At 46.4% G+C, this 57,671-nt stretch carries 55 protein-coding genes, 1 tRNA gene and 1 rRNA gene (2 of these 57 only partly in view); 45 read left to right on the forward strand and 12 right to left on the reverse strand.

Annotated features, from left to right (window positions below):
• The 3 genes from ACEN8J_RS22280 to gyrA form a co-directional block, all read right to left on the reverse strand.
• A 16S ribosomal RNA gene (locus ACEN8J_RS22280) occupies nucleotides 1-139 on the reverse strand; it reaches 1,417 nt to the left of the window's first position.
• A gap of 319 nt (nucleotides 140-458) precedes the next feature.
• The gene (locus ACEN8J_RS22285) at nucleotides 459-1,547 is read right to left on the reverse strand and encodes an HD-GYP domain-containing protein (RefSeq protein ID WP_029518982.1); all 1,089 of its coding nucleotides are present in this window, start codon (nucleotides 1,545-1,547) and stop codon (nucleotides 459-461) included.
• 212 nt (nucleotides 1,548-1,759) lie between these two features.
• Nucleotides 1,760-4,324: a DNA gyrase subunit A gene (gene gyrA, locus ACEN8J_RS22290; protein ID WP_318627822.1), complete on the reverse strand. Its 2,565-nt coding sequence runs from the start codon at nucleotides 4,322-4,324 to the stop codon at nucleotides 1,760-1,762.
• 466 nt (nucleotides 4,325-4,790) lie between these two features.
• Here gyrA and ACEN8J_RS22295 point away from each other — a divergent pair, with 466 nt between their 5' ends.
• A complete protein-coding gene (locus tag ACEN8J_RS22295; protein ID WP_029518980.1) occupies nucleotides 4,791-5,618 on the forward strand; it encodes a YheC/YheD family protein in 828 nt (275 codons plus the stop codon).
• Between the two features lie 141 nt (nucleotides 5,619-5,759).
• Here ACEN8J_RS22295 and gyrB read toward each other — a convergent pair whose 3' ends face one another.
• The 6 genes from gyrB to dnaA form a co-directional block, all read right to left on the reverse strand.
• Nucleotides 5,760-7,670 (reverse strand): DNA topoisomerase (ATP-hydrolyzing) subunit B, encoded by a 1,911-nt coding sequence (gene gyrB, locus ACEN8J_RS22300; protein ID WP_013308100.1) that lies wholly within the window; start codon nucleotides 7,668-7,670, stop codon nucleotides 5,760-5,762.
• Between the two features lie 30 nt (nucleotides 7,671-7,700).
• Nucleotides 7,701-7,952 (reverse strand): extracellular matrix regulator RemB, encoded by a 252-nt coding sequence (remB, locus tag ACEN8J_RS22305; protein WP_007433255.1) that lies wholly within the window; start codon nucleotides 7,950-7,952, stop codon nucleotides 7,701-7,703.
• A gap of 16 nt (nucleotides 7,953-7,968) precedes the next feature.
• Entirely contained in the window at nucleotides 7,969-9,084 is a 1,116-nt protein-coding gene (recF, locus tag ACEN8J_RS22310; RefSeq protein WP_013308098.1) for a DNA replication/repair protein RecF, read from the reverse strand.
• Between the two features lie 54 nt (nucleotides 9,085-9,138).
• Nucleotides 9,139-9,357, reverse strand: coding sequence for a S4 domain-containing protein YaaA (gene yaaA / locus ACEN8J_RS22315; RefSeq protein WP_029518979.1), 219 nt, complete (start codon nucleotides 9,355-9,357; stop codon nucleotides 9,139-9,141).
• A gap of 47 nt (nucleotides 9,358-9,404) precedes the next feature.
• Nucleotides 9,405-10,547: a DNA polymerase III subunit beta gene (gene dnaN, locus ACEN8J_RS22320; RefSeq protein ID WP_029518977.1), complete on the reverse strand. Its 1,143-nt coding sequence runs from the start codon at nucleotides 10,545-10,547 to the stop codon at nucleotides 9,405-9,407.
• 186 nt (nucleotides 10,548-10,733) lie between these two features.
• Complete coding sequence (gene dnaA, locus ACEN8J_RS22325) at nucleotides 10,734-12,080, reverse strand: chromosomal replication initiator protein DnaA (protein WP_029518975.1); 1,347 nt, start codon at nucleotides 12,078-12,080, stop codon at nucleotides 10,734-10,736.
• 1,073 nt (nucleotides 12,081-13,153) lie between these two features.
• Here dnaA and rpmH point away from each other — a divergent pair.
• The 11 genes from rpmH to ACEN8J_RS22380 all read left to right on the forward strand — a co-directional run bounded on the left by rpmH (nucleotide 13,154) and on the right by ACEN8J_RS22380 (nucleotide 23,546).
• Nucleotides 13,154-13,288 carry a 50S ribosomal protein L34 gene (gene rpmH / locus ACEN8J_RS22330; protein ID WP_007433250.1) on the forward strand — a complete coding sequence of 45 codons (135 nt, stop codon included), beginning with the start codon at nucleotides 13,154-13,156 and terminating at the stop codon, nucleotides 13,286-13,288.
• Nucleotides 13,289-13,551: 263 nt separating this feature from the next.
• The gene (gene rnpA / locus ACEN8J_RS22335; RefSeq protein ID WP_029518974.1) at nucleotides 13,552-13,902 is read left to right on the forward strand and encodes a ribonuclease P protein component; all 351 of its coding nucleotides are present in this window, start codon (nucleotides 13,552-13,554) and stop codon (nucleotides 13,900-13,902) included.
• Nucleotides 13,903-13,973: 71 nt separating this feature from the next.
• Nucleotides 13,974-14,840 carry a YidC/Oxa1 family membrane protein insertase gene (locus tag ACEN8J_RS22340; protein WP_029518972.1) on the forward strand — a complete coding sequence of 289 codons (867 nt, stop codon included), beginning with the start codon at nucleotides 13,974-13,976 and terminating at the stop codon, nucleotides 14,838-14,840.
• Nucleotides 14,837-15,598 carry an RNA-binding cell elongation regulator Jag/EloR gene (gene jag, locus ACEN8J_RS22345; RefSeq protein WP_495593982.1) on the forward strand — a complete coding sequence of 254 codons (762 nt, stop codon included), beginning with the start codon at nucleotides 14,837-14,839 and terminating at the stop codon, nucleotides 15,596-15,598. Before ACEN8J_RS22340 ends, jag begins: the two co-directional genes overlap by 4 nt.
• A 128-nt stretch (nucleotides 15,599-15,726) precedes the next feature.
• Nucleotides 15,727-17,103 (forward strand): tRNA uridine-5-carboxymethylaminomethyl(34) synthesis GTPase MnmE, encoded by a 1,377-nt coding sequence (mnmE, locus tag ACEN8J_RS22350; RefSeq protein WP_165145428.1) that lies wholly within the window; start codon nucleotides 15,727-15,729, stop codon nucleotides 17,101-17,103.
• Between the two features lie 97 nt (nucleotides 17,104-17,200).
• Nucleotides 17,201-19,090 carry a tRNA uridine-5-carboxymethylaminomethyl(34) synthesis enzyme MnmG gene (gene mnmG / locus ACEN8J_RS22355; protein ID WP_029518968.1) on the forward strand — a complete coding sequence of 630 codons (1,890 nt, stop codon included), beginning with the start codon at nucleotides 17,201-17,203 and terminating at the stop codon, nucleotides 19,088-19,090.
• On the forward strand, nucleotides 19,090-19,812 hold the full coding sequence (gene rsmG, locus ACEN8J_RS22360; protein WP_029518967.1) for a 16S rRNA (guanine(527)-N(7))-methyltransferase RsmG: 723 nt from the start codon (nucleotides 19,090-19,092) through the stop codon (nucleotides 19,810-19,812). The genes mnmG and rsmG overlap by 1 nt, the downstream gene beginning before the upstream one ends.
• A 412-nt stretch (nucleotides 19,813-20,224) precedes the next feature.
• Nucleotides 20,225-21,043 (forward strand): nucleoid occlusion protein, encoded by an 819-nt coding sequence (gene noc, locus ACEN8J_RS22365; protein ID WP_029518966.1) that lies wholly within the window; start codon nucleotides 20,225-20,227, stop codon nucleotides 21,041-21,043.
• A 186-nt stretch (nucleotides 21,044-21,229) separates the two neighbouring features.
• Nucleotides 21,230-21,991, forward strand: coding sequence for a ParA family protein (locus ACEN8J_RS22370; protein ID WP_023991152.1), 762 nt, complete (start codon nucleotides 21,230-21,232; stop codon nucleotides 21,989-21,991).
• The gene (locus ACEN8J_RS22375) at nucleotides 21,984-22,826 is read left to right on the forward strand and encodes a ParB/RepB/Spo0J family partition protein (RefSeq protein ID WP_029518964.1); all 843 of its coding nucleotides are present in this window, start codon (nucleotides 21,984-21,986) and stop codon (nucleotides 22,824-22,826) included. Before ACEN8J_RS22370 ends, ACEN8J_RS22375 begins: the two co-directional genes overlap by 8 nt.
• Before the next feature lie 198 nt (nucleotides 22,827-23,024).
• Nucleotides 23,025-23,546 (forward strand): DUF4446 family protein, encoded by a 522-nt coding sequence (locus ACEN8J_RS22380; RefSeq protein WP_495593983.1) that lies wholly within the window; start codon nucleotides 23,025-23,027, stop codon nucleotides 23,544-23,546.
• Here the strand turns inward: ACEN8J_RS22380 and yyaC are convergent.
• On the reverse strand, nucleotides 23,500-24,105 hold the full coding sequence (gene yyaC / locus ACEN8J_RS22385; RefSeq protein ID WP_250241387.1) for a spore protease YyaC: 606 nt from the start codon (nucleotides 24,103-24,105) through the stop codon (nucleotides 23,500-23,502). The genes ACEN8J_RS22380 and yyaC overlap by 47 nt on opposite strands.
• A gap of 274 nt (nucleotides 24,106-24,379) precedes the next feature.
• On the opposite strand from yyaC, the gene ACEN8J_RS22390 reads away from it, so the two are divergent.
• The 3 genes from ACEN8J_RS22390 to ACEN8J_RS22400 all read left to right on the forward strand — a co-directional run bounded on the left by ACEN8J_RS22390 (nucleotide 24,380) and on the right by ACEN8J_RS22400 (nucleotide 25,712).
• Nucleotides 24,380-25,330: a mechanosensitive ion channel family protein gene (locus ACEN8J_RS22390; RefSeq protein ID WP_495593984.1), complete on the forward strand. Its 951-nt coding sequence runs from the start codon at nucleotides 24,380-24,382 to the stop codon at nucleotides 25,328-25,330.
• Entirely contained in the window at nucleotides 25,320-25,544 is a 225-nt protein-coding gene (locus tag ACEN8J_RS22395; protein WP_025723137.1) for a DUF951 domain-containing protein, read from the forward strand. Before ACEN8J_RS22390 ends, ACEN8J_RS22395 begins: the two co-directional genes overlap by 11 nt.
• Nucleotides 25,545-25,621: 77 nt before the next feature.
• A tRNA-Ser gene (locus ACEN8J_RS22400) sits at nucleotides 25,622-25,712 on the forward strand.
• A 220-nt stretch (nucleotides 25,713-25,932) separates the two neighbouring features.
• Here ACEN8J_RS22400 and ACEN8J_RS22405 read toward each other — a convergent pair.
• The gene (locus ACEN8J_RS22405; protein ID WP_029518959.1) at nucleotides 25,933-26,250 is read right to left on the reverse strand and encodes a hypothetical protein; all 318 of its coding nucleotides are present in this window, start codon (nucleotides 26,248-26,250) and stop codon (nucleotides 25,933-25,935) included.
• Nucleotides 26,251-26,616: 366 nt separating this feature from the next.
• Nucleotides 26,617-26,811 carry a YjzC family protein gene (locus ACEN8J_RS22410; protein WP_029518958.1) on the reverse strand — a complete coding sequence of 65 codons (195 nt, stop codon included), beginning with the start codon at nucleotides 26,809-26,811 and terminating at the stop codon, nucleotides 26,617-26,619.
• Nucleotides 26,812-27,129: 318 nt separating this feature from the next.
• Here ACEN8J_RS22410 and rpsF point away from each other — a divergent pair, with 318 nt between their 5' ends.
• From rpsF to ACEN8J_RS22560, 30 genes are all read left to right on the forward strand, one after another.
• Nucleotides 27,130-27,414, forward strand: coding sequence for a 30S ribosomal protein S6 (gene rpsF, locus ACEN8J_RS22415; protein WP_013312802.1), 285 nt, complete (start codon nucleotides 27,130-27,132; stop codon nucleotides 27,412-27,414).
• Nucleotides 27,415-27,463: 49 nt separating this feature from the next.
• Nucleotides 27,464-27,955, forward strand: coding sequence for a single-stranded DNA-binding protein (ssb, locus tag ACEN8J_RS22420; RefSeq protein ID WP_013312801.1), 492 nt, complete (start codon nucleotides 27,464-27,466; stop codon nucleotides 27,953-27,955).
• 21 nt (nucleotides 27,956-27,976) lie between these two features.
• Entirely contained in the window at nucleotides 27,977-28,249 is a 273-nt protein-coding gene (rpsR, locus tag ACEN8J_RS22425) for a 30S ribosomal protein S18 (protein WP_013312800.1), read from the forward strand.
• Between the two features lie 522 nt (nucleotides 28,250-28,771).
• The gene (locus ACEN8J_RS22430; protein ID WP_495593985.1) at nucleotides 28,772-30,511 is read left to right on the forward strand and encodes an ABC transporter substrate-binding protein; all 1,740 of its coding nucleotides are present in this window, start codon (nucleotides 28,772-28,774) and stop codon (nucleotides 30,509-30,511) included.
• 68 nt (nucleotides 30,512-30,579) lie between these two features.
• Nucleotides 30,580-31,542, forward strand: a complete 963-nt coding sequence (locus ACEN8J_RS22435) for an ABC transporter permease (protein WP_023991143.1) — start codon at nucleotides 30,580-30,582, stop codon at nucleotides 31,540-31,542.
• Nucleotides 31,543-31,553: 11 nt separating this feature from the next.
• Nucleotides 31,554-32,477 carry an oligopeptide ABC transporter permease gene (gene opp4C / locus ACEN8J_RS22440; protein ID WP_029518954.1) on the forward strand — a complete coding sequence of 308 codons (924 nt, stop codon included), beginning with the start codon at nucleotides 31,554-31,556 and terminating at the stop codon, nucleotides 32,475-32,477.
• Nucleotides 32,478-32,490: 13 nt separating this feature from the next.
• Nucleotides 32,491-33,474 carry an ABC transporter ATP-binding protein gene (locus tag ACEN8J_RS22445; RefSeq protein WP_029518953.1) on the forward strand — a complete coding sequence of 328 codons (984 nt, stop codon included), beginning with the start codon at nucleotides 32,491-32,493 and terminating at the stop codon, nucleotides 33,472-33,474.
• The gene (locus ACEN8J_RS22450; protein WP_029518952.1) at nucleotides 33,471-34,436 is read left to right on the forward strand and encodes an ABC transporter ATP-binding protein; all 966 of its coding nucleotides are present in this window, start codon (nucleotides 33,471-33,473) and stop codon (nucleotides 34,434-34,436) included. Before ACEN8J_RS22445 ends, ACEN8J_RS22450 begins: the two co-directional genes overlap by 4 nt.
• 158 nt (nucleotides 34,437-34,594) lie before the next feature.
• Nucleotides 34,595-35,536, forward strand: coding sequence for a D-alanyl-D-alanine carboxypeptidase family protein (locus ACEN8J_RS22455; RefSeq protein ID WP_029518951.1), 942 nt, complete (start codon nucleotides 34,595-34,597; stop codon nucleotides 35,534-35,536).
• A gap of 236 nt (nucleotides 35,537-35,772) precedes the next feature.
• Complete coding sequence (locus tag ACEN8J_RS22460) at nucleotides 35,773-36,831, forward strand: LCP family protein (protein WP_029518949.1); 1,059 nt, start codon at nucleotides 35,773-35,775, stop codon at nucleotides 36,829-36,831.
• A gap of 45 nt (nucleotides 36,832-36,876) precedes the next feature.
• On the forward strand, nucleotides 36,877-37,305 hold the full coding sequence (locus tag ACEN8J_RS22465; protein ID WP_013312792.1) for a CBS domain-containing protein: 429 nt from the start codon (nucleotides 36,877-36,879) through the stop codon (nucleotides 37,303-37,305).
• A 121-nt stretch (nucleotides 37,306-37,426) separates the two neighbouring features.
• Nucleotides 37,427-37,729 carry a MazG-like family protein gene (locus ACEN8J_RS22470; protein ID WP_013312791.1) on the forward strand — a complete coding sequence of 101 codons (303 nt, stop codon included), beginning with the start codon at nucleotides 37,427-37,429 and terminating at the stop codon, nucleotides 37,727-37,729.
• A 5-nt stretch (nucleotides 37,730-37,734) separates the two neighbouring features.
• Nucleotides 37,735-38,652, forward strand: coding sequence for a DUF2232 domain-containing protein (locus tag ACEN8J_RS22475; protein WP_209950128.1), 918 nt, complete (start codon nucleotides 37,735-37,737; stop codon nucleotides 38,650-38,652).
• An 11-nt stretch (nucleotides 38,653-38,663) separates the two neighbouring features.
• Entirely contained in the window at nucleotides 38,664-40,652 is a 1,989-nt protein-coding gene (locus tag ACEN8J_RS22480) for a DHH family phosphoesterase (protein ID WP_209950127.1), read from the forward strand.
• Nucleotides 40,649-41,092, forward strand: a complete 444-nt coding sequence (gene rplI, locus ACEN8J_RS22485; RefSeq protein WP_013312788.1) for a 50S ribosomal protein L9 — start codon at nucleotides 40,649-40,651, stop codon at nucleotides 41,090-41,092. Before ACEN8J_RS22480 ends, rplI begins: the two co-directional genes overlap by 4 nt.
• Before the next feature lie 2 nt (nucleotides 41,093-41,094).
• Nucleotides 41,095-42,453: a replicative DNA helicase gene (gene dnaB, locus ACEN8J_RS22490; RefSeq protein ID WP_013373892.1), complete on the forward strand. Its 1,359-nt coding sequence runs from the start codon at nucleotides 41,095-41,097 to the stop codon at nucleotides 42,451-42,453.
• Nucleotides 42,454-42,830: 377 nt separating this feature from the next.
• Nucleotides 42,831-44,117: an adenylosuccinate synthase gene (locus tag ACEN8J_RS22495; RefSeq protein ID WP_029518946.1), complete on the forward strand. Its 1,287-nt coding sequence runs from the start codon at nucleotides 42,831-42,833 to the stop codon at nucleotides 44,115-44,117.
• A gap of 203 nt (nucleotides 44,118-44,320) precedes the next feature.
• Nucleotides 44,321-45,145: an ABC transporter permease gene (locus tag ACEN8J_RS22500; RefSeq protein WP_069012367.1), complete on the forward strand. Its 825-nt coding sequence runs from the start codon at nucleotides 44,321-44,323 to the stop codon at nucleotides 45,143-45,145.
• A 53-nt stretch (nucleotides 45,146-45,198) separates the two neighbouring features.
• Nucleotides 45,199-46,230, forward strand: a complete 1,032-nt coding sequence (locus ACEN8J_RS22505) for an ABC transporter ATP-binding protein (RefSeq protein ID WP_029518944.1) — start codon at nucleotides 45,199-45,201, stop codon at nucleotides 46,228-46,230.
• Nucleotides 46,231-46,328: 98 nt separating this feature from the next.
• Nucleotides 46,329-47,498, forward strand: coding sequence for an extracellular solute-binding protein (locus ACEN8J_RS22510; RefSeq protein ID WP_025723151.1), 1,170 nt, complete (start codon nucleotides 46,329-46,331; stop codon nucleotides 47,496-47,498).
• A 2-nt stretch (nucleotides 47,499-47,500) separates the two neighbouring features.
• Nucleotides 47,501-48,343: an ABC transporter permease gene (locus tag ACEN8J_RS22515; protein WP_495593986.1), complete on the forward strand. Its 843-nt coding sequence runs from the start codon at nucleotides 47,501-47,503 to the stop codon at nucleotides 48,341-48,343.
• A gap of 31 nt (nucleotides 48,344-48,374) precedes the next feature.
• Complete coding sequence (locus ACEN8J_RS22520; protein ID WP_029518941.1) at nucleotides 48,375-49,889, forward strand: hypothetical protein; 1,515 nt, start codon at nucleotides 48,375-48,377, stop codon at nucleotides 49,887-49,889.
• Nucleotides 49,886-50,353, forward strand: coding sequence for a hypothetical protein (locus ACEN8J_RS22525; protein WP_029518940.1), 468 nt, complete (start codon nucleotides 49,886-49,888; stop codon nucleotides 50,351-50,353). The genes ACEN8J_RS22520 and ACEN8J_RS22525 overlap by 4 nt, the downstream gene beginning before the upstream one ends.
• Entirely contained in the window at nucleotides 50,346-51,353 is a 1,008-nt protein-coding gene (locus tag ACEN8J_RS22530) for a CehA/McbA family metallohydrolase (RefSeq protein ID WP_029518939.1), read from the forward strand. The genes ACEN8J_RS22525 and ACEN8J_RS22530 overlap by 8 nt, the downstream gene beginning before the upstream one ends.
• 27 nt (nucleotides 51,354-51,380) lie before the next feature.
• Nucleotides 51,381-52,097, forward strand: a complete 717-nt coding sequence (locus tag ACEN8J_RS22535) for a GntR family transcriptional regulator (protein ID WP_029518938.1) — start codon at nucleotides 51,381-51,383, stop codon at nucleotides 52,095-52,097.
• Nucleotides 52,098-52,244: 147 nt separating this feature from the next.
• Nucleotides 52,245-52,901, forward strand: coding sequence for a hypothetical protein (locus tag ACEN8J_RS22540; RefSeq protein WP_029518936.1), 657 nt, complete (start codon nucleotides 52,245-52,247; stop codon nucleotides 52,899-52,901).
• Between the two features lie 365 nt (nucleotides 52,902-53,266).
• Nucleotides 53,267-54,790 carry a M23 family metallopeptidase gene (locus ACEN8J_RS22545; RefSeq protein ID WP_029518934.1) on the forward strand — a complete coding sequence of 508 codons (1,524 nt, stop codon included), beginning with the start codon at nucleotides 53,267-53,269 and terminating at the stop codon, nucleotides 54,788-54,790.
• 231 nt (nucleotides 54,791-55,021) lie between these two features.
• Nucleotides 55,022-55,753: a response regulator YycF gene (gene yycF / locus ACEN8J_RS22550; protein ID WP_029518933.1), complete on the forward strand. Its 732-nt coding sequence runs from the start codon at nucleotides 55,022-55,024 to the stop codon at nucleotides 55,751-55,753.
• Between the two features lie 71 nt (nucleotides 55,754-55,824).
• On the forward strand, nucleotides 55,825-57,579 hold the full coding sequence (gene walK / locus ACEN8J_RS22555; protein ID WP_430627999.1) for a cell wall metabolism sensor histidine kinase WalK: 1,755 nt from the start codon (nucleotides 55,825-55,827) through the stop codon (nucleotides 57,577-57,579).
• Nucleotides 57,576-57,671: the 5' end (the start) of a YycH family regulatory protein gene (locus tag ACEN8J_RS22560; protein ID WP_029518930.1), read on the forward strand. Its footprint extends 1,245 nt past the window's final position; only the first 96 of its 1,341 coding nucleotides appear in the window; the start codon lies at nucleotides 57,576-57,578; the stop codon falls past the right edge of the window. The genes walK and ACEN8J_RS22560 overlap by 4 nt, the downstream gene beginning before the upstream one ends.

The following is a 57,671-nucleotide window of genomic DNA, read 5'->3' on the forward strand; positions in this document are numbered from 1 at the left end:
TGGGCAGGTTGCCTACGTGTTACTCACCCGTCCGCCGCTAGGTTATGTAGAAGCAAGCTTCTACATAACCCCGCTCGACTTGCATGTATTAGGCACGCCGCCAGCGTTCGTCCTGAGCCAGGATCAAACTCTCCATTAAAGACCAACCGAAGTTGGTTTATAGAAAGAGCGATAAGCTCATTTTGAAACTGACGAGATAAAATATCTCTTGTTTGATTTTGCGAACAAAATCATTTTACTCACTCGTTGTTCAGTTTTCAAAGATCAAACATCCATTGTCTGCCTCGGCGTTTTGTTCAACCCCTCAGCAACTTTTATATCATATCATATTCCCTAGAGTTATGTCAACACTTTTTTTTCAAAAGTGTTTTTCGCTCTTCTTGATAACACTTGAAGCGACAAGGAATAATATATCATACTTTTCTTACAGTATGCAACTCTTTTTTCAAAATACTTAGTTAAGTAACAATACACTCAATATAAAGCTCTCTTTGCAGCATTAAGTTAATAATTTCCCCATCTACTTGAATCAACGGACGAGTCGGATGATCTCGATCAGCAAATATAATTTCCCCTGTACGGTTATCATTGAGGCGCACCTTGGTTCCATTATTGAATTGGGTTAACTTATGAATAAAAACTTGTACAACACTTGGGTCCAGCTTTCCAAATGATTCTGACTTGATTTGCTCTAGAACCAGATACGGTGATTGGGCAGGCCGGTATGTTTTCTCTAGAGTCATGGCATGGAATACATCAGCCACTCCAACAATTTTAGCGTAGATGTGGATTTGTTCACCTTTAAGACGCAGTGGATATCCAGTACCGTCCACTTTCTCATGATGCTGAAGAGCTGCCAAACGCACACCTTCGTTAATAGCTTTCACATTTTTAAGCAACTGGTATCCTAGTGATGTATGACTACGTATTTCTTCTTGCTCTTCCCACGTTAGTTTGGAGGGCTTGTACAGAATGGCCGGGTCCATTTTAGCGTTCCCTATGTCATGAAGCAATCCAGCAAAAGCCACCTGCATCCAATCCTTTTGAGGTAATCCGATCCATTGTGCAATGGAGTAGGAAGTAAGGGAGGTTAGCACGGCGTTGTGAAAAATATAGTCCACTTCGATCATGGCGGGCGGAGTATAGGTCATTACATTATAGCGCTGAATATGCACCAGTAAGGACTCCAATTGTCCTCGCAGTTCATATATAGATAAATTAGAGACGAGTACCGATTGAAATGCGTTCTTAACGAGCATCACCATTTTGTCATACTCATCCTGAAATTGTTCAGATTCATCTCGTCCATCTAACGAAGGTCCTTGCGATTCAGATATTCCAGATCGAACAGTCGTAGACTCGCTACTGGATTTTGTAAGATCATCCGTCCCTACCTCAACTTGCTGAATCAGGAACGCCTGTAAAATCTCCAAGTCACGTGGTAGCAGAATGCGCCCTTTCGGTAGCAGCAAGCTGCCCATTTCTGTAAATACATCGCTTTGCAATCTAAGTCCTGCTTTTAATTCGGATACGGGTACAGTTGTCATGGTCAACCTCTCTGTTCTCACAACAGCTGCTCCAGCTGCCAGTTATGATGTCATTATATTACTTGGGATTGATCCTGTACATTCATTTTATGCCATTTAAAGCATACTTGTCTGAATTCGTTAGCGAGAAAAAGAAAGACTCCCCGACCAAATAGTCAGAGAGTCTCTTCCATCTAAAATTTAGTAACTACTGTTGTTCCATATTCAGGCTCTTATTCGCCCTCAGAAGATTCTGGGTCGTTACCTTCCGCACCTTCTGTATTCGTTTCGAGAGTTGGTTCAACAGATGATAGAGATGAGCCCTCTCCAGCTTCCCCACCCTCTAATAATTCTTCAAGCAGTTCATCCTGCTCCTCATTCTTGTTCGCTCGACAAACCGTTGCAACCGAATCATCATCGCGAATATTAATCAATCTTACCCCTTGTGTATTCCGACCCATCGTGGAGATTTCCCCCATGCTGGTCCGAATCAAGGTGCCACTAGCTGTAATAATCATCAGATCCTCTTCGGTTTTTACAACCTTGAGACCGACAACTGGACCATTTTTTTCCGTAACATTAATCGTTTTGATCCCCTTACCTCCACGGCTTTGGATACGATAATCCATAACAGGGGTACGCTTGCCATAACCTTTGGCCGTTACAATCAGGATATCCAGGCTGGTATCCACGATGTCCATACCAATTACAGCATCACTCTCATCAAGGTTGATCCCTTTAACCCCTGTAGCGCTACGGCCCATAGACCGTACATCACTTTCAGGGAAACGGATAGACATGCCTTGTGCTGTACCAATAATCATTTCCTGCTGTCCGTCCGTCAGCTTCACTTCGATCAGGGCGTCATCTTCACGCAAGTTAATGGCAATCAAGCCACCTTTGCGGATATTTGCATAGTCGTCAAGCGGTGTCTTCTTAATAATCCCATGCTGAGTCGCAAAGAAAAGATAGCTATCCTCCACAAATTCCTCGATTGGAATTACCGCATTGATCGACTCACCCTGTTCAATCTGAATCAGGTTAATAATCGGTGTTCCCCGGGCTGTCCGGCTTAGATCAGGAATCTCATAGGCCTTAATTCGATATACCTTACCCTTGTCGGTAAAGAATAACAAATGATGATGTGAATTCGTAATGAACAGATGCTCTACGAAATCCTCATCTTTGGTATCCATACCAACTACACCACGACCACCGCGTTTTTGACTGCGATAGGTGGTAACAGGAAGGCGTTTGATATATCCCGTATGGGTTACAGTAATAATAACATCTTCACGCGGAATGAGATCCTCATCCAGAATACTCTCTTCACCCACTGTAATTTCAGTGCGACGTTCATCAGCGAAACGCCCTTTAAGTTCATTCAGCTCTTCGCTAATGATGTTGAGTACCAGATGCTCGTTCGCCAAAATCTCACGGTATTCCGCAATCTTTTGTATTAGCTCGTTATATTCGTTCTCAATCTTCTCACGTTCCAAACCGGTTAAACGTTGCAGACGCATATCGAGAATAGCCTGAGACTGCTCAAGAGTGAGCGAGAAACGCTCAATCAGTCCTTCACGAGCTGCTTCTGCAGTTTGGGAAGAACGAATCAAGGCAATAACTTCGTCCAGATGGTCAAGAGCAATGCGCAAGCCTTCCAGAATGTGTGCTCTAGCTTCGGCCTTTTTCAGATCAAATTCTGTCCGGCGACGAATAACTTCGACCTGATGTTTGAGATAATGATACAAGACATCCTTCAGGTTTAGAATCTTCGGTTCGTTGTTTACAATGGCAAGCATATTAATACCGAAATTCGACTGCATAGCTGTATGTTTAAACAAATTATTCAGAACGACATTCGGGTTCACATCTCTACGCAACTCAATAACGACACGCATACCCGTACGGTCCGATTCATCACGAAGATCCGTAATGCCTTCAATACGTTTGTCACGTACTAATTCGGCAATTTTCTCAACAAGGCGAGCCTTATTCACTTGGTAAGGCAGCTCATGCACGATAATCCGTGCTTTATTGCCGATCTCTTCTATGGTGGTCTTTGCACGCATGGTCACAGATCCGCGGCCCGTCTGGTACGCCTGACGAATACCAGAGCGTCCTAAAATATAACCTGCTGTCGGGAAATCCGGTCCTTGAATATAATCCATAAGTTCCATCGGCGTAATGTCAGGGTTTTCGATCAGTGCTTGTACACCATCGATAACCTCTCCCAAGTTATGCGGAGGAATATTGGTAGCCATCCCGACTGCAATCCCGCCGACCCCATTCACCAGCAAGTTAGGATAACGTGCTGGTAATACGACAGGCTCGCTCTCTTCACCATCGTAGTTCGGCATAAAATCAACGGTCTCTTTGTTCAAATCACGTAGCATTTCCATGGCAATCTTGGACAACCGTGCTTCGGTGTAACGCATCGCAGCGGCCATATCTCCATCCACGGAGCCAAAGTTACCGTGTCCATCCACCAACATGTAACGCAAGGAAAAATCCTGCGCCATCCGCACCATCGTATCATATACAGCCGTATCACCATGAGGGTGATATTTACCGATAACTTCGCCGACGATTCTTGCCGATTTTTTGTAAGGCTTATCTGGCGACATGCCTAGCTCGGACATCGCATACAAAATACGACGGTGTACCGGCTTCAGTCCGTCCCGCACATCAGGCAAGGCACGGCTAACAATAATACTCATGGCATAATCCATAAAGGATTCGCGCATTTCCACTCCGATATCCCTATTGATGATTTGCGAGTTATTTTGATCCGCCATGCTGGTCCTCCTTCTTATCCTTCAATACAATGCTCTCTATGTGAAAAGCCTAACAAGATACTGCCTATACACTCCGCTCTCTGCGCAGGATTTTGGCTGAAATCCTCATCTGTATAATTATATTACTTTCACAAAAAGAGCACAATTAAACGCATCTGTCCTCTTTACAGCGTAAATCCCTCGTCATTCTCTTTCTGCCTGTAGCAGATCGCTATTCTCTTGTACAACTCACAAGCCCTGATTATAACAAATTCCCCAGAGCTGGGGATTAGCCCCCACCATAAGGGCCTTTTCCACATACAATACGTATACGGTCAGGGTTCAATTAGCAAAATTCCGAAAAACGCCGTATTTCTCTATTATATCATTGTTTTACGCGCTTGTCCTTTAGTTTCCCTTGTTTTGTTAAAGTGTTGCGGATTCCAAGTACATGACTCATATTTCGAAAAGAAAGGGATGAGATTACTTGTCTATTCAACGAGTATCCAGTAAGTGGACCAAAACAAATGCCATTCTCCCCAATCCGACATTGGCTGCTTATGTACCGGAAACACGGTTGTACACATTTGATCACTTAAACGAAATGTTGGCCGTGTATGGTACTGTCTATATTAAGCCGGATAACGGTACTTATGGAAAAGGGGTTATGCGGGCAGAGAGGCTGACAGAGCCGCTCCCGCCGACAGAAGAAGGAATCATCGAAGAGAGAACTTGGTATGTGCTTCGCTATGAAGTAGACATTTTCACCTTCGAAAGTCTAGAAGATCTGCACAGAGTGGTTTCTTCCCGCATACGAAAACGTCCATATCTGATCCAACGTGGAATTCCACTTCTTCAGCATGAAGAACGCCCCTTCGATCTGAGGGTATTAACCCAGATGAACTTGAGACACCAATGGGAAACAACACTTATTGTAGGACGCGTAGCTGCTCCTGACAAAGTCGTCACCAATCATCACAGCGGTGGGACAACACGCTTTTTCAATGAGCTGGTCGCTCCATATATGGATGTAAAGGAAGCTGTACGACTGGAGCAAAAATTATCGAAAATGGGCGAACGGGTAGCCTGGCAGTTGCAAAAAAAATACCCACGTTTAAGGGAAATCGGATTAGATGTGGGACTGGATCAGCAAAATTATCCGTGGATTCTTGAGGTTAATACGAGACCAGCAATCAAGGTATTCTCTTCCCTTCCAAACAAAAGCCTCTATCATAAAATATTCAGATATGCAGTAGGCTACGGCCGATACTCTCCGTCGACAGGTAAACCCGTGCGCTCTAAGAAAAAAGCCTAAAACAATGAGATTAGATATTCAAATACACCCGGGCTGGTTAATGACAAGAAAAGGGACGCCCATTTGGGCGCCCCTCGTGAACTCTTACAAAATACTACCTAATGAGCATGTAATACAGCCACTAGGAAGGAACGTTACACATTAGAAATCAAGATTTTTCACGTACTTTGCATGCTCTTGGATAAAGTCACGACGAGGTTCTACATTATCACCCATCAAGGTGTTGAACAGTGTATCAGCCAGCATCGCGTCACTGACAGTTACCTGAAGCATAGTACGACTCTCAGGGTCCATCGTAGTTTCCCAAAGTTGGGTCGCATTCATCTCACCCAAACCTTTATAGCGCTGTACATTGTACTTCGCGTTTTCTCCAAATTCCCTGATGATCTCATCACGTTCCGCCTCGGAGTTCGCATAACGTACAACTTTGTTACGCTCTACTTTGAATAATGGTGGTTGAGCAATATAAATATAGCCTGCATCAATGATTTTACGCATGTACCGATAGAAGAACGTCAGCAACAACGTACGAATATGGGCGCCGTCGACATCCGCATCTGTCATGATGATGACCTTGTGATAACGGGCTTTGGCGATGTCAAAGTCGTCTCCGATCCCTGTACCCATTGCTGTTACCATCGACCGGATTTCATCACTGGACAAAATACGGTCCAAGCGTGCCTTTTCAACATTCAGGATTTTACCACGAATCGGCAAAATAGCTTGAAAGTGACGATCACGCCCCTGCTTGGCTGATCCCCCTGCGGAGTCACCTTCGACAATGTACAGTTCACTAATCGAAGCATCCTTAGAGGAGCAATCCGCCAACTTGCCTGGGAGCGAACTGATTTCCAGCGCACTTTTGCGACGTGTAAGCTCACGCGCTTTACGCGCTGCTTCCCGGGCACGTGCTGCTTGTAATGATTTATCTACCACGCGGCGGGAAACAGACGGATTTTCCTCTAGGAACTCCTGGAGTTTCTCTGCGAATAAGGATTCGACAATCCCTCGCACCTCACTGTTACCCAGCTTTGTCTTGGTCTGACCCTCAAACTGTGGTTCTGGAATTTTGACGGAGATAATTGCCGTCAATCCTTCACGCACATCGTCACCGGTCAGGTTGGCATTGTTGTCTTTAATCAAGCCATTTTTACGTGCATAATCGTTTATAATCCGGGTTAATGCACTCTTGAAACCTGATTCGTGAGTTCCGCCCTCATGGGTGTTGATGTTGTTGGCAAAAGAATAAATATTTTCGGTATAGCTGTCGTTATATTGCAATGCAACTTCGACTTGAATCATATCCCGCGAGCCTTCGACATAAATCGGCTGTTCATGTAGCGCTTCTCTTTTTTGATTCAAGAATTGCACATATTCACTGATTCCGCCCTCGTAATGGAATGTATCGCTAGCTCCCGTCCGTTCGTCAGTCAAGCTGATTGCAATGCCTTTATTCAGGAAAGCCAACTCACGAATCCGCGTTTGGAGCGTATCATAATCATATACGGTCGTTTCTGTAAAGATTTGATCGTCCGGATAGAAGGTCGTTTGGGTACCCGTCTCGTCTGTATCACCGATGACTCTGACATCATACTGCGGAGCACCACGGTGATATTCCTGCTCATACAGATGTCCGTCTCGTTTAACATGAACAATCATTTTGCTGGAGAGAGCGTTCACTACCGATACCCCAACCCCGTGCAGACCACCGGATACCTTGTACCCTCCGCCTCCGAATTTACCGCCTGCGTGAAGTACAGTCATAACGACTTCCAGCGCAGATTTTTTCATTTTGGCGTGTTCGCTTACTGGAATACCACGTCCATTATCTGTAACGGTAACGCTGTTATCTTCGTGAACCACAACTTGAATGCTGTCACAATAACCCGCCAGCGCTTCGTCAATGCTGTTGTCCACAACTTCCCAGACCAGATGATGGAGACCTTTGGCGCTTGTGGAGCCAATATACATCCCGGGACGTTTCCGAACCGCCTCCAGGCCCTCAAGGACCTGAATCTCGCCCGCATCATAAGACGGTTGATTCATAGACATGCCTTTCACCTACTTCTATAGATTCTATGGTTAAGCATTGGCAACAAACTGGTTTGCCCGCTTTTTGAGTGTTGTTGAGGAGATGGGGGAATAATACACCGTATTCTGAGTAACTACGATGGACTTGGCTTCCTCTTCGCCAATCATCTCGACATGCTTTTGCTGTTGGGCATGGTTCACGTATTGCTTGGAGATTTTAGAGGATTTTTCAATCGAGATATCGAAAATAGCCACAAGCTCTGACGAGCGGATGATTTTTTCTCCACCCAGATGAATATACATAGCGGTCACTCACTCCTTAGTGTTCCACATGCCCGTCGTGGACGTGATAAATATTGGCATCCTTGAGTCGTTCTGCGTTCAAAGTCTCAACCCCGGTTGCCGTGATAAAGGTCTGTACTTTGCTTTGGAAGGTCTCGATCAGCTGGGTTTGACGATAGGGATCCAGCTCGGACAAAACATCATCCAGCAGCAAGACAGGATATTCACCAATTTCCTCATGAATTAACTCAATTTCGGCCAACTTCAAGGACAGGGCCGTCGTCCGCTGCTGCCCCTGAGAGCCATACGTATGCACTTCTCTGCCGTTAATGGCAAAGGCCAAATCATCACGATGGGGTCCCGCCAAAGTCATGCCACGGCGGATTTCCTGTTCCCTCATTTGGGATAACTTTATCATAAATCGCTCCAATAAGACAGCTTCATCTTCTTCCTCTGGCTCACTGAAGGAGGGAACATAGGTTAATTTTAACTCTTCTGTCCCACCTGCGATCCCTTCATGAATGGCCTGAGCCCACTTTTGTAGCTTTGTTATAAATTGTTTCCGCTTTTTAACAATTTTAACACCATGCTCAACAAGTTGCTCATTCCATACCTCCAGCATCAGCTGCACTGATGCCATATCCTTACCCCAAGCCTGCTTGAGCAGGTTGTTTCGCTGAACCAATACTTTCTGATATTGCTGCAAATGATACAGATATCCTGGCGCAACCTGTCCGATTTCCATGTCAAGAAACCGGCGGCGAACCCCCGGTGTTCCTTTCACAATTTCCAGATCCTCAGGTGCAAACATGACCACATTTAACGAACCGATAAAATCGCTCAGTTTTCGCTGCTCCAGTCCGTTGATCTTTGCTTTTTTGCCTTGTGTGGATAACGCGAGATCCAATCTGATTTTCCCGTATTTTTTATCCACATCCGCAGCTAGGTGAGTGGAAGTAGCCCCGAAAGAGATTAACTCCTTGTCGCGGGACGTTCGATGACTTTTGGTTAAAGCCAGTACAAAAATCGCCTCTACCAGATTCGTTTTGCCCTGCGCATTTTGTCCGATCAGCAAATTAACGGGACCAAATTCATTCAGTTCCAGCTGCTCATAGTTCCGGTACTGCTGCAAAACAATGTTGTTCACAAACACATAGGGTCCCCCTTGTTACTCCGTACCTAAAAGGAGTCCTTGCCACCCAGGCGATCATGCTCCTGCTGTAACCTCGAAACTTCCGTTGTCCTCTACTTCTACGGTATCACCTGGGTACAGTTTTCTTCCACGACGTTCTTCCGGTTCACCATTCACACGGACTTGTCCCTCTTGCAGCAGGGCTTTAGCCATGCCTCCTGTGGATACACAATCGGCTAATTTTAAAAATTGATCGAGCTTGATGTATTCGGTCTGTATAGATATTGGTTTCAAGGCTTGTTCATCCTTTCGGTTGTCCTCAGGTGGGTTAACGCTAGACATCAGTTGGTTGTGCGATATGGCAGGATGATATATAGCGCATTGCTGGAATCTGCCGGTTTTAAAATAATGGGACTCATAATGCCGGTAAAAGCAATCGTCAGCTGCTCGCTGTCAATCACCTTCAGCACGTCAAGCATGTATTTGGAGTTGAACGAAATTTTGAGCGGCTCCCCCTCAAATTTGGACACCGTTACTTCCTCACGCACTTTGCCAAGCTCAGAGGAACTAGAGGAAATTTCCAAACCGCCATTTTCCAGCGACTGCATTTTTACGATATTCGTTTTTTCCTCACGGGACAGCAAATAAGCACGGTCAATTGACTCACTTAAACTTTTTGTATCCACAATCAGTTCTGTTTTGTAGGAGGTCGGAATAATTCTAGAAGTATCAGGATAGGTGCCGTCCAAGATGCGGGAATAAAATAGCACCCGATCTACTTTGAATAATACCTGATTGTCCGCTACTACGATATCCACAAGCATATTTTGGTCTGGAATAATTCTGCTCAGCTCATTCAGCGTTTTGCCCGCAATGACAACATTGCTAAAGCGCAAGCCTTCAGACGTCTCCAAATGAGCGCTGCGGGTGGCAAGGCGGTGGCGGTCCGTTGCCACAAACTTCAGTTCCCCCTCAGCCAGATTCCACAACACGCCGGTTAAAATCGGTGTCGTTTCGTGGGTGGAAATGGAGAACACCGTCTGTTTAATCATATTTTTAAGTAAATCTCCTGGCACAGAGATGACTTGATTTTCTTCAATGTTGGGAAGCACCGGGAATTCTTCAGGATCTAAGCCAACAATCTGAATTTCAGTTGCACCGGACGAGATAAAGGTTTGGAATTGGTCTTTTACCTCCATACGAATCTCCTGCGAAGGCAACTTTTTGATAATTTCGACAAAGAATTTGGCAGGCAGCACCACACTACCGGGTTGTTCAACCTGAACGACAGTTTGGTCACCATCCTCCATCGGAATAAAGGATTGAATCGAAATGTCTGTATCGCTGGCGGTCAGCGTTACTCCCTGGTGATTCACATCCAGCTTAATACCACTCAGAATTGGAATCGTAGTTCGACTTGATATCGCTTTGGATACATGTTGTATAGCCTCGTTCAAAACGTTTTTCAGAATGCTGATCTTCATAAGTTCCTCCTACGGGTTTTAATCCTTCAAGCACGCGTTGACGCGGGCCTTATTTAGGTGATGTATATCTTTAAAATATATTAGTAATAGTAATAGGCGCACTGAATATGTGGATAAGTCACTGTAACCCTAATAAAATCAAGCCTATCCACATGTGTATAAATTGTGTATAGGCTCTGAACTTGTTCAGGTTGGATTTTTGATTTTTTCTATTAGGTTGTTGATAACTTTAAACAGATCCTGATCCACTTGAATGGATTTGGAGATTTTTTCGTGCGCATGAATGACAGTCGTATGATCACGCCCACCGAAAGCTTCACCGATTTTTGGCAAAGAATAATCGGTTAACTCACGAGACAGGTACATGGCAATCTGTCGTGGAAAAGCTACAGCCTTCGTCCGTTTACGCGCTTTAAAATCCTCCAGCCGTAAATTGTAAAATTCCCCGACTTGGTGCTGTATATCCTGGATCGTGATCATTTTTGGTCGACTGGACGGGATAATATCCTTCAGCGCCTCAGCCGCGAGATGACTTGATACATCCTGATTGGTTAAGGAGGAATAAGCGACAACGCGAATAAGCGCCCCTTCTAGCTCACGGATGTTTGTATCGATTTGATTAGCGATATACATCATGGCTTCATTGGGAATATCCAAGTTTTCTGCCCGCGCCTTTTTACGAAGAATAGCAATTCTCGTTTCCAGATCCGGCGGTTGGATATCCGTTATGAGTCCCCACTCGAAGCGAGAGCGTAGCCGTTCTTCCAGCGTTGGAATCTCTTTAGGTGGCCGATCGCTTGAGATTATAATCTGCTTGCGTTCCTCATGAAGCGCGTTGAACGTGTGGAAAAATTCCTCCTGCGTCGATTCCTTACCCGCAATGAATTGAATATCGTCAATGAGCAGAATATCAATGTTGCGATATTTATTCCGAAAACTTTCCCCGCGGTTGTCCCGGATAGCATTAATGAATTCATTCGTAAACTTCTCCGACGATAAATAAACGACCTTGCTGGCCGGATTGTGCTCCAAAATATAGTGTCCGATAGCGTGCATCAGATGCGTTTTTCCCAGCCCTACACCACCGTATAAAAACAGCGGATTGTAAGCTTTGGCCGGCGCCTCGGCGACGGCCAGCGATGCCGCATGGGCAAAACGGTTCCCCGATCCGATGACGAATGTATCGAATGTATATTTGGGATTCAGCATATGGGACACAGCTTCTTCATGAACGACCGGCTGCTGCTGAGGTTGTTGCTGAAGGTCGACCTCGGCGGGCTTGTTCTCTTCAATAACGAACTTGACCTCTAGCTGTTTGCCCAAAATCTCATAAACCGTTGCTCCGACTAGCTTGGTATAGCGGCTTTCAAGCCATTCCACGGCAAAAGTTGTCGGTGCAGAAATCACAATGGAGTGGTCATTTAGTTTCGCTGCCTTGGTAGCCTTAAACCAAGTGTCGTAACTCGGCTTACTCAGCTTGGTTTGTATGATGGATAGAATTTGCTGCCATAGTTCAGAGGTATGGCTGTCCACAGACGTCACTCCTTTTAAATCCTGACATTTTACCGAATTAAGCTGCAGAGAGCTGCTCTCGGCGCTTCGGCAAAACGCCTAAAATCACAAAAATGTTGTTGAAGGCCATAAAAAGACATACCGCCGCCTAAAACATGCGGCAGTGTGGTGAGAGAACGCAGCACAAAATGACCCTGAAAAATAGCTAATGGAAATTCCGCTGCTGACCAGCAGAAGAAAGGCGATATTTCTCAGGAGGGAATGTGCGGCACGATCCGTTCTCTTGATCCCGCAGGCCAAAACGGGACTGCAATATGTCGAAATCAAATGAAAAATGTAGAATATATCCCCAGAATCCCGAATCCGCACAAAAATAAAAAGATGGATAAATTGAACTTGTTCACAACTTTATCCACAGGGTGTTGATAATATGGAGGGTAAAACAACATATTCACATTCAAAAGTAATATCATCATAGCAAAAGAAGCCTTGTATTTCAATGACTCGTGGTTATTTATCCACAAATTCAATCTGTTGTGTACAATTTTTATTCACAACACAAGATATTGTTTATAATTTGTTCAGTTTTCGACAATAACTCTTTTTCGCTCTAAAATGTTATGCACAGGTTATGACCATTTAAATCACAATTCAGTTCTTTTTGTGAATCTGTGTATAATTGCCGTTGCCTTTTGGTCACAGAGGCTTATTTTTCTGTTGAAAATTTCCGGTAACGTTTCCGACAATATTTTTGAACGAACCTGATAACGTCGATCTGAAAATAGGATGGATTCAAGTTACAGAATGAATAAATGTAAAAAGGACAGTTTTGGAGGAGTGAAAACTACAAATAGAATGCTGATAATGGAGGAAAGACGAAAGGAATTTTATGAAATAAGGGAATAAAAGAGTGAAGTGAGTCAGCGGGGTAAAGAGGAGGAGGCTTCCTGAAGGGGAAAAAGAGGAAGAGGGTTTATAAGTACATTGACTTTGACCGCTATTTGTGGTTAAATGTACAAAGGTGTTTTTTGTGGAGATTGCTATGTTAGGTATATTCCATATAAAACGTATTCCTTGTAAGGAGGTGCAGCACAATGAGACCGACTTTCAGACCGAATGTCAGCAAACGTAAAAAAGTTCACGGCTTCCGTAAAAGAATGAGCACGAAGAATGGCCGTAAAGTTTTGGCAGCTCGTCGCCAAAAAGGTAGAAAAGTATTGAGTGCGTAATGCGTGCATAAAGACCACTACGGTGGTCTTTTTTTTCATAATTGAGGTATTCAGGGATGCGATCCCTTCTTCTTTTGTTGTAAAAATGTAGTGAAAGAAGAGGGAGAAGCCCAGCATCCTGTCCTATATTAGATGAAGCTTTTGAAAACGGATATAAAATAAGCGAGATTACCATGTTGGAATGTTGTCCATACTTCTTACTATATAAAAGGTAAAGGTTAGCTTACCGACATGTGTAAAAGAGATGAGCAAGGAGAAGCGCCGTGCAAAAAAAATTGCGTCTACGAAACCGGGCGGACTTTGGGCGCGTATACCGCCATGGCAAATCTTTTGCCAACCATCAGTTTGTGGTGTACTGGTTCCGCCGCAGAGAGGTAGAGCAGTTCCGCGTCGGAATTTCGGCCAGCAAGAAGATCGGCAATGCAGTAGTTCGCAACCGGATGCGCAGAATCGTTAAGGAAATTGTGCGCCATCATGAGCATGAATTGGTGGAGCAGATTGATCTGATTTTTATCGTTCGTAAGGGTGCAGTTACTAAGTCGTATCAAGAGCTGGAGAAAAGCGTGCTGCACGTTCTACGCAAAGCCTCGCTGCTCAAGTCTTCACGCCGATAGTCAGTATCTTTGTCCTACAGGATATGGTATGATTTACGTTGGAATGGATTGGTTAAGAAAGGGGTTATGAAGTGTCGCGTTTGAAGACTCAACGGGGAAAATGGTTCCTCCTGATTGCCTTATTGGCACTTGTTGCTGTGCTGTCCGGATGTGCCCAGACGGCCCACAATTCTTACACGACGGCAGACTTGGCCAATGGATCAGTTTGGCAAAGATATGTCGTTTACTGGTTTTCGTATGCGCTAGATACATTTGCCCAATGGTTCTCTGGAGAGTATGGCCTGGCCGTACTGGTTCTGGTGATTATCGTGCGAACCATTATTTTGCCGCTTACACTCAAGCAAGTACGTAGTTCCAAAGCTATGCAGGCCATTCAGCCGCAATTAAAAGAAATTCAAGCGAAGTACAAGGATACGCCTGAGAAAGTCCAGCAAGAGACGATGAAGTTGTTCCAGGAAAACAAGGTCAACCCGATGGCTGGCTGTCTTCCTTTGGTAGTACAGATGCCCATTTTCATCGCGCTTTATAATGCCATTTATTATAACTCGGCATTGCGGGATCATGACTTCTTGTGGCTCCAGTTAGGTAAGCCGGATCACTTGTTTATCTTGCCGATTTTGGCGGCGATTACGACATTTGTCCAAACTTGGATGATGATGAAAATGAATCCGACGCCGCAGCAAGGACCGATGCAATTTTTGCTGTACGTCTATCCGGTGCTGATTCTGTTCATGTCGTACAACTTCCCATCCGCTTTGCCGTTATACTGGTTCTACAGTAATATTTACACGATCATTCAAAACTATTTCCTTTATCGGAATAAGGATAAAGAAGCAGCACTGGCAAATGTGAAAACAGCCAGTCTCGCGAAAACGGGTTCCTCCAATAGTAAGAAAAAAGGCGGCAAAAACACGAAGGGGGCTAAAAAGTCGAGATGACCAAAGTCGTGACATCAGGAAAAACCGTTGAAGATGCTGTAAGACAAGGACTCTCCCAACTGGGAGTAAGCCGTGAACGGGTAACCGTAAGCGTGTTGGAACAGCCGTCAAAAGGATTCCTGGGGTGGCTCGGGGTCAAGAAGGCGAAGGTGGAGCTTACGCTGCTCTCTGAGCCGTCTCCTGAAACCACACACGCGGCTGAATTTCATATATCGGCTCAAGCACCTTCTAGCGTGGGACAGGCTTTATCAGAAGAAACTGGGCCTGTTGCACAGGAAGCACAGATGAACACAGAAGCACCTTCGGGACATGTAGATCCTTATGAAGAGGCGGTGCGTTTCATCCGTGAAACAGCAACAGGAATGGGATTGGACGTTAAAGTTGATGTCCGCCACCGCAAGGATGAAAGTACACTGGATATCTCCGGTCCGTCGCTCGGTATGTTGATCGGCCGCAGAGGACAGACATTGGATGCATTGCAGTACCTGACGAATATCGTTGCCAACCGTCATTCTGACAAATTCATCCGAATTGTGCTGGATGCCGAGCAATTTCGTGCACGTCGGCAAAAAACGCTGGAGGATTTGGCAGATCGGTTGGCGAACCAGGCTATTCGTTATGGCAAGGAAGTGGTGCTGGAGCCAATGCCGTCACAGGAGCGGAAGCTGATTCACGCCAAGCTCCAACAGCATGCGCTGGTTAGAACATACAGCAAGGGGGACGAGCCCAATCGGCGCGTCGTCATTGCTAAAAAATAATCCGACGCAATGGCTCTCTGCAAGATGCAGAAGCCATTGCTTTTTTTCTTATATTTCTCGCTGAAACGGCTGCCGTCCTTGATGAAGGACGGCAATGTCGTTTCTACTTGATAGGAGGTAGAAACTTTATGTTGAGCGATACTATAGCTGCCATTGCAACGGCTGTCGGCGAGGGTGGTATTGCGGTTGTACGGGTCAGCGGGCCAGATGCGGTCACGGAAGTGGAGGCTTTGTTTCGTAGTAAAACGCCTCTAAGCAAAGCTCAAACTCACACGGTACATTATGGACATATTATAGATCCCCAAAGCCAGGAAAAGGTGGAGGAAGTTTTAGTTACAGTAATGCGGGCGCCACGCTCTTTTACGACAGAAGATGTCGTAGAAATCAGCACTCATGGCGGGGTCGTAGCCGTCAAACGGGTGATGGATTTACTATTGCTGCAAAATATACGTCTGGCTGAGCCAGGGGAATTTACGAAACGTGCTTTTCTGAATGGTCGTATTGACCTAAGTCAGGCGGAGGGTGTCATTGACTTAATTCGCTCCAAATCAGATAAAGCTTTTTCGGTGGCTTTGAAGCAGGTAGATGGACAGCTGTCCCAGAATATTCGTCGCTTGCGTCATGTTTTGGTGGAGACACTTGCTCATATTGAAGTGAACATTGATTATCCTGAGCATGATGTTGAATCTTTTACATCTGATTTAATCAAGGATAAAAGCAGTCAGGTCATGATGGAAATTGATCGGCTGCTGCATATGGCGGAGCAGGGAAAGATTTTGCGTGAAGGGTTGACCACAGCGATTGTTGGAAGACCAAATGTGGGGAAATCATCACTGCTGAACACATTGGCTCAGGGCGAGCGGGCCATTGTGACCGATATTCCGGGCACAACCCGTGACGTTATTGAGGAATATGTGACGATTAATAATATTCCACTCAAGTTGCTGGATACAGCTGGGATTCGTGAAACGATGGATGTTGTGGAACGGATTGGAGTAGAACGTTCGAGAACGGCGGTTAGTGAAGCAGATCTGCTACTCATCGTCATTAACGCCAACGAACCACTGCATGAGGATGAAATGGCATTAATGGAACAAATCCGCGGTAGACAAGCGATTGTCATTATGAATAAAATGGACTTACCGGCCCAGGTAGACCGGGATTTGTTGCTGCGTTATGTTCCTGAAGAGCTTATCGTACCGATGTCTGTGAAGGAAAATGAGGGAGCGGACCGACTGGAGCAGGCTATATCCAAGTTATTCTTTAGCGGCAAGCTGGAATCAGCGGATATGACATATGTCAGCAACGTACGGCATATTGCTTTGTTGAAGAAGGCGCGCCAATCGCTGGTAGATGCCTATGAAGCTGCTGATCAATTTGTTCCGATCGACATGATCCAGATTGATGTAAGGCTGGCATGGGAGCATTTGGGTGAGATTGTAGGCGATACTGCGCATGATGCGCTAATAGACCAAATATTTTCACAATTTTGTCTAGGCAAATAGAACATTTAAGCATGGCTGATATAAGCCTGCTATCGTTATAGATATGCAAGAGCATATTCGGCGTGAAGACCGAAATGTATAAGGAGGTAAGAAAGGTATGGGTTACCAAGGAGGCGACTATGACGTGATTGTCGTAGGCGCGGGCCATGCAGGTGTAGAATCGGCCTTGGCAGCAGCACGGATGGGCTGTCGCACGTTGATGATCACAATTAACCTGGATATGGTCGCGTTCATGCCCTGCAACCCGTCTATTGGCGGTCCTGCAAAAGGACATGTGGTGCGAGAAATTGATGCACTGGGCGGCGAAATGGGTCGGAATATAGACAAGACATTTATCCAAATGAGAATGTTAAATACTGGTAAAGGTCCGGCGGTTCATGCATTGCGTGCACAAGCAGACAAGTTCTCTTATCAGCATGCGATGAAGGAAACGATGGAAAAGGAACCGAATTTGACTTTACGCCAAGGTATGGTTGAAGAACTGATTATGGAAGATGGTCATTGCGTAGGTGTAATCACGAAGACGGGCACAGAGTATCGAAGTAAAGCAGTTGTCCTGACCACAGGCACTTATCTGCGCGGGAAAATCATTATGGGCGAGCTAATGTATGAGAGTGGTCCGAACAATCAACAGCCTTCGTTGAGATTGTCTGAGCATTTGAGAGAGCTGGGTTTTGATCTGGTTCGATTTAAGACAGGAACGCCACCACGTGTGCATAAGGACACGATTGATTTTAGCAAAACGGAAATACAACCGGGTGATGATCAACCGAAGTTCTTTTCCTATGAAACGAAGTCTTCGGATAATGAACAGCTTCCTTGCTGGCTGACATATACTTCAGTAGAAACACATCAGATTATTAATGATAATTTGCACCGTGCGCCTATGTTCTCTGGTCTGATTGAAGGAACGGGACCACGATATTGCCCATCTATTGAAGATAAAGTGGTACGCTTCAGTGATAAGCCTAAGCACCAAATCTTTTTGGAGCCTGAAGGTAAAAACACATCTGAATACTATGTTCAGGGCTTGTCGACCAGCTTGCCAGAGGATGTACAATTAGCTGTACTGCGTTCGATTCCGGGGATGGAAAAGGTAGAGATGATGCGTAACGGCTATGCTATTGAATATGATGCAATGGTACCTACGCAGTTATGGCCTACTTTGGAAACGAAGAAAGTCCCAGGCTTGTTCACAGCAGGTCAGATTAACGGTACTTCCGGTTACGAAGAAGCTGCGGGTCAAGGAATTATGGCAGGGATTAACGCAGCTCGTAAGGTGCAGGGCAAAGAGCCTGTCGTATTGGACCGTTCGCAAGGCTACATCGGGGTCCTGATTGACGATCTGGTGACGAAGGGGACGAATGAGCCATACCGCTTGCTGACGTCACGTGCAGAATATCGTCTGTTGTTGCGTCATGATAACGCTGATCTGCGATTGACTCCGATTGGGCATGATATTGGCCTAATTACGGATGAACGATACGAGCGCTTTTTGGATAAAAAGCAAAAGGTAGATCAAGAGATTGAACGCTTGCGCTTGGCGAAGGTTCGTCCAGTTGATATCAATGAGATGCTGGAGCAAGGCGGATCTGCACCGATACAGGATGGCAGTAATTTGTTAACGGTGCTACGTCGACCAGAGATCAGTTATGCGCAAGTAGCACAAATCTCACCTTCACCTATAGCTCTTACGGAGGAAGAACAGGAGCAGGTGGAAATCCAAATTAAGTATGCGGGCTACATTGAAAAGCAATTGATGCATGTGGAGCGTCTGCAAAAGATGGAGAAGAAGAAGCTTCCAGAGGATATTGTATACAATGAAGTTCAAGGACTGGCCATTGAAGCCAAGCAGAAACTTGAAAAGATCCGTCCGATGTCGATTGGTCAGGCATCCCGTATTTCGGGTGTAACCCCTGCGGATATTTCCATTTTGCTGGTTTATCTGGAGCATTATAACCGCGTAACAGCAGCAAGGGGATCATAATGGACGCGATACAACAGCAATTTAAGCAGCGGCTGGCAGAGCATAGTATTGTGATTAATGACAGTCAGTTAGAGCAGTTTGAAGCATATTACCGTGTGCTGGTTGAGTGGAATGAAAAAATGAACCTGACGGGTATTACTGAGCGCGATGCAGTGTACACCAAGCATTTTTATGATTCTCTTTCCCTGGCTTTTTATGTTCCGTTAAAAGATGTGGAAAGCCTGGCCGATATTGGGTCAGGTGCAGGTTTTCCAGGTATTCCTTTGAAAATATGCTTTCCGCAGATTCAGTTGACTATTGTAGATTCGTTGAACAAACGTATACAGTTCTTGGCCCATGTAGTAGAGCAGTTGGGTTTGGAAAATGTTGAACTGGTTCACAGCAGGGCAGAGGAATTGGGGCGTAAACCAGGATACCGTGATAGCTATGATCTAGTGACAGCCAGAGCGGTTGCTCGTCTCGCCGTATTGAATGAATTTTGTTTGCCGTTTGTCCGTGAAGGAGGACACTTTGCCGCGATGAAGGGCAATGATCCTACCGAGGAAATCAAGGAAGCTTCTTACAGTTTGAAAGAGCTAAAGGGAAAAATCAAACATGTTCAGGCCTTCCAGTTACCTGTTGAAGATGCAGCCAGACATATGATTATTATTGAGAAAAGAGCGGCGACACCACGGAAATATCCGCGTAAGCCGGGTACTCCTTTGAAGGCGCCGTTAGTGTAAATGTTTGAAAGAAAGTGAATGTTTCACGTGAAACATTCACTTTTTTTATGGCTGATAGACTCTTTACATAAAAGCCTCTTTGCTAACATGCGTTCTTGTTTACATTTGGGGATCAAAGAGGATGCATAATTTATTCTCTGATCCTTCCGAAAAGCTGGTAGAGACGATAGGATTATGGCTGGAAAAGTGATAGAATAGAGATAATCGTTTTAATGTAAGTTGACTGCTCCTATACCCATGAATTCAGATATACATATAGGGGAGTGGGACAACAAATGTCGGGTGAGTACGTGGAGTGTACCCGCTTACGGCGCTGTTTCATATAGAAGGGTCTACGATCCGCGTAAGGAACTGTTTTTCACGAAGCGCTGTTAGTATGGTGCTATTATGAAATTAGGTGGTATTATACGGAATGAAAGAACAATTTTCCAAGCTATTTGGTTTGACGGAGCGATCTACTGGGGACGAAATAAAACAAATTCCAGTTCGGGATATTGTCAGCAGTCCTTATCAGCCCCGTACCATATTTGACGACGAGAAGATTGATGAGCTATGCCAGACCATTAAGACGCATGGTGTAATTCAACCGATTGTCGTTCGTTTCCGTAATGGGCAATATGAGATTATAGCAGGGGAACGTCGTTGGAGAGCTGTCACCAAGCTGGGTATGGAATCTATTCCAGCTATTGTTCGTGAGTTTAATGATTCACAAGCTGCATCCATCGCGTTGATTGAAAATCTTCAACGGGAAGGGTTAACTGCGATTGAAGAGGCTGTAGCTTACCAAAAGCTGATTGATCTACATCAGCTCACCCAGGAAAGCCTCGCTCAACGACTTGGCAAAAGCCAATCCACTATTGCTAACAAGATACGGCTGCTTCATCTACCGGAGAGAGTGAAAGAGGCTCTAATGGAACGGAAGGTATCCGAGCGTCATGCTCGTGCATTATTGTCATTAGAGACTGAAGAACTACAGTACAAGGTTTTAGATGAAGTCATTGCCAAGGAACTCAATGTGAAGCAGACAGAGGCACGAGTTGCCTTTTATAAACAAGTATCCACTAATAAGAAATCGAAGCGGATTTCCTTTACCAAGGATGTCCGGCTTGCGCTGAATACAATTCGTCAATCCATTGATATGGTGTCTGGCTCAGGCTTGGATATCAAGACCAAGGAATCTGATCATGAGGATCACTATGAGATTGTCATTCAAATTCCCAAACGTAAGTAAGGGATGAAGCGTACAGGCGGCAGCAATTGCCGCTTTTTCTGTCTAACGCCGAATAAAACCGCAGCATACTCAATTCTATTCTGAAATTGCCGTTATCCCTAAGATAAGGACTAAGTAACGTCTCCATAGAGCGTTTTGCAGGTATGGAGTGTAGCAGGATTCCGATTAAATTATGAGGTGAATGAAGTGTCAAAAATAATAGCCGTAGCCAATCAAAAGGGCGGAGTAGGCAAAACAACTACTTCCGTTAATTTGGGCGCCGGACTTGCTTCCCTCGGCAAAAGGGTATTGCTCGTGGATATCGACCCGCAAGGTAATACAACCAGCGGTGTGGGTATCAATAAGGCGGATGTGGCAAATTGTATTTATGATGTACTCATTAACGAGGTTGATCCTAGCGAAGCTATTGTCAGTACACAGGTTGAGGGATTAGATATAATTCCGGCAACCATTCAGTTAGCAGGCGCGGAAATTGAACTGGTGCCGACTATTTCTCGTGAGTTGAGATTAAAAAGATCGCTTCAACTCGTTAAGCATAATTATGATTATATACTAATTGATTGCCCACCATCGCTGGGTATTTTGACGCTCAATTCATTGACGGCTTCCGATTCAGTCATTATCCCAATCCAGTGTGAATATTACGCATTGGAAGGATTAAGTCAATTGTTGAATACCGTGCGATTAGTGCAAAAACATCTGAACACCTCATTGCAAATTGAAGGTGTGTTGTTAACCATGTTTGATGCTCGCACGAACTTGGGTATACAGGTGATTGAAGAAGTGAAAAAATATTTTCAAAGCAAGGTTTATCAGACGATTATTCCACGCAATGTGAGACTCAGCGAAGCACCTTCACATGGCCAGTCCATTATTACGTATGATCCCCGTTCCCGTGGGGCAGAGGTATATATTGAGTTGGCAAAGGAAGTGGTATCTTATGAGTAAACGGTTGGGAAAAGGACTTGATGCACTCATTCCCTCCCTTACGGTCAATGAAGAGGATAAGGTTGTTGACATTCCGCTGAGCCAGTTGCGTGCGAACCCGTACCAGCCTCGCAAAACGTTTGATGAAGAGTCCATTAAGGAATTAGCCGAGTCCATTCGTCAGCACGGTGTTATCCAACCTATTATTGCACGTAGTGTATTGCGAGGATATGAAATCATAGCCGGGGAAAGACGATTTCGGGCATCTCAATTTTGTGGGAATCCGACGATACCTGTGGTTGTTCGTAATTTTACGGATCAGCAGGTGATGGAGATTGCTCTGATTGAGAATTTGCAGCGTGAGAATTTGAATGCTATGGAAGTAGCAGTAGCTTATCAGGGATTAATGGATCAGTTTTCTTTAACTCAGGAAGAGTTGTCCATGAAAGTGGGGAAATCACGCTCTCATATTGCCAATTTCCTTCGCTTGCTCGCATTACCTGAAGAAGTTAAAGATCATGTTTCACGTGGAACATTGTCTATGGGACATGCTAGAGCTATTGTTGGCCTCAAAGATCCAGACATGGTGAAACAGTTAGCACAACAATGTATTGAACAGCAGTGGAGTGTTCGCGAGCTGGAGGAAGCCGTACAGCAGTTGGATCATAAGCCTGGTGAGGCGAAAGCCAAAGCAAAGGTACGAAAAAAGGACCCCTATATTGACCATATGGAAGAGTCCTTGCGTGAACGCTTTAAAACAACTGTGAAGATCAAGCACAATAAAGATAAAGGCAAAATTGAATTGAATTATTACAGTCAGCAGGATTTGGAAAGATTACTGGAGCTATTACAGTAGTTTGTTGAAATATGGACATGTCTCCTTGAGCAAAATGGAAAGTGAGATATGTCTTTGCTTTGTCTGGAATTGCAGGAATTAGAATGGTTTTGATGGATAAACTAATAGCCTTGTGTTATTTGTTTCGCTGTTCTCAAACGTATAAAATATAAGTATGCAGTAATATGATTTTTGGGGTAGAGGAGTAGAAGCAAGCATATGGCTGAATTGAATGGACTAATCATGGAACAGCTTGCCGGAATCGTTGCAGGGATCGTGCTTATTTTGCTCATCCTGTTGATTGTTATTATTGTGCAGGGTGCAAAGCTAAAGAAGATGCGGCGAAAGTATGAAACCATGATGGCAGGCAGTGGTGTCGAGAATTTGGAAACACTGTTGATTGATTTGAAGGTACAGATGGATACGATTGAGGATGAGCAGGAAACCCATCGTGCAAGTATGAAATCACTACGTAGTAAACTGACAGGCTTGAAGGGACATATAGGCATCAAACGCTATAATGCCTTTGGTGAGAGAGGAAGCGATTTAAGCTTCTCTCTGGCTATTGTAGACGACAATCAGGATGGTATGGTATTAACCGGCATTTATAACCGAGATGGCTCATATGTGTATGCCAAGCCTCTAGAAGCGGGACAGTCCACCTATTCCTTATCACCTGAAGAAAAAGAAGCCGTCACTCTTGCGCAGCAAGCAGGACGGAACGGTAGTGCCACTCCTTAATCGCGGAGTATAGGCTGCCAGCAATGATATCTGATAATTTCATTACCAAATTTAGTCTTGTATTTTGCAGCACGAAGTATTCCATGAAGCCGCCGACGTTAACGATACCAGTCAAATGGATATCGCCGACCGGCGGTAATTCTTTATTTACACCTGCTCCAGGCTTGAGAGGACCTTCTGAAACCTGAATGCATCCAACGCTGGAGGTTTGTCCAAGACATGCATCTATACCAATGATATAAGGCTGTTCATATCGGGCTTGTATGCCGTTCAGTGTCGTTTGCAGGTTCATGGCATGTACAGGCTCCTCTAATGTACCGTATAGGTTAAACAGAGGGCTTTTGTAGCGTGATAAATGCGTACCTACGAGCGGACCCAGACAATCTCCAGTAGAACGGTCAGTGCCGATGCAAATAATGACGATATTTTGCAGACTCGGTGCCTGATGCAGATGGAACAGTAGACGATGGATGATGGCTGATTGGATCCCGGGATCTGTGTGTGATATTTTTAAACTTAGGGGTTCTTGCCCCGGAATGAAGTCAGATGGATGAGTCATGGAATCTTCCTTTCGCTCTGTAGTGGAGTGTGAAGGTTACGCTCGCAGTACCTTGAGATAACAATTAGCCTGCGGGTAACATTTATGCTCAAGATAGTAGCTAGTATATGGATAAACTTATGCTTTTATACTCACAGGAAGTAGAATATTCATAGCCATATGTTTGAAGTCGGTAGATAAGCTTATATAGTGAGGATTTTGCAAAATCCTGATAGTAGGAAATAGAATTCGGGAAGCAGGAAGAGTAGTTCCCTTGTTTAAGGAGGAGTACAGCATGACCTTTATACATTGGTTGACCGATAATTTAGACACGGGTGACGTAGTGAAAGGTGCAATTCACTGGAAGGATGCTGTATGGAAATGGCTTACCGATAGTGCGATGTGGTCGACCTTTTTGTTTGTAATTTTGAAAATCGCGATTATTTTTATCATCACACGTATCTTTATTCGAGTTATTAATAAAATTATAGATAAGTCAATGCAACAAAAGGGAGATAACGGCAGGTTTCGATTGAACACAAGGCGGTTAACCACTGTTGGGGAATTACTGAAAAACGTAACCAATATTGTATTTAATTTCATTTTAATTATGCTGGTGCTATCGCAAATGGGCATTAATCTCGGCCCGCTGATTGCTGGAGCTGGAGTGCTTGGATTGGCCGTTGGTTTTGGGGCACAGAGCTTGGTTAAGGATGTAATTACCGGATTTTTCATTATTTTTGAGGATCAATTTGCCGTAGGAGACGTCATTCAGACAGGTACTTTCAAGGGTACAGTGGAAATGATCGGGCTGCGTACAACCAGACTGGTGAGCTGGAAAGGTGAGGTGTACATTTTACCGAATGGCTCAATTACAACGGTAACAAACTTCTCGATGTCCAACGCGCTGGCAGTAGTGGATGTGCCAATGAAGGCCGAGCGGAGCCTGGAGGAAGCAGTTGGTTTGGTAAAACAGGCAATCCAGGGTATTGAAGAGTCCAATGTACAGATACTTAATATACCGGATGTGTTAGGGGTTCAGTCCATGACCACCTCAGAGTATATTGTGCGTGTTGTGGCAGAATGTATGCCGAATACAGGAGCCGTGGTAGAGCGTGATATTCAGAATAACATCAAGAAGGCTCTAGAGGATGAGGAGCATCGTCAGGCGGCATTGGAGACGGCGATAACCCTAGAAAAAGAAGATGAACAAGCAAGAAAAGGGGGAGAGAAGGGTGGAGCGTAAGTCATTTGAACTAGGGGACATTGTACAGATGAAGAAGCCTCATCCGTGTGGAACGAATGAAATGGAAATTATCCGCATGGGGATGGATATTCGAATCAAATGTGTCGGTTGCCAGCATAGTGTGCTGATTCCGCGTGCCAAGTTCGAAAAAAACATGAAGAAAGTGCTGCGATCAAAGGCCAACGCCGACGAGCAAAACACAGAAGCAAATTGAGCCAAGAAAGATGAATGGCGATGAACCAGAATCAGCTTGCGTCACAGTTGCAATGATGATATAATTATCCTTGCTGCGGAAAGGTACCCAAGAGGTCTAAGGGGGCTGACTCGAAATCAGTTAGGCGTCGCAAGGCGTGCGTGGGTTCGACTCCCACTCTTTCCGCCACTAACTTCATTAAATAAACCAATCTCTTACGTCTGTGACGTAGGGGATTTTTTGTTTGTGGAATAAAAGGTCAACAGATTGTGATAAAGTGAAAAGCACTAAGATAAACCATGAGGGTAAAGGAAGAAACGATTACAAATCTATTGGGATGAATAAGGCGTTATAACAAAAAAATGCTCCTGACAGCGGGGAAATTATTGCCGTTAGGAGCACTCTTTTGTTATAGCTGGTTAGGCGGGTAATGATAACGTTTTGTTTTTTTTGAGCCAGAGATCATCAGAAGGATCGCCGCAATCAAATGGAGAGCCCAGCCCACAAAGGGTATCCAGGCCAGCAAAGAAGTGAGTACTCCCCATACAGAGCCGTAGATCGCCTCCTGATTGCGTAACGATAGGATAAGTGTTACTGCATGCAGGATAAGCATAAATCCCAGAGCCGAGTAGCCGGTCCCCATGACAATAGCTCCCCCCACAATTGGTACGGCAAGCACCAATTCGAATATACCTGATATCCACTTTAATATTCGAGAATAGCTCATCTTTAAACCTCCGTAGATAGTAGGTCTTTGTACTTGGATATATTCTAGCAGAAGGAGCTCAATTAATCTGCATTTTACCAGGATATGCAAAAAGTCCGATAATGCAACAAAGGAGGACCACAAAGGTCCTCCATCGTAGGCGATACATTTTTAACAGGATACGATCTGTCCAATCACATCATGAAACTCGGTGTACTGACCAGCAATACCGTGTCGAAAAGACAGTGTCCTTTTACACAAACCTAACGCTTCTAATGCCCGGAATGGATCTCCTAACAGTTTGTCCGGCTACGTCGTCCAACGGAACCACACCTCTCTGTTGTATCGCCTAATCATAATATGGCCAGAACTCCTAAGAAATATACATTAGTGGACACGAGCTTTCGTTTTTTTCTTCCATTTGCGATTATGGTTGGTGGTCTCCGGAAAAGAGTCGCCTCTTTCCAGCGTTACTTGTTGCGGGTTTTGAATTTCAGTATGGAAGCTTTTTTCTCCGACCTCCATATATACGCCGTCGTTTGGGACGTTATCCCCTGGTTCGAACTCAGTCTTTTCACCCATATGGTGGCACCTCCTTAGATAAATGAATTTGGACTGCAACGGTTATTGTGCGCTGTCTTGAACAGAAACATGCGAAACCGGGTATACAGATAGTGAGTGAATCAAATGATTTCCTTTATATATGCGAAATTTTTGATGTTATATAAAATTGTATAAAGCTAATGATATGCAGTATATTTAGCTGTTTTAGGCTTATGTTTCGAATTTGTAGGTTGCATTCAGTTGTTGGATTTGGTAAACTGTTTTAGTGCGAGTTTAGGCTCGTTCCTTGCTCTCAACTGAGATTGAGGGCCTTATGTCCATAAGGAGGTGTAAAGAATGCGCAAATATGAAGCGATGTATATTATTCGTCCTGACATTGAACAAGAAGCTGTTCAAGCGACAGTCGATAAATTCCAAGGTATCATCTCTAACGGCGGTGGCGAAATTACGAGTCACGATGTAACTAAACGCCGTCTTGCGTATGAGATCAAGAAATTCCGTGATGGTTCTTTCGTTCTGGTAAACTTCACAGCAGAACCTGCTGTTGTTACTGAGCTTGAGCGTATCATGAAAATTTCTGACGAAGTAATTCGTTATCTCATTACGAACGACGTAGCTTAATTATTGTACGTGATTATGTAATGAACAACGCTCAAAGGAGGGGATTGGATTGTTGAACCGTGTCATTCTGATCGGTCGTTTGACCAAAGATCCAGAGCTGCGCTATACACCGTCTGGTGTAGCAGTAACCCAGTTCACCCTGGCTGTAGACCGTCCGTTTACGAGTCAAGGCGGCGAACGGGAAGCGGATTTCTTGCCGATCGTAACCTGGCGTCAGCTTGCTGAAACATGCGCTAACTATCTTCGCAAAGGTCGTTTAACGGCTGTTGAAGGCCGTGTTCAGGTGCGTAATTATGAGAACAATGAAGGAAAACGTGTATACGTGACTGAAATTGTAGCTGATAATGTGCGTTTCTTGGAATCTAACCGCGATGGCGGTAACGGTGGCGGCAATAGCGGTGGAGCTGCGCGTGAGGAGTCTCCTTTCGGAGGCGGTAACAGCAATAGTGGACGCGGGAATAATAACTCGCGAAACAATCAGGATCCTTTTTCCGATGACGGAAAACCGATCGATATTTCGGATGATGATTTACCATTTTAATTGGGAAAGGACTGACAAAGAATGGGCTTCAGACAAAGAGAAGGCGGAGACGATAACAAAAGACCAGCTCGTCGTGGTGGTCGCAACAAACGTCGTAAAGTATGTTTCTTCACTGTGAACAAAATTACTCACATTGACTATAAAGATACAGACCTGCTTAAAAAATTCATCAGCGAACGTGGAAAAATTCTTCCTCGTCGTGTGACTGGAACAAGTGCGAAATATCAACGTATGTTGACAATCGCTGTTAAACGTTCCCGTCAAATCGCATTGCTTCCTTACACTACTGAATAGTAGTGGGTGGAAAAAAAGACGTTCCCGATCCCGGGAGCGTCTTTTTTCGTGATTTTTTATATTGACAACAAGTCCCATCTATTGTAACTTACTAATAATACAATCCATGTTTACCCATAAACGATAGTATACCTTTTAATGGCTTGTGAAATTGCAAGCTCCCCAACTCGCCAGAGTAAATATTTCGGCATTCTGAAATGTTATTTTATATTACATAGAGTCCTGTTTTTTGTCATTTTCCACAAGTAAAATTCATAAACTTTACATAAATAGATGTTTTGCATTTGTATATTACATAAAAAAAGATATTGACGTGATATTATTTTACACTTAAGATAAACCTTAATAAAAATGTAATGGTTGTTAGTACACAAAATTGACCAGAGGTCTAAAACACGCGTTTACGTTATTAGGACAGTAAGGAGGATGTGCAACTTCATTTTCAAACCTCAAGCTTTAACGAATCACCGCAGGAATGAGACAGGCTGTTAAATAAAGAACCGACTAAGGGGGATTAACAGGATGATGCAGACGAAGAAATGGGTTTCTTTGCTTATGGTGCTTACGATCGTTGGTGTTCTGTTTGCAGGATGTAGCGGAGGTGCTAATGAGGCACAGCCACAGCAAGGCAATGCGGATAATAAAACAGAGGGAAATGAAGGTAGTGCACCCGTTACAGAGGGCGTTATTAAAGCGACTGATCTGTCGCAAAATCCTCCGGGAGCGACGAATCGGAAAGATAACATTGTAGTAGGTATGACATCACCTAAAGGGGTATTCAACCCGCTATTCTGGCAAACAACTTATGATTTATACGTGGTCAGAACAGTATTTGATTCCTTCTTACAGGTGAAGGCAGATGGTACATATGAAAATAGTTTGGCTGACAAGGTTGATGTATCGCCGGATGGTCTAAAATATACATTCCATCTGAAACCAGGTGTGAAGTATAGTGATGGCACGCCAGTAACCGTGAAGGATTATGCTTTTGTCCTCAAGGTACTGCATGATCCGAATTATGATGGAGAAACGGATGTTTTATCTTTTAAGATTAAAGGCGGTAAAGAATATCACGATGGCAAGGCGAATGATATCTCGGGTATCAAGGTCATTGATGATAACACGGTAGAGGTAACGGTTACAGAAGCAACAGCGTATACAAAGGATTTTCTGGGTGAGCAATACTTTATGCCAGAAGCTTATTATGGAAAAGGATTCAAAAAGGGTAACCTGGACAGCATCAAGGCGCTTAATAATAAACCAATCGGTTCCGGGCAGTATGTGCTGAAAAGCTTCTCTCCGGGTCAGCAAGTCGTTCTTGAAGCGAATCCAAACTACTTCAAGGGCGCACCAAAGGTGAAATCAGTTATTTTTAAAACAACAACAGAAGAAACGAACCTGTCTATGCTGCAAACGGGCGAAACGGACATGGACAACATCACAGTTACGGAAGACAATGTAGAGGAATTAAAGGCTCTAGGCTTCTTGGACGTGAATATTATGCCGACAAATGGCTATGGATATATAGCGTTTAATCACAAGGAAAAGAAATTTCAGGACCCTAAAGTACGTCAGGCTTTAACTATTGGGTTAAACCGCAAGGAGATTGTGCAGGGTGTATATGGTCCATATGCGAATGTTATTAACATTCCACAATCTACAGAATCTTGGTCTTATACGGATGAAGGTATCAACAAATATGAATTTGATACAGCTAAGGCGAAGGCTTTGCTGGATGAAGCAGGCTGGAAGGTTGGTGCTGACGGAATCCGTGAAAAGGACGGCGAAAAGCTGACCATTAACTTCTCTGCAACTGCTGATAATCCAGTAGTAGAGGCCTTGCTGCCGATCATGTCCAATAACTACAAGGAACTGGGCATTAAGTTGACGTCCGAAACTCTAGATTTTAATGCCATTATGGATAAGAAGGATACGGGCAAGTTCGATATGTTCTTTGCGGCTTGGGGCTTAACTCCAGACCCGGATACAACGACTTTTATTACGAATGGTGCACAAAATGATATCGGCTATTCCAATAAGAAAGTCGATGAACTAACGCTTGCTGGTAAGCATGAGATGGATCAAGAGAAACGGAAACAGATTTACAAACAGCTCTATCAAGAGTTGAACAAGGATCTGCCAACTATTTTTATGTATCAACGCAGAGATATGTGGCCAGTTAATGGACGTGTAACCGGCTTAGAAATTACGCCATACAAAGATTTTGAATTCACTCTGCATAACGCTCAGATCGCTCAATAAGGGTTGCCAATCGTATGCTCAGCTCTCACGAGCTGGGCATATCACTTTATTCGTCTGGAGGAATGAATATGAAGCAGTACATTATTCGAAGACTGCTGCAACTCATCCCCACACTTATTGGCATATCCATTATCGTGTTTGCGATTTCAGCCATGGTGCCGGGTGATTATATTACAGCCAAGCAGAACCCGAATATGACGGCCGAAAAGGCGCAGCAGCTACGACATATCTACGGGCTGGATAAACCGGAATACCAACGCTATTTTATATGGGCCGGTAATATGTTAAAGGGGAATATGGGGGATTCATTGCAGCATAAGCAGCCGGTAACGAAGGTCATTGGCAATTATGTATGGAACTCATTTATTATCGCTTTTTTTAGTCTTATTTTCAGCTGGTTGATTGCGGTTATTGCAGGGGTATTTTCAGCCAAGTTCCAATATTCGTTATTCGATAAGTTTGTCACATTATTTATTTTCTTATGTATGTCGCTGCCTTCATTTTTTATTGGTCTATTGGTCATCAAAATATTTGCCCTGGAGTGGGGAATTCTCCCGGTTGGGGGCATGACCACAGCAGGGATGGAGCCAGGCTCATGGGCTTATATGGTGGATGTTCTCAAGCATATGTTCCTGCCGACACTCGTACTTACGATGCTGAGCACAGGAAGCCTGACCCGGTATTTCCGTACAGGCATGTTGGAGGTCATTCGTCAGGATTATATTCGTACCGCACGCGCCAAAGGCTTGAAGGAACGGACAGTTATTTTCAAGCACGCACTGCGCAATGCACTGATTCCAGCCATCACACTACTCGGCTTCGAGCTTCCGGCCTTATTTGGTGGAGCGATGATTCTGGAGAAGGTATTTGTGTGGCCAGGTGTGGGTCAGGTTTATCTGGAGTCGATTAGTATGCGGGATTATCCGTTTATGTTGGGCTTCACGATTTTCTTAGCGTTACTTACGCTTATCGGTAATTTGCTCTCTGATGTATTGTATGGCATGGCAGATCCAAGAATTCGCTTGAAGTAGGAGGGATACTATTGTCCGCAGAAACAGTCACGATTGAAACGAATCAAAAGGCGGCGATCCGTCCTGAAGCGTCTCCATGGAGAATCGCCGTTCGCCGTTTTAACCAAAACCGTCTGGCTTTGGCTGGTCTCGTTATATTAATTCTGATGGTTGTCATTTGTAGTTTTGGACCGATGATTTCACCTTATCATTTAGATGATTACAGGCTAGCTGACAAAAATTTATCGCCTAATGCTAAGTACTGGCTCGGTACGGATAAGTTTGGTAGAGATATTTTGCTGCGAACAATGCTGGCTGGCCGTATTTCCTTGACGGTAGGGCTGGTCGCCACGTTTATTTCGGTCATGATCGGCGCAACGCTGGGTGCGCTGGCAGGGTTTTATCGTAAAGGCGTGGATACGGTTATTATGCGGATTGCCGATATTTTCATGGCACTCCCTACATTACCGCTGCTTATTATTTTAGGTGCTGTTCTGTCGGATTTGAAGGTCGATCCGTCGAATCGCATTTATTTTCTGATGCTCATTATCGGGGTCCTGAGCTGGACTAGCTTGTCCCGTCTGGTCAGAGGGCAGATTCTTACGCTGCGTGAACAGGAGTTCATGCAGGCGACGGAAGCGCTAGGCTTGAGAGACCGTCGCAAAATATTCCGGCATTTGCTGCCGAACACGATTCCTACCATTATTGTTACGGCTACGCTTGGAGTAGCGGGTGCGATTATTACAGAATCTGCGCTCAGCTACTTGGGAATCGGTGTTGTGCCGCCCACACCTTCGTGGGGGAATATGATATCGGCTGCGAATAACCTAATTGACTTCCGCAAACGGCCTTGGATATGGGTTCCACCGGGAATGTGTATTCTCATTACAGTTGTAGCGATTAACCTGATTGGCGACGGTTTGCGTGACGCACTAGACCCTAAAATGAAGAAGTAGGAGACGAACGTTTATGAAAAATGCTTTGATTGAATTTCGTAACCTGAAAACCCACTTTCATACCTCTAGCGGAACTGTCAAAGCGGTCAATGACGTCAGTTTTAAAATTCGTGAGGGTGAAACGCTCTGTGTGGTAGGGGAATCTGGCTGCGGTAAGAGTGTAACAGCGATGACGATGATGCGGCTGATTGATTCTCCCCACACCTCAGACGGTGAAATCTGGTTTGAGGGCAAAAACCTCTTAACGCTTAATAAAGGTCAAATGCAGCAGATTCGCGGCAATGACATTTCGATTATTTTTCAGGAGCCCATGTCTTCTCTGAATCCCGTGCTTACGATTGGGGAACAGATCACGGAGCCATTGCTGATGCATACATTAATGAGTAAAAAAGAAGCACATGCTCGGGCAATTGAGCTGATTAACCTGGTGGGGATTTCACGATCGGAAGAAATATTTCATTCCTATCCTCATGAATTGAGTGGCGGTATGCGCCAGCGGATCATGATTGCCATCGCATTAAGCTGTAATCCGAAGCTATTGATTGCCGATGAACCGACAACGGCACTGGATGTTACGATTCAGGCTCAGATTCTGGATTTAATGCGGGATTTGAAGGATAAGCTTAAAACGTCCATTATGCTCATCACGCACGACTTGGGCGTCGTGGCAGAAATGGCTGATTATGTGGTTGTTATGTATGCTGGAAACGTTATTGAAGAGGCTCCTGTTATTGAGCTATTTAAAAATCCACAACATCCATATACTCAAGGCTTATTAAAAGCGAAGCCCGTCATTAATCAGAAAATGGATCGACTGTATTCCATTCCAGGACAGGTTCCAAACCCGATTGAGCTGGGAGAAAATTGTCATTTTCATGATCGGTGCTCCCATTGTATGCAAATTTGCAAGGATCAGGCTCCTCCCTTGAATGAAAAGGAGAATGGTCATAAGGTTGCCTGCTGGCTATATGAGAAAGAAGGAGGGCAACGGATATGAGCGAGCCTTTGATTCAAGTGGAAGGGCTGAAAAAGTATTTCCCGATCACAGGCGGGATTTTTCAGCGTACTGTCGGACATGTGAAAGCAGTCGATGATGTATCCTTTAACATTCATAAGGGTGAATCCTTCGGTCTGGTAGGAGAATCGGGTTGCGGCAAAAGTACGATTGGACGAACAATTCTCAGATTGATGGATAAGACAGAGGGATCGGTACGATATAAAGGTGAAGACTTGCATGCGTTAAACAAAGAGCAGATTCGTGCGCTTCGTCCGAAGTTGCAAATCGTCTTTCAGGACCCTTTTAGCTCACTGAATCCGAGAATTAAGGTCGGTGAAGCCATTGGAGAGGCGTTGCTGGACCACGGGTTGATTGATCGTAGAGAGCTGCGGAAGAAGGTCAATGAAACGCTGAACATTTGCGGGCTGTCCTCGTATCACTATGATCGGTATCCGCATGAGTTCTCTGGCGGTCAGCGTCAGCGGATCGGGATTGCACGGGCTTTGATTTTGAATCCTGATTTTATTGTGGCTGACGAGCCGGTATCTGCTCTGGATGTGTCTATTCAGGCCCAGATCATTAATTTGTTAAGTGATTTGCAGCAGGAACGCCAATTGACCTATCTGTTCATCTCGCATGATCTAAGTGTAGTCGAGCATCTTTGTAGCCGGATTGGTGTGATGTATCTGGGTTCAATGGTAGAGCTTTCCTCCAAGGAGGAACTGTTCAGTAATCCACTTCATCCGTACACGAAGGCGCTGCTATCGGCAGTACCGATTCCCGATCCCACGATCAAGAGACAACGGATTGTGTTGAAAGGAGACATCCCATCTCCGGCCAATCCGCCTTCAGGATGCAAGTTTCATACACGTTGTCCTATGGCAGAAGCGCGTTGTAAAACAGAGACTCCAGTATATCGAGATGCGGGCGATCACCATTTCGTAGCCTGTCACTTTGCCTAAAACATATAATTAGGAAGCAAAATATCCGTCATCCTGAAAGCAGGATTGACGGATATTTTGGCGTGGAATAAAAAAGGTAAAAAAATTGTATCTTTTTTTCGAAAAATTGCAGACAAAATGGATTTTTCATCGTCTAATAGAGTATGGAGGTTATTACGATGATGAAAAAACACTGGATACGTTGGGCTATTGTCGTCCCGTTACTTATTATATTGATTTTTATTACACTTGGACCCCGCCTGTTGATCGGAAAGCCGAATGTGGATGCAGAGGCAGCGGTGCTGATGGACATGCATACTGGGGAATTGCTGATGGATGTGAACGGTGATACACCTATGCCTTCCGCAAATATGTCCAAGCTCATGACCGAGCTATTGGTGCTGGAGGATATTCGGGCCGGACGGTTAGGTTGGAATGATGAAGTGCGAATTAGCCGTTACGCGAGTACGGTGGGTGGTGTAAATCTATCTCTTCGGTATGGTGAAAGGATGACCGTATCCGAGTTGTTCCAGAGTATGGTTGTGTATTCAGCGAATGATGCCGCTGTCGCGTTAGCCGAGCGTTCAGCAGGGAATGAATCAGCTTTTGTGAAGCGTATGAATGGAAAAGCTGCCCAAATAGGGTTGTCATCCGATAGTCGCTTCAGCAATGCCTCGGGGGCAGGTCAGAGTGAATTGGGGCCCAATCACCCTGAGGATATTCGGGGCGAAACGAAAATGACAGCAAGCGACACGGCGAAGTTGGCCTCCTATTTAATTACGTCACACCCGGAGATTTTGAGAACGTCCAGCCGTACGCAGATGGAGTTGAAGGATAAAGGCATCTACATTAGTAATACGAACTGGATGCTGCCTTCCTTGGCTGGACCGTACTCTTACGCAGGAACAGACGGACTGAAAGCAGGGTACACAAGCGATGCTGGATACTGCTTCACGGGTACCGCTGAGCAGCATGGAAGACGGCTAGTTGCTGTGGTGCTGGGTGCACCGAGCAAGGAAGAGCGTTTTGAGCAGACACGGAAGTTGTTCGATTATGGTTTTTCCCTGTCGACTTCTTTCCCGGTGAGACTGCAAAATTTAGTGAAACTGGCTCCACATTAAGGCAAAAAATGACTTTGAAAGCTACATAGGATACGGATATAAACATGAATTGGGGCTTTGACCGTGAGGTCGAAGCCTTTTTTGGTATGAATTCGAGGAGCTGACCACGCCATGACACTTTTGACAACAAGGTAGTAGACCTTTTATGCTTTGAGGGGAAGTTTCAGCTTCATGTGGGACCAATTTGGTTTAATGAAGAGATGGGATTTGTGACGGAAAGAAGGAAGGTACCGGTTATGGAGAGAAGACATAGGAGAAGGACCCGTGGAAAGACCAAAAAGAAAAAGAGGTTTACCGCTCTATATATTTCATGTATTGTTTTACTTTTGATTGCATTGGGAGGCTACCTGTTCCGCAAACAGCTGACACTGGTGGCTTTTGACTGGTTTGTATCACCGACGTTGGAAAGCAAGCTGGAGAAATCCTATCAGCCCCGACAATCCGGGGAACAGCAGCAGCAAGAGACAGTAGCTTACCGTAAGGAACCTTTTTCGGTGCTGTTATTGGGTACGGATCAAAGGCCCAATGAAAAGGCGCGTGGTCGCTCGGATACGGTTATGTATGCGGTAGTACGGCCCGCGGAATCGCGTGTGCTTTTGGTTTCCATTCCAAGGGATACGTACGTACAGATTGCCGGACATGATTCGAATCGCGATGGCGAGGATGATTTTGATAAGTTGGGGCATGCTTATGCGTTCGGAGGCGAAGATATGTCCATGGCTACAGTAGAGAAGTTGATGGAGCATAAGGCCGATTATTATGCTACGATTAATTTCCAGGGTATTCAGGATGCGGTGAATGCAGTGGGTGGAGTTGTGCTTCCAATCGACAAGCCCATTGAGAATAAGAATCCGCTGCATATCAAGTTCCGTATTGAGGCGGGCAAGCCGCTTTATAATGGTGAGGAAGCCATGTATTATGTTAGATATCGGGAAGATAGCGACTTCAATCGTACCAAACGGCAGCAAATTTTCCTGAACGCTATGGCGGATAAGCTGCTGAATATCAACGGAATTACCAAGATTCCAGAGTTGCTCGATATTATGGGAGCCAATTTCAAAACCGACATGGAACCTACTTTTATTACTGGGCTTGGCAAGCAGGCTATTTCACAGGGGAATCCGCAAATTTCAAGTTTTACGATTACGGGGGAAGGGTTCAAGAAGAAGGGCCTGTATTATGACCGGGCTAATGAACAGGAACTTGAATATGCCAGACTCATAATTGCCAACTGGCTAGATTCCGATACAACCCCGCAGACGCTGAGGCTTCCCGACAAGCAGGACATTCAGTGAATAATCAATTGATTTATATTTGATTTTGAGGGGGATTCGTTTCTCATGAATATCGCTTTTTTCTTGCTTCCCAAACAGGAAGTTGCTTGTGTAACGGCGGATGCTACTTTACGGCAAACGTTGGAACGGATGGAATATCACCGTTTTACAGCGGTTCCTATTTTAGATAAGGAAGGTAGATATACAGGTACGGTTACAGAAGGTGATCTGTTGTGGCATATGAAAGAGTCCGAGGGGAAAATCACCTTTGAAAACGCTTCTAAGTTTATGCTTAAGGACGTTCCGTTGCGGGTTACGATGAAGCCCGTGTCCATTGATGCTAACATGGAGGATTTAATCAATTTGGCTAAGGTACAGAACTTTGTGCCCGTTGTAGATGATATGGAACGGTTTATTGGCATTGTACGTCGGAGCCAGATTATTGAGTATTGTGAAAAATTTGTATCCAGAGAATCGCTTAATACTTCAAGCTAAAATAAGCAACAAAGCTGCTCCGAAAATAACAATTTACCCTATGGGGTAACAGTTATTTTCAGAATAGGATATGCTATAATGGAGAATAAAGCTTTTTCAGAGGGGTGTGACTCTTCATCATATGCCTAAAGAAATGGATGTAGTTAAACGAGCCAAGGTTATTGAATGGCTTAAAACAGAGGTGCTGGACCAAGTCTCCCGTTTGTTTAAGGCAATGTGGGAAGGCAGTACAGCCCGCATTGGTGATTGCTTGGCGAGCTTAGTGATGAGCAGTTATATTTTGGGGAGGCGCCTTGGAGTGTCTTACCGTGAATTGGATGATCTACTCATCGACAAGCTAAGAAAGCACAGAAAAGAAGGACACCAGCTGGAGGATTGGTATCAGGACATTTCCGCACTGGAAGAACATATGCGTAAGAGGTGAAAACGTTGAAATTCCGCTTGGCAACTGTAGCATGGAGCGTCATTTATTTGCTTCTGCTGCTGACTCTATTGACACCATTAAGAATCATTACCGTATTTTTACTGATTGTGCCTGGCGCTGTATTGTTTTCATCGCTGCCTTTCAAAGGATTTCTGGTCCACGTCATACCGGTGCTGCTCATTATAGCGCTACTCGATGTGTATTCGCTGCTCCCTGCGATTTATTTTCTGATTCCTTCAATCATGATGGGACGGATATATAAAAAGGGAGGACCTGCTTTTCAGGCGTTGATGACCGGAATGGGCATTATTTTAGCCGAGTTGTTGGTTGTTCTGTTTATCGCCACGTATTCCTTTGGGTTTGATCTTGCACAGTATCTTCGTGATCAGGCTGCGATATCGGCAAGTATTGTACAGCAGGTTTTGAGTGCTAATCCGATGTTTTCAAACATGAATTGGACGGCAGAGGATACGCAGAAACTCGGCACAATGCTGATTGGAAAAATTCCGTATGTGCTGATCGTGACCTCGTTCATATTGGCAGTGATTACGCATGCTTTGGCACGTCCGGCATTGAGCAGTCTCGATGTACCAGTACGCAAAATGAAGCCTGCCCGCGAGTGGAGGCTACCGCGCGCGCTGATCTGGTATTATCTGCTGGCAATTGTAATTGAATGGATAGCAGGGTCTTCCGATAGCGGCTGGATTCAAATGGTCTCCATTAGTATGCTGCCGCTGATTCATGCATGTTTTATTATCCAGACAATTGGTTTTGTATACTTCTGGACGCATAGCCGTAAAATGAGCCCGGTGATTGCGTTGCTGCTGTCGCTCGTCGTTCTGGTGTTCCAGCCGCTCCGCATTATAGGTATTATTGATTTGGCCTTTCCGCTGCGTGAAGCTATTACAAGATCAAAGAAATAGGGTGAACAGTCATGCCTAAATTTCTACAAAAACGCTGGCACGGCTATCAGACGGTCTGGGCGTTTTTGCTGCTGCTGGTCCTTGTCATATGTATTTCCATGTACAACTGGGAACTGGGTGTGATAGGACTGTTGCTGTCATTCTTGCTCGGCGGGCTGATGCTGAAGACGGAATTGGATTTTCGTCGGGAACTGAATCAATATATCAGCGGTCTTTCCTTCCGGATCAAGCGGGTGGAAGGGGAAGCGATTAGCACATTGCCGTTCGGCATCATTTTATACAGTGAAAATCGAACGGTAGAATGGCACAATCGGTTTGCCGGGGAGATGTTTGAGGAGCAATCGCTGATTGGTGAGTCTCTTCATGATTTGTTTCCTCAACTCGCAGGTGCCCTAAGCACCAAAAAGGAAACAAAGGAGCCTGCTCGTGAGCTGAAGGTGGAGCTACAGCATGATGAGCGTCATTATCAGTTTCTGATCGTGCCCGATGAGCGTCTGATATATTTGTATGAAGTCACGGAGTTGGCGGTGCTACGCAAGCAGTATGAAAACGAGCGATTGGCGCTCGGTATCGTCATGCTCGATAATATGGACGAGGCTGCTCAGGGGATGGACGATCAGCAACGCACCGCGCTTATTGCGAAGGTGTCAAGTGAGATTACATCCTGGGCTAATCAGTACAATATTTATTTGCGTCGATTATCTTCTGAGCGTTATCTCATTATGCTAAACCATAAAGCACTTCAGGAGCTGGAGCAGAGTCGATTCGTCATTCTGGATACCGTAAGGGAAATGACGGCGGATTTGAAAGTACCGATGACACTGAGTATTGGCTTGTCCTTCGGTGCAGAGAGCATCAAGGAGCTAGGCGAGCTGGCCCAATCCAGTCTGGATATGGCGCTTGGACGTGGGGGCGATCAGGCAGCAGTGAAGGCGGGACAACGCCTGTCCTTTTACGGAGGCAAGTCCAATGCTGTCGAGAAGCGTACCAGAGTACGTGCCCGAGTGATTGCACATGCGTTGCGTGATCTGATGCAGGAGAGCGACCGCGTGCTGATCATGGGACACAAAATACCGGACATGGATGCGGTGGGAGCTGCCATCGGTGTGTGGAAGGCTGCGGCACTTTACAATGTAGAGGCACATATCGTACTCGATAAATCCAATCCGTCTATCGACCGAATGATGGAGCAGGTAAACAAGGATGAGAATCTATCGCAAGCGCTCATGACACCAGAGCAGTCGCTCCAGCTGATGACTGAGCACAGTCTGCTGGTCGTGGTGGACACGCACAAGGCCTCCATGACGATTGAGCCGCGTCTGGTGCAGACAGCTAGTCGGGTGGTTGTTGTTGACCATCATCGTCGGGGCGAGGAATTTATTAACGATTCGGTTCTGATCTACTTGGAGCCCTATGCGTCATCGGCCTGTGAGCTGGTGACCGAGCTGCTGCAATATATTCATGAGAAGGTCCAACTGACACCGCTGGAGGCAACATCACTGCTGGCAGGGATTACGGTGGATACCAAGCATTTTTCCCTGCATACAGGCTCGCGTACATTCGAGGCAGCCGGCTTTTTACGGCGTAGCGGAGCAGATACAGTTATGATCCAGCGCATGTTAAAAGAGGACTTGGATGAATATATTGCTAAGGCGGAAATTATTAAGCATGCTAAAATGATATATGGGCATATCGCAATTGCGGTAACTGAGCCCGGACAGAAAATACCGCAGCTCCTGATTGCTCAGGTGGCGGATTCATTACTCAATATGACGGATGTACTGGCCTCCTTTGTGGTCAGTGAACGTCCTGACGGCCTGGTGGGGATCAGCGCCCGTTCACTCGGACGCATGAACGTACAGGTCGTCATGGAACGGCTAGGCGGCGGAGGACATCTGACGAATGCGGCGGTTCAGCTGGATTGCCCGCTGGAGGAAGCTAAGCGCAGAGTGGTCGACGTGCTGGCCGAAATTGATGGGGAAGAGGGGTTATTTGAATGAAAGTGATATTCATTAAAGATATGAAGGGCCAAGGCAAGAAGGGGCAAATTAAGGAAGTGTCGGACGGTTATGCAGCGAATTTCCTGTTGCCGCGTGGTGTTGCCCGTCCAGCGACAGAAGGAAATATGAAGACGCTGGAAAACCAGAATGCTGCTGAGGAAAAGCGCAAGCAAGAGGAAAAGGAAGAGGCGCAAGCGCTCGGCAAAAAGCTGGAAGAGACAACGGTTCAGCTCAAGGCGAAGGCTGGTGAAGGTGGACGACTGTTCGGCGCGATTACAAGCAAGCAAATCGCGGAGGCAGTAGCTAAAACTGGTATCAAGCTGGACAAACGCAAAATTGAGCTGGAAGAACCGATTCGTACGTTGGGCGTGACTCAAATGACCGTTAAGCTTCATCCTGAGGTCAAAGCTACGCTGAAAGTACAGGTGACTGAAGAATAATTATGGGCGGCGAATTTTTTGATCGGATTCCTCCGCAAAATCTGGAGGCTGAACAGGCGGTTATCGGGTCTATTTTGCTCCAGTCTGAAGCACTGATTACCGCAATGGAGCGGGTGCAGACCGAGGACTTTTATGATAAGGCTCATCAGATGATTTACGAAGCAATGATTGAGCTGGGTGAATCCGGACAGCCGATTGACTTGGTTACGCTGACCTCGAAAATTCAGGACAAGGGACAGCTAGAGGATATCGGTGGTGTCAGTTATCTGGCGAAGCTGGCTCACGGGGTGCCAACAGCGGCTAACGTAGATTACTATGCCCAGATCATTGAAGAAAAAGCGATGCTTCGTCGCTTGATTCGTGCAGCTACGCAGATTGTGAGCGAAGGCTATAGCAGTGGCGAGGATGTCGCTGGTATGCTGAGCGATGCTGAGCGCAAGATTATGGAGATATCTAACGGGCGCTCAGGTAGTGGTTTTATTGCCATCCGCGATGTCGTGATGGAAGTGTTTGACCGCGTTGAATTGCTGCATCAGAACAAGGGCAATACGACTGGGATTCCGTCCGGGTTTGTTGATTTGGACAAGATGACGGCGGGGTTCCAGCGCAATGACTTGATCATTGTGGCCGCCCGTCCATCCGTAGGTAAAACAGCGTTTGCTCTGAATATTGCGCAAAATGTTGCGGTTCGGGCAAAGGAGACAGTAGCCATCTTCAGTCTGGAGATGTCGGCCGCTCAGCTCGTGCAGCGGATGATTTGTGCCGAGGCCAATCTGGACGCGAACGTCATGCGGACAGGTGAGTTTAAAGGCGACGACGATTGGGCGAAGCTGACGATGGGCATTGCAGCCTTGTCAGAGGCGGAAATCTATATCGATGATACACCCGGCATCACTGTGGCGGATATCCGTGCCAAATGCCGCCGTCTCAAGGCGGAAAAGGGACTGGGTATGATCGTAATCGACTACTTGCAGCTTATTCATGGACGAGGCAAAGCAGGCGAGAACCGGCAGCAGGAGGTATCTGAAATCTCACGGACATTGAAGCAAATCGCTCGTGAACTTGAAGTGCCTGTAATTGCCCTCTCCCAGCTGAGCCGGGGTGTGGAGCAGCGTCAAGACAAGCGGCCGATGATGAGTGACTTGCGGGAATCGGGTTCTATCGAGCAGGATGCTGATATCGTGGCGTTTCTGTACCGGGATGATTACTATAATCAGGAAACAGAAAAGAAGAATATTATTGAGATTATCATTGCCAAGCAGCGTAACGGCCCGGTCGGTACGGTAGAGTTGGTCTTTCTCAAAAATTATAATAAATTCGCTAATTACGAGCGTGCCCATTCGGATGCGTTCGCCGGATAACATATTAGTATCATTAAAAAAGGCTCTTTCGACGCGGATTTCGCGATCTCGAAGGGGTCCTTTTTTATAGAATTCACATATTTTCATATAAGGAATGAAACTCTCAATTACGAACAATACTATTTTCATGTAATATAATGTTCGCTTTTTATTTGACTTTAAAAAATGGTGCTGTTACACTTATAGTGCTGCTTCAACGCAGTGGGGAGAACATTACGCCCGGGGCTTTCCGAACCTACGGAATGTCTGCGACGGACGTTTTTTCCTGCTGTCCGAGAGCGCTCCATATCTGCTCGCTCAGGCGGTTGAAGTCGGATATGCGTAGTGTGTCAGCTCAAAATCAGAGTGTCTGTGGGCACTCCACGGAGGAATGAAACATGTCAACTGTAGTCGTTGTGGGAACACAATGGGGAGACGAAGGCAAAGGTAAAATCACGGACTATCTGGCGGAAAGCGCTGAAGTAGTGGCCCGTTACCAAGGCGGAAACAATGCTGGTCATACGATTCTCATTGACGGTAAAAAGTACAAGCTGAGCCTGATTCCATCCGGCGTTTTTTATGAAGATAAAAAGTGTGTTATTGGCAACGGCATGGTCGTAAATCCAGCCGCTCTTATTGAAGAAATTACTTACATTCATGATAATGGTTTTTCCACAAAAAATCTGGTTATTAGCGACCGTGCACATGTGATTATGCCGTACCATATGACGCTGGATGTGCTGGAAGAAGACCGCAAAGGTCCTAACAAAATTGGTACTACCCGTAAAGGGATCGGCCCTGCTTATATGGATAAAGCTGCACGTAACGGTATTCGTATTGCTGATTTGCTGGATGCAGAGGAATTCGAAAAGAAGCTGCGCCATCAAACGAAAGAAAAAAATCAAGTGATTGAGCAAGTATATGGCGGCGAGCCATTGGATGTAGAAGCAATACTAAAACAGTATCTGGAATATGCTGAATTTATCCGTCCTTATGTAGGAGATACATCTGTCGTGTTGAATGATGCAATTGACGCAAATCAAAAGGTACTGTTTGAAGGTGCGCAAGGCGTTATGCTTGATATCGACCAAGGTACGTATCCTTACGTTACGTCCTCCAACCCGTCGGCTGGCGGCGTATGTATTGGTTCCGGTGTGGGTCCATCCAAGATTCAACAAGTCATCGGTGTAGCTAAATCGTATACAACTCGTGTTGGCGATGGACCCTTCCCAACTGAGCTGAACGATGAAGTCGGCGATTACATTCGTGAAACAGGTCATGAGTACGGTACGGTTACAGGTCGTGCTCGTCGTGTAGGCTGGTTTGACAGCGTCGTTGTGCGCCATGCCCGTCGTGTCAGTGGATTAACGGGTCTTTCCCTGAACTCGCTGGACGTATTGACTGGCCTGAAAACGGTGAAAATTTGCACAGGTTACAAGTACCGCGGTGAGGTGATTACGCATTATCCGGCTAGCCTGAAAATGCTGGCGGAGTGCGAAGCGGTATATGAAGAAATGCCAGGTTGGAGCGAAGACATCACTGGCGTGAAAACGCTGGAGGAACTGCCTGAGACTACACGCAATTACGTACAACGCGTGTCTGATCTGACAGGTATCCCAATTGCTATTTTCTCGGTTGGGCGTAATCGTGATCAAACGAATCAGGTGCTTCCGATTTATTTGTAGGACAAGAATGATATAGCTATTAATACATGTTCAAAGAGAGAGGCTGTTAGCAGCCTCTCTCTTTTTTTATTCTGTGAAGTGTTAAATGGTATCTTTCCCTTTACATAATCTTATCTTCCTTGTCGATTTGTGATAACAAACCCTCTCTATAATCCAAATAGAAAAGAGATTTGGACGTCTAGACGTCTTGAGAGGGATGAATTATGAACTGGTATCTTCGCTCACTCGGCACACGCAAAATTGTTGAATTCATCGTGCTTATCATTTTCGTCATCTTTTTCCTGGGGCCTCTGACCAATCTCCTCCTCTTGGCGGTTTCAGGAAAATGGCAGTATCCTGCACCGCTCCCGCAGAGCTTGTCACTGGAATGGTGGAAGTTTGTACTAACCCAGGATGATGTAGTCAGCTCGATTTCCCTATCCTTCCTGATTGCGATTACCGTTACGGTCTGCTCCATTATCGTATGTATTCCTGCTGCTTATGCCTTTGCACGAATTTCTTTCCCGCTCAGTAAGTGGTTCCTTTTCTCATTCCTGCTTACGCATGCTTTTCCGAAAATGGGTTTGTATGTGTCCATTGCCGTGCTATTCTACCAATTCGGTTTGATGAACACTTTTGCAGGCATTGTGCTCATCCATATGGTAAACACACTCATGTATATGACCTGGATTCCATCCTCTGCCTTCCGCAGCGTACATCGCGCACAGGAGGAGTCGGCGCGGGATGCTGGAGCCGGACCCTTTCGGGTGTTTTGGAAAATCACCTTTCCTATGGCGCTGCCCGGCATTGTGGTTGCCTCCATCTTTACCTTTCTTGCTTCACTGGATGAAGCACAGGGGACACTTCTTGTCGGAACGCCGGACTATAAAACAATGCCAGTCATCATGTATTCCATCATTGCTGATTATCCGAGCACAACAGGTGCTGTTTTCTCAGTCATTCTAACCCTGCCAACGATCATTCTGCTATTGGCAGCCAAGCGTTTTGTAAGTGCCGATGTACTGGCAGGCGGATTTCAGGTGAAATAACGTAATTGGTCAAAAGAGGAGTTTGCAAAATCCTGAAAAAGGAGCCTAAGCTAATGCCCATTCAATTATCCATTCAAGAGTTAACCAAGCGCTTCAAGACAGGAGACGGAGTCAAAGGCATTTCACTTGACGTGATGAAGGGAGAGCTGGTGACACTGCTGGGACCTTCCGGCTGTGGTAAAACAACCGTGCTTCGCTCCATTGGCGGTTTTTTGGACCCGGACAGTGGCGACATTCAGATTCAGGGTAAAAGCGTACTCAAGCTGCCGCCCGAAAAACGTCCGACGGCTATGGTGTTCCAAAGCTATAATTTGTGGCCGCATATGACCGTGTATGACAACCTGGCTTTCGGGTTGAAGATTCGAAAGGTGAAGAAGACAGAAATTGACCGTCAGGTGAAGGAAGCGCTAGCGCTGGTTCGGCTAGAGAGCGCAGAGCGTAAAACGCCGGGACAGCTCTCGGGAGGTCAGCAGCAGCGGGTAGCACTCGCTCGGGCTTTGCTGCTAAAGCCTGATGTATTGCTGCTGGACGAGCCTTTTTCCGCGCTTGATGCCAAATTGCGCATGGAGATGAGAGAGGAGCTGCGTGATATTCAGACCCAGACAGGAATGACGATGGTGTTCGTCACCCATGATCAGGAGGAGGCGCTGTCCATTTCCGACCGAATCGTCGTTATGAATGCGGGCCGGATTGAGCAACTTTCTTCGCCGCAGGAGATTTATGACAAGCCACAGTCCCTTTTTGTAGCGGGTTTTATTGGCCGTATCAATTTATTAAAGGGGGTGAGCACAGGTCGCAGTGTCTCTGTGAGCGGAATACCGTTTGCACAAGAGCATGAATACACAGGTGAATCCATGGTTGGTGTAAGACCAGAGGATATTGTTCTGACGACGGAAGAAAATGGTTCTCTAGCCGGAACAATCAGACAAGTGATGATTCTAGGGCATTATGCGGAAGTTTCGCTGGATAGCGGTACCCATCATCTGAAAATGTTTGTGCCGCGTGAACGAGCGGCCGAGCTGCGCAGTGGAGAGCACATCAGATTCAGCTTCAGTAAAATAGTTACTTTTCCAGCAGCACAGTGAAGATTCACGATCAACCTCTATATCGCATCAATGTCCGTCACGAACGCATCATCTGATGATGCTGCGAACTTGTGCAACTATCTAAAGGAGGCAACAACGTGTTTGGGAAAAAGAATATGGGTCTGGTTTTGGCGGGGGTACTTAGTTTATCGTTGTTGGCTGGTTGTGGTAACGGCGGTAATGCCGCCACGGCTACAGGGGAAGCCAAGTCTACAAAAGCGGGGGCCGCTACGGGAACGACGGAAATTTCCTTGTACACTGGAGGGTCTCTGAACGTCAAAGAGCTGTGGGAAACGTTAATCAAGGACTTTGAAGCTAAAAATGATCACGTTAAGGTCAAACTGGTGTATTTGCCAGCAGGGACCGGAGGCGCATCTACACTGGATCGCCTGATTGCAGCCAAGAAAAGCGGGCAAACCGATACAGATATCGACCTGTACGAAGGCAGTCTGGATGACATCACCAAGGGGGTAGGCGAGAAACTGTGGGAAACGGTTGACGCTGCCAAGGTTCCAAATTTAAAGAATGTTGATGAAACATATCTCAAGCAAGTCAACAATCAGGCCATTCCATATCGTGCCTCTTCGGTTGTCCTTGCCTATAACAGTGCAAAAGTAGCGACGCCTCCGAAAACAGCCGACGAGCTGTACACGTGGATTCGCCAGCATCCAGGCAAGTTTGCTTATAACGATCCGTCTACGGGTGGGTCAGGCAGCTCGTTTGTGAACACGGTGATCTATAATTTCCTTCCGCCAGAGGCGATGAACAGTGATGATCCGGCAAATATGAAGAAATGGGATCAAGGCTTCTCACTGCTTAAGGAGCTGGGCCCTTCAATGTACCAAAAAGGAGTCTATCCTAAGAAGAACCAAGGCACGCTTGATATTTTGGCGAGTGGAGAGGTTGATATGGTTCCAGCTTGGTCTGATATGGCACTCGAGCAGCTGGCTAAAGGGCTGCTTCCGGACACGGTGAAGCTGACACAGATCGATCCTGCTTTTACAGGGGGACCCTCTTATCTGATGGTTCCTTCGCTCTCCTCCAAAAAAGAAGCCACTCAGGAATTCTTGAATTATATACTGACGCCTGAAGCGCAAACGGTGGTTATTAATAAAATGTACGGCTACCCGGGGATTAAGTGGAATCTGATGCCAACGGAGCTGCAGGAGAAATTCAACAGTGTATCTTCTGGATACCGCAGCTTTAACAGCGGAGAGCTTCAGCAGGAAATCTACAAACGCTGGCAAAGTGAAGTAGCGGGCGGTTGATCATGAGTTCATTGTCCAAAAGGGGGATGCTGGGGCTTGCCCTGGTCATCCCGTCTTTTCTCATTTTGCTGGTCGTCGTTATTATTCCGATTCTCTATGCCGTGAAGGAAAGTTTGATTGATCAGTATGGAACGGGCTACGGGTTGGCCAATTATATTCGGCTGTTCACGGAACCTGCCATGCGTAGAAATATCATGTATACGATTAATGTCACGTTAGTCTCGACGGCCCTTACTCTGGTCATCAGCTATGCTTTGGCGATTTATCTAAGATTCGGCAAAGGGGTTGTCGTGAAGTGGATAGGCCGGTTGTATTTTATTCCGATGTTTGTTCCCGGTGTAATTGCAACGTATGCGATCATTACCATGTATGGTAATCACGGTTGGGCTTCACGTCTTTTGCTGCCGCTCGGCATTGAAACGATTCCGAGGATTATTTATGACTACAAAGGGCTAGTGCTGGCTAATTTGTGGTTCAACATTCCGTTCGCAACCATGCTGCTCAGCTCGGCACTTGCCAGCATTCCAAACGCTGTCGTCGAAAGTGCCAGAGATGCTGGAGCCAGCACGATGCAGCTGTTTGGTCGCTTTATTTTACCCCTTTCCTATAAAACGATGTGGGTTGCGGTGACCTTCATTTTCATGGGAATCATGGGCAGCTTTACGGCTCCCTTCCTGATCGGTGCCAACTCACCACAAGTGTTGGGTGTTGCGATGCAGCAGGTGTTTTCCAGCTATCAGGAGACGCATACGGCCAGCGCAATGGCAGTATTTATGTTTTTACTGTGTTCTTTTATGGGCTACTTTTATATTCGGACAATGGTGAAGGATGCGGATGCCAGCTAGACTGCCGTCATACACTAAGGAGGTTACAGGGATGAATAGCCAAGCAGAGGTACAAATTACCGGGTTTAGTGGGCGAGTGTGGGAAAAGGATTTGCTGGATTGCGGTTATCGGATTGCCTTACACAAAGCGGAGGTTGAGCTCAGCCCGGGAAACGGGTTCCGGTTTAGGTTCTCCATGCCAGAAGACGGATACGCGGAGCTTGATCTGTTCGCCAGATCAGACAGTGACTGGGCTGCGACAGATCGAGAATCTGCCTTCGTACGCCTCTACCTGAATGAAGCCTATAATCAGGATGTCATTTTGTACTATGGCAGCAGTCAGGGAGTGTATACCCGTTTGTTGGGATACCTAAAAGAAGGCGATTACGAGGTCTATGCTGAATTCCGCGAACTGGAATCGGCTCCGCTTGTATCTCGAGCATGGATTGACGGGGTTGAACTGCGCTGCGTGGCTGATTCCTCTCCAAGATCACTGATTTATTGCCATACCCCGCTTTTATATGGCCGCAATCTGTCACATCCCTATGAGAATCGCTTTACGGATACACCACTTGTTTTGTTCTATTCCATAGAAGTGAACGAGGGGAAGACGGTCATCGAATACCAGATGATGTTCAGCCATGAAGATGAGGGAACGCCCGCGCCGCTGCTTATGAGCAAATGGGGAAGAACCACCGATATCGAATGGATGTACCGCGTCGAGCTAGATGCAGGGGGCAATGTTCTGGAAGCTGTTTTCCAGGGGGCACATCATATTACGACTGCGTTTAATGGCAGTTATGATCTGGGTGGGCATCCTGTTCTCCAATCCGCAACAACCAATGGAAACTTTAAGGATGACATTTCATCGGACTATCGTTTTATGCTGCCGCCTGCTTTCCAGTGGAAACCAGAGGAAGAGCCGCGTGAGGCGGTCATGAGCCGTTTTCCTTTTGCCTATCAGGTTACGCAATGGGAGATGGAACGTCAGCAGGAGCTGGAAATGCCGTCACAAGCGTCTTCCATTGCACTTGCACACCAGCGTAGCTATGTGTTTATCCAGACTTCCAAACGTCCCTTACGGGATTCAGGCAGAGAATCGTCTCCAGGATTCAGGCCGGGCTTCAATCGGCGCGAGGAAGATGCATGCGTCGATATCCAGCTTCGTCTTCACGGCTCGGAGCAGTGGTATTCATCATGCCACCATGATCTGAGACTCGGGGAGTTTAGAGCCGCTTATGAGGGGGCAGAGTCACATTTTTCTACCACGGTCAAGCTATCTGGAGAGGCTGTGCTTGAGGATATAGCTGAAATTAGAGCCGTATTGCTGGAAGGCGGTGCGGACAGCATGGAAGTGGCTGGACTGTGTGCCTTTACGTTAAACGAGGATAATCTCCCGCAGTTTCCAGGTATTCATACAGACCGGGTGATTGAGCTGACGCGGCTTCAACCCGTAGGTGTTTTATGGACAGCCGACAAAGACGTGTCGGGTGATGAAGGACATCCTGTGAATGATATGGTGAAGCAAGTTGTAAATGAACCGTCCAGCAAGGATGGGCAGTCATGAGCAGGCTGCTGTATGTGGAGGGAACGGTCGACAGGACCTGCACCCAGAGCCATATTACGTACTCCTTCCATATTCCGCAGCCGACTGAAACGATTCGTATTCACTTCTCTTACACGCCCAAGTTATTGGAGGATCAAGAGCAAGCACGAGGAATCATTGAGGAAAGCATGTGCAAATACGGATACGACGAGCCGGGGCATTCATCCGATCTATGGAAGAAGTATATACCGCTGCAAAATTTATTAACGCTGTCTGTCGATGATCCTGTCCGTCACCGGGGAAATGCGCACCGTCCCGAGATGCAGCAGGAGCATTGGCTCGGTTCGTCTGCGGCTTCGCCGGGGTTCCTTGCAGGAGATCATCCGGCGGGCATGTGGCGGATTACGGTCAGTCTGCATGCCGTTGTGACCGAGACGCTTGCCTACCAAATTCATGTATTGGGGGAGGAAGCAGCATATGCTTAAATGGATTCCAGCTGAGCTTCACACCCATACGCTTCACAGCGACGGCAAGCACACGCTGGAGGAGCTTGTTCAAAGCGCAGTGGATCTGGGACTTGAATGCATCGCTATGACGGATCACAACACGCAATCGGCACTTGCGGATCAGGAAGGGGTTCAGCGGCAGTTCGGTCTCCCGATCATTTCAGGGATGGAGTGGACGACCTTTTACGGGCATATGCTGACGCTTGGGGTTGACCGCTTTATCGACTGGCGTGTGCTGGGGCCAGATGACATTCATGAGGGGATTCGGCAGGTGCATGAGCAGGGAGGCATTGCAGGGATTGCCCATCCGTTCAGGATCGGAAGTCCGATCTGTACGGGGTGCTTTTGGGAGTACACGATTCAGGATTGGCACGAGGTGGATTATATAGAGGTCTGGTCAACGCTGATGCCATCTATTAAGCGGGATAGCCAGCGGGCGTTTGCCATGTGGACCGATTTGTTGAATCAGGGGTATCGCATCACTGCCGTAAGCGGTCGGGACTGGCATGTATCTAAACCGGATGATTCACTTCCGGCTGTTACATATCTGGGGGTTCATGATGAAGCAGAAGAGCGAGAAGGTTTAGAAGGCCGGGCAGTTGAGGCGATTCGCCACGGTTCAGTGTCAGTTACGATGGGACCGCTACTGACGATGTGGGCGCAGATTAAGGGCAGAGAACATCGTTATCACATCGGCGAATGTATAGAGCTGACTGTAGAGGATCCACTATCTGTGACGGTTCAATTGAATGTAGAAGCAAGAGCAGCCCATTATAATCTCAAGCCTCAGAATCTTCGTCTTCTGCTGACAAGTAGTCAAGGCATATGCTCGGAGATTCAGATCCCTGCCCAAACAGGAGAATATACGCTGTCATTGCAAGACCCGCTAGGAAAGGGCTGGATACGAGCGGAGCTTTACGGCTGCATGGAAGACTGCGTGATGATGATTGCTTTTACGAATCCGATTTATATGGCTTAACACAATAGAAAGGCTGGGCTTCGGACGGTGTCAACAAAACAAGAGAACATAAAGCGGCGTATAGAAGAATATATGAAGGTTAATCAAATGGGTCCGGGGGATCGGCTGCCGTCGGAAACTGCACTTTCCCAATCGTTTCGTGTCTCGCGTACGACGCTACGGGGAGCTATTCGCCAACTGGAATCGGAAGGTAAGTTACTAGTAAAACACGGGAGTGGCACGTTTGCGACTTGCCCGCTACCGAGTATTCCAAGCTCGCTGGACCGCCTGTACAGCATCGGGGACATGATTCGTTCGGCAGGGCTACGGGAAGACGAGCAGCTGGAATCCATTCAGAGAATTTCGGTTTGTCCTCCTGATATTGCCGAACAGATGAGATTTTCCGAGCATGAGCCCATGATTGCTCTAGAGCGTACACGTACTGCCAACGGAGAGGCTGTAGCCCACTCTATAAACTGGATGCCAGAGAAATTAGCCGCTCCCATTTTGGAAGATGACTCTTTTTCAGGCTCGCTTTTTCAGAGTCTTGAGTTCAAGGCGGGGGTACGAATTGTTGGAGCCTATTCCGAGCTTACCGTTCCAAACTATGACGACGCACATATGACACGTCTGCTGAAGCATCCGCAGGCTACGGTATTACTATTGAAGCAGCTTCACTATGATGAAATGAACAGGCAGGTGCTGTATTCCCTCGATTATGTCCGCAGTGACATTTTTCGTTTCTGGGTGCGTCGTACACGCTAATTCAATTAGAATGTGGCATCTCCTATTGAATGGTGCTAGTTTTACATATTTCATGGGTTAAAAATCGTCATATCTCGTCAATACTGATCTATATGCACTTCATGATGATACACACATGGCAGGATGCGTATAAGGAGGTAACGGGATATGAGGTGGCTTGGATGGCTGCTCAAAAAAGGAATGACGGTCGTGTTGGTTAGCGCACTAACGCTGGCAGTGACAGGTGTAGTCGTTAATGCTTATGTTCAATCGCTGCTACGGCAGTTTAACATTCAGCTTGATCAACAGCCCATATGGGGATTGGGTTGGCTAAAAGGCAGCGCGGGCACTGACCCAAGCACAGACACGGGGAAGAACAAGACGACAGGAAGTGGCTCGGGAAGTGTAACACCGCCTGATGATGCGTTGCCTGTCATGGGACAGGGCTTAGAAGAAAGCGGAAGTGAGGCAGGTGGCGCAGCCAATGGCAAGGTATCTCAGAAGGGGGCTGTGTCGGCCGGAACATCAGGCAACGAGTCACGGAAGCAGGCAGAAGGTACAACTACACCCGAAACGAGTATTGAAGGCCATGATTTAGTGATTACGCCCGACCATTTGACAGAGAAGAAGAACAACTTACCGGCTGCACAGAAACAGGAAATTTTTGCAATTCTGATGAATAAGCTGCCGCCGGAGGAGATGCAGAAAATATCAGCCGCGATGGAAGGCGGTCTCACTGAGCAGGAGCTTCAGGATATTCAGCAGGTGCTTGCGAAGTATTTGACCAAAGAGGAATATAACAAGCTGATGGCTTTGCTTAAATAAGTATTTTACAAAAATCCAATAAGCGACTTCCAATGAACAAGATATAGAGCGAAATGGGTTAGTTTGTCTAGATGAATTCATGGGCAATGCTTATGCTCAAAATAGGACTGTAGAATCCGCGCCATGCGCGGATTTTTTTGCGTGTCAGGAAGTAATTGGGGTGTAGTTGAATTCTTTGTAAAGGCTATGTTAAAGTAAACAGTGTTGTGAAAAGGTTAAATTTTTGAAACCTTTTACGCAACTATGCAATGGTAGATAGCGACTAATATCATAGATGCTTGTGAATACAGGCTAGATTCATAGTGTGAAAGACCAATAATGAACGCATTTATATAGAGATAAGATATGCTGAAAAGGAGAGAGTCATGAAGGTTTTGAAGGAGCAGGATTCACCAGACAGCAGGAATGCAGCTTCCAACGTTGCAGACAAGTCTGCTGTAGAAACGGGGAAATTAGCAAAGTGGTGGAACGGTCGAAGAAAATGGCTGAGCTGGACGGCAGGCGGTGTGGTGATTGCAGGGAGTCTTATTTTTGCGAGTAATCAGTATGTCGGAGCTAACACAGTTCCTTATTATAAAGTGTATGTAAAGGGCGTCGAGGTCGGAAATATCTTGAATGAGCAACAGCTTAAGCAGCTGTACGCAACGAAGAACAAACAGTATAAGGACAAGTATCCCGGCGTGGATATGGTGCTTAATACGAGCGCAGTAACGACAGGCATCGAGAAGGCGTATAAAGCGGATATCGACAGCGCAGCCACGCTGAAGAAGCTGGATGGTATGCTGACAGCGTATGCCAAAGGGGTAGAAGTGAAGGTCAACGGACAGACGGTTGGTATTGTAAAGGACAAAGCGACTGCACAGGCGGCTTTAAAGCAAGTACAGAAGAAGTACACACCTGTGGGTGAGGGTACATCTACAGGCATCAAGGGGCTGGTTCGCAAAACATCCGTGGGCAGCAGCCATGCGAGTGCTAGTACTAAAACCCCTAAAGCATGGCTGGAGTCTGCCAGTATCCGTGAGAAAATCGCGTACGAGCCTGTGAAAGCAGACCCGAACAAGGTGCTGACGGAGACTGAGGCAGTCAAAGTGTTGACTGAGGGGCGTGAGGCTCCTATCACGTATACAGTGCAAGAAGGCGATTCTCTGTCGTCGATTGCAACTAAATTTAATATGACTGCTTGGGAGATTAAGCAGAACAATCCCGGCTCGCGTGAGCTGTACTTGCAAATTGGGGACGAATTGAAGCTTACTGCTCCAAAGGCTCCGGTTACGGTGCGAACAGTAGAGAAGGTCGTCGAACAGATTGCCATCGAGCCTGAGGTTGAGATTCGCCAGAGCGATGAACTGAAGGCAGGAGTTACTAAAGTGGTCCGACCGGGACAAGCAGGTCTTAAAGAGATGGACTATCGTTTGACCAAGGAGAACGGTGAGGTCGTGCAAGAGGAATGGCTCGGTCAAAAGGTGCTACAGCCGTCTATTACTGAGGTGGTTCTTAGAGGAACGAAGGTTGTGGGAGAAGGCTCAGGACAGTTCGCTTGGCCGGTGTCCGGGGCATCGATGTCGAGTAGCTTTGGCGCACGCTGGGGACGTATGCATGAGGGTGTGGACTTGGTCGGTAGTGCTGACATTCACGCATCAGATGAAGGCGTAGTATCATTTGCAGGTCAGCAGAATGGATACGGCAATGTCATTATGATCGATCATGGCAACGGCTACCAAACCGTGTACGGGCATTTGAGCAGCATTGGCGTTCATGTAGGACAGGTGGTTCAGCAAGGCGAGTCGATCGGGGTCATGGGGAACACAGGACGCTCGACCGGAACGCATCTGCATTTTGAAATTCGTAAAGATAATACGCCACGCAATCCAATGACGTATTTAAGATAGGTTGGATGTTTATAACGAGAGTTACATGATTTATGAGGATCAATGAGAAAGGCCATGTTTTTCTGCATGCTTAACAGTAGGTGCAGGCATGGTTTTTTTCTGCGTAAAGAAAAGGGTCTGAAGAAGTAATGGAATGACGCACGGGTATGATAGAATAGAATAAGCATCTTATAGGTACTGACAAACGAAAGTTATTATAGAGGATGATCCGTGAAAAGAGGTGAACGCTGTATGCAAGGAACGATTCTGGTAGTGGATGATGAGCAGCCCATCGCTGATATTTTGAAATTTAATTTAGAAAAAGAGGGCTATCAGGTGATTTGCGCCTTCGATGGAATCAGCGCGGTGGATATTGCGGTCAAGCAGCAGCCTGATCTGATCCTGCTGGACCTGATGTTGCCGGGCATGGACGGCATGGATGTATGCCGCGAGGTGCGCGGGCATCAGCTCCAGACGCCGATTATTATGCTGACCGCCAAGGACGGCGAAATCGACAAAGTGTTGGGGCTGGAGCTGGGCGCGGACGATTATGTAACGAAACCGTTCAGCACACGGGAGTTGCTGGCACGGGTGAAGGCGCAGATGCGCAGACAGCAACGCGGCAGGGCAGATGCGTCGGAAAGCCGACCGCAGGAGGATAAGCAGGGGCTGCGCGTGGGCGACCTCTTTTTTGATACGGATATGTATACAGCTTACAAAAACGGAACACCGCTTGACCTGACGCACCGCGAATATGAGCTATTGCACTACATGGCTAAGAATGCCGGAAAAGTCATGACGCGGGAGCATTTGCTCCAGGCAGTATGGGGCTTCGAATACTACGGGGATGTGCGTACAGTGGATGTGACCATTCGGAGGTTGCGCGAGAAGATTGAGGAGAATCCGAGCAAGCCGGAGACCATCCTGACACGCCGTGGTCTTGGATATATCGTGAGCGGGGGCAAAGGTGGCCTGCGGGCATGAAATGGCTGTCTTTCTTTCGTACCATTCATGCAAAGCTGATTATTATCTATGTGCTACTGATCTTGGTGGCTATGCAGCTGATAGGGGTTTATTTTGTCAGCTCGATGAAGAACTCCCTCACGAGTAATTTTACGCAGGATTTGCAAGCACGGGCGGAGATGCTGTCCGTGCTTGCGGAGCAGGATCTGAGTGGCAGCGACGGCAAAATGGAAGAGGACAGCGTGGAAAGTCTACGTGCACGCGTGAATAATTTATTCGATTTCAGCGGCGCGGAAATTCAGGTGCTGGATGCCAGCGGGAAAGTATTAATTACTTCCCAAGGTTCACACGCCGATTATGTCGGACGCAAAAATACGCAGACAGTAGTCAGCCGCGCACTCCAAGGAATCCGAGATAACGAGGAATACATGGTGGACGAAGATAATGTCCGCAAGAAGGTCGTCGCCAAGCCCGTTATCAGCCAAGGCAAGATTGTCGGCGCGGTATACATCGCCGCTTCAATGACCGAGCTCTACGATACGATGAAACGCATTAACAATGTGTTTCTCTCAGGTATGCTCATTGCGCTCGCGTTGACGGCTGTGCTGGGCGTGGTATTGGCCCATACGATTACGCACCCGATCAAGGTAATGACACGCCATGCAACGGAGGTTGCCGAGGGCAAATTCGACCAGCAGATGCCTGTATTTGGTGAAGATGAGATCGGTAGGCTCAGCGTGGCCTTTAACTATATGACAGGCCGTCTGCGTGAGGCACTGTCCCAAAATGAAGAGGAGAAGGAGAAGCTCTCCTCCATCTTGACCAATATGAGCGACGGTGTGGTCGCTACTGATGACAATGGCCGGGTCATTCTGGTCAACCGTCGGGCCAGCGCCATGCTGGGCGTGAACGAGAACGAAATGACCGGCAGGCATATCGCGGTACTGCTGGGGATCGACCCGGAGGAAACCGAGGCCCTGTATAGCGGTTCTTCGGCCTCCACGCTCTTGCAGCTGGAGCCAGCTGGTCAGGATGAACCCATCGTCATCCGTGTGACATTCACGCCGATTCATCGGCGGGAAATTGGCATTACGGGGACGATTGCCGTGCTCCAGGACGTGACGGAGCAGGAGGAGATGGAGACGACACGGCGGGAATTCGTAGCGAATGTATCCCATGAGCTGCGCACTCCGTTGACGACCATCCGCAGCTACGCTGAAGCGCTGGATGACGGCGCGATGGCTGAACCGCAGCTCGCAGAGCGTTTTGTGGGCGTGATCCGCAACGAGACAGAGCGTATGATCCGGTTGGTTACGGATTTGCTGCATCTGTCACGGCTTGATTCCAATGAGGCGCCTTTGCGGATGCAACCTGCCGATGTGATGGAGATGCTGGACGAAGTCGCAGATCGGTTTTCTTTTCAAATGAAGCAAAAACACATTCGCTCAGGGATGTTCGTAGAGCAGGGAATCGGTAAAGTCGTGATCGACCGGGACCAAATTGAGCAGGTGCTGGACAACCTGATGTCCAATGCGCTGAAATATACGCCAGATGGCGGAAGTATTCGGATCGAAGCTCGCCGCAACAGTGAGGGAATGCTGTCCATTTCGGTACAAGACACCGGAATTGGTATTCCCAAAAAAGACTTGGACCGGATTTTTGAACGGTTTTATCGTGTAGACAAGGCGAGATCGCGCAATATGGGCGGCACGGGACTGGGACTGTCGATTGCCCGGGAAATTGTAAAGGCGCATGGGGGCCAGATTTTTCTGGAGTCGGAATACGGTCAGGGAACCTGTACGACCTTTACGCTACCCATGTCGAGTGAAGGGAGGGAAGCACAGTGAAGGAACGTTTGAAGTCCTGGACGCTTATTTTGCTGGTTGCTTCCAGCCTGGTACAGACTTATTTTTTAATTTACCGCCTTCCAGGCAGTGAT

This window comes from Paenibacillus sp. Paensp38 (genome assembly GCF_059491915.1).

Bases quoted from the DNA above. Each gene is read 5' to 3' on its own strand.
- ACEN8J_RS22285 (WP_029518982.1), bottom strand. From the start codon at position 1,547: ATGACAACTGTACCCGTATCCGAATTAAAAGCAGGACTTAGATTGCAA.
- gyrA (WP_318627822.1), bottom strand. From the start codon at position 4,324: ATGGCGGATCAAAATAACTCGCAAATCATCAATAGGGATATCGGAGTG.
- gyrB (WP_013308100.1), bottom strand. From the start codon at position 7,670: ATGTCTATGAATCAACCGTCTTATGATGCGGGCGAGATTCAGGTCCTT.
- remB (WP_007433255.1), bottom strand. From the start codon at position 7,952: ATGTATATTCATCTGGGTGGAGAAAAAATCATCCGCTCGTCAGAGCTT.
- dnaN (WP_029518977.1), bottom strand. From the start codon at position 10,547: ATGAAGATCAGCATTCTGAAAAACGTTTTGAACGAGGCTATACAACAT.
- rpmH (WP_007433250.1), top strand. From the start codon at position 13,154: ATGAGACCGACTTTCAGACCGAATGTCAGCAAACGTAAAAAAGTTCAC.
- jag (WP_495593982.1), top strand. From the start codon at position 14,837: ATGACCAAAGTCGTGACATCAGGAAAAACCGTTGAAGATGCTGTAAGA.
- mnmE (WP_165145428.1), top strand. From the start codon at position 15,727: ATGTTGAGCGATACTATAGCTGCCATTGCAACGGCTGTCGGCGAGGGT.
- mnmG (WP_029518968.1), top strand. From the start codon at position 17,201: ATGGGTTACCAAGGAGGCGACTATGACGTGATTGTCGTAGGCGCGGGC.
- rsmG (WP_029518967.1), top strand. From the start codon at position 19,090: ATGGACGCGATACAACAGCAATTTAAGCAGCGGCTGGCAGAGCATAGT.
- noc (WP_029518966.1), top strand. From the start codon at position 20,225: ATGAAAGAACAATTTTCCAAGCTATTTGGTTTGACGGAGCGATCTACT.
- ACEN8J_RS22375 (WP_029518964.1), top strand. From the start codon at position 21,984: ATGAGTAAACGGTTGGGAAAAGGACTTGATGCACTCATTCCCTCCCTT.
- ACEN8J_RS22380 (WP_495593983.1), top strand. From the start codon at position 23,025: ATGGCTGAATTGAATGGACTAATCATGGAACAGCTTGCCGGAATCGTT.
- yyaC (WP_250241387.1), bottom strand. From the start codon at position 24,105: ATGACTCATCCATCTGACTTCATTCCGGGGCAAGAACCCCTAAGTTTA.
- ACEN8J_RS22390 (WP_495593984.1), top strand. From the start codon at position 24,380: ATGACCTTTATACATTGGTTGACCGATAATTTAGACACGGGTGACGTA.
- ACEN8J_RS22405 (WP_029518959.1), bottom strand. From the start codon at position 26,250: ATGAGCTATTCTCGAATATTAAAGTGGATATCAGGTATATTCGAATTG.
- ACEN8J_RS22410 (WP_029518958.1), bottom strand. From the start codon at position 26,811: ATGGGTGAAAAGACTGAGTTCGAACCAGGGGATAACGTCCCAAACGAC.
- rpsF (WP_013312802.1), top strand. From the start codon at position 27,130: ATGCGCAAATATGAAGCGATGTATATTATTCGTCCTGACATTGAACAA.
- rpsR (WP_013312800.1), top strand. From the start codon at position 27,977: ATGGGCTTCAGACAAAGAGAAGGCGGAGACGATAACAAAAGACCAGCT.
- ACEN8J_RS22430 (WP_495593985.1), top strand. From the start codon at position 28,772: ATGATGCAGACGAAGAAATGGGTTTCTTTGCTTATGGTGCTTACGATC.
- ACEN8J_RS22435 (WP_023991143.1), top strand. From the start codon at position 30,580: ATGAAGCAGTACATTATTCGAAGACTGCTGCAACTCATCCCCACACTT.
- ACEN8J_RS22445 (WP_029518953.1), top strand. From the start codon at position 32,491: ATGAAAAATGCTTTGATTGAATTTCGTAACCTGAAAACCCACTTTCAT.
- ACEN8J_RS22450 (WP_029518952.1), top strand. From the start codon at position 33,471: ATGAGCGAGCCTTTGATTCAAGTGGAAGGGCTGAAAAAGTATTTCCCG.
- ACEN8J_RS22455 (WP_029518951.1), top strand. From the start codon at position 34,595: ATGATGAAAAAACACTGGATACGTTGGGCTATTGTCGTCCCGTTACTT.
- ACEN8J_RS22460 (WP_029518949.1), top strand. From the start codon at position 35,773: ATGGAGAGAAGACATAGGAGAAGGACCCGTGGAAAGACCAAAAAGAAA.
- ACEN8J_RS22465 (WP_013312792.1), top strand. From the start codon at position 36,877: ATGAATATCGCTTTTTTCTTGCTTCCCAAACAGGAAGTTGCTTGTGTA.
- ACEN8J_RS22470 (WP_013312791.1), top strand. From the start codon at position 37,427: ATGCCTAAAGAAATGGATGTAGTTAAACGAGCCAAGGTTATTGAATGG.
- ACEN8J_RS22480 (WP_209950127.1), top strand. From the start codon at position 38,664: ATGCCTAAATTTCTACAAAAACGCTGGCACGGCTATCAGACGGTCTGG.
- rplI (WP_013312788.1), top strand. From the start codon at position 40,649: ATGAAAGTGATATTCATTAAAGATATGAAGGGCCAAGGCAAGAAGGGG.
- dnaB (WP_013373892.1), top strand. From the start codon at position 41,095: ATGGGCGGCGAATTTTTTGATCGGATTCCTCCGCAAAATCTGGAGGCT.
- ACEN8J_RS22495 (WP_029518946.1), top strand. From the start codon at position 42,831: ATGTCAACTGTAGTCGTTGTGGGAACACAATGGGGAGACGAAGGCAAA.
- ACEN8J_RS22500 (WP_069012367.1), top strand. From the start codon at position 44,321: ATGAACTGGTATCTTCGCTCACTCGGCACACGCAAAATTGTTGAATTC.
- ACEN8J_RS22505 (WP_029518944.1), top strand. From the start codon at position 45,199: ATGCCCATTCAATTATCCATTCAAGAGTTAACCAAGCGCTTCAAGACA.
- ACEN8J_RS22515 (WP_495593986.1), top strand. From the start codon at position 47,501: ATGAGTTCATTGTCCAAAAGGGGGATGCTGGGGCTTGCCCTGGTCATC.
- ACEN8J_RS22520 (WP_029518941.1), top strand. From the start codon at position 48,375: ATGAATAGCCAAGCAGAGGTACAAATTACCGGGTTTAGTGGGCGAGTG.
- ACEN8J_RS22525 (WP_029518940.1), top strand. From the start codon at position 49,886: ATGAGCAGGCTGCTGTATGTGGAGGGAACGGTCGACAGGACCTGCACC.
- ACEN8J_RS22530 (WP_029518939.1), top strand. From the start codon at position 50,346: ATGCTTAAATGGATTCCAGCTGAGCTTCACACCCATACGCTTCACAGC.
- ACEN8J_RS22540 (WP_029518936.1), top strand. From the start codon at position 52,245: ATGAGGTGGCTTGGATGGCTGCTCAAAAAAGGAATGACGGTCGTGTTG.
- ACEN8J_RS22545 (WP_029518934.1), top strand. From the start codon at position 53,267: ATGAAGGTTTTGAAGGAGCAGGATTCACCAGACAGCAGGAATGCAGCT.
- yycF (WP_029518933.1), top strand. From the start codon at position 55,022: ATGCAAGGAACGATTCTGGTAGTGGATGATGAGCAGCCCATCGCTGAT.
- walK (WP_430627999.1), top strand. From the start codon at position 55,825: ATGCAGCTGATAGGGGTTTATTTTGTCAGCTCGATGAAGAACTCCCTC.